The following is a 57,671-nucleotide window of genomic DNA, read 5'->3' as shown; positions in this document are numbered from 1 at the left end:
TCCACCACGGCCGCAACGAGTTTGGTGAACGCCTTGGATCGGGTCCGCGCCTTCTCGCGCAGTTCCAGCCGCCCCTCGACGATCTGCAGGATCGGCTTGGTCACCAGCTCGGTCCCGAAGAACGCCGCCGCGGAACTCAATCGACCGCCCCGGCGCAGCTGCTCGGTGCGGTTGACGACGATGAACGCCCGACCGCGGCTCGACGCGGCCACGGCGGCGTCGTAGACGATATCCAGCTCCGCACCGGTGCGTGCCCGTCGCGCGGCGGCCAGCACCGGCAACCCGGTCCCGAGCCCGGCGCTCAAGGAGTCGACCAGCCGAACCTTCCCGGCCGCGTCCATATCCCGCACCGCCTGCCGTCCGGCCTCCCAGGTCCCGGACAGCTGACGCGAAATATGCACGGCGACAACACCGTCGCCGCCGCTCAGCTCCAGCGCCCGCTCGTACGCGGTGCGCAGATCACCGGGCGACGCGGACGAAGTGCTCACCGCCGAGGAGCTGTAGTCGATATCGCAATCGTCCACGCCCTCACGGATTTCCCGATCGTCGACCAGCACGTGCAGCGGTACCGCGAGCACACCGAGCTCCGCGCTGAGTTCCGCCGGCAGACTGGCCGAGGAATCGGTGACAACCACCACCGTCATGAACTAGCGGACCTTTCGCGCGCGGAGTCCTTCATGCAGTGAGAGTCCTTCATGCAGTGCGAACCTCGCGGACCGTCGCCTCGGACAGCACCTTGACCATCGCACGCGCGACGGCGGTGTGCGCTTCCCAGCCCCAGTGGATGCCGTCGGGATTGGCGGGACCGTTGAAGATGTTGTCGCGCACCGCTTCTCCGAGGTCGACGAGCGGAACCGAATGCTCGTCGGCCCACTTCCGCACGGCTCGCACCATCGGCTCGCGGCCCTTGTGCACGCGCGCGTACGCATCGCACTGATGCACCGAGGGCAGCACGCCGATGAACGGCAACTCCGGCCGCAAGTGCGCCAGCGAGTTCCGCGACTGCTCGAGGTAGTCGACGCTCACCGCGGGCGGCAGTGCCACCGGGAAGCCCAGCGGCGACAGCCGCGGCTGCAGCCAGTTGTACGCGGTGCGTACCTGGCGACGTGCGAAAGACGGCCGCACATAACGGATCAGCTCGCGCAGTGCGGTCGGCAGCGGCGAGGGCAGCGAATCCATGCCGCCGGTCGCGAACACCACGGCTCCCGCGCGCGGCACGGCCGCCCACACCCGTGGATCACCGATCAGCGCCCAGTAGGCATCGCGGCAGGTCCAGCCGATCCGCGCCACCAGTTCGACATCCCAACCGAGTTCGGCCGCAACGAGATTGGGCCAGATCCGGGGATGGTCCGCGGGCAGTCCGCCCTTGGGCCCGAAGTAGGACAGCGAGTCGGCGATGACGACCAGCACCGGCCGTTGCGCGGCCGAATCATCCACCACCGGTTCGGTTTCCGCGACCACGGGCGCGCCGAACAGCGCGTCCGGCAGATGCCGGACCTGCGTCACCTCGGAGGCCTGGCGCAGCTGTTCGTCGGAGACGGCCCGTTCGCCGGGGTTGTCAGAGGACATCAGGGGCTACCTTCGCGAGTGCGTTCCACACGTCCAAACGCCAGCCGGGCTGATCGCTGCTGGGACCGTGGCTGGTCAGCTGCACCCAGCTGGTATTGGCGAGCCCACCGAGGATCGGCCAGTTCGATTCCGGAAGCTCGAGCAGTGCCGCGGTCAGCGCCGCGATCAACCCGCCGTGCGCAACGAGCACGATGGTACGACCGGGCCAGTCCTCGCGCGCGGCGAACAGCTCCTGCACCACCGGGAGTGCGCGAGCACCGACCTGCAGCTTGGATTCACCCCCGGGCGGGGTGAACGTGGGGTCGAGCCGCCAGGCTTTGCGTGCGCCCGGGCTCATGGCGTCGACCTCGATGTGGGTCAAGCCTTCCCACTGCCCGAGATCGGTTTCGCGCAGCCGCGGGTCCGTGACGACCGACATCGACGCGTGGTCCGCCACCGCGAGCGCCGTGTCGTGCGCGCGCTTGAGATCCGAGGACACGATGGCGATCAGATCACCGCACGCGATGTCCGGTGCGCAATCCTTGGCTTGACGGCGGCCGACCTCGCTGAGTTCGGTGTCGATCTGGCCTTGCATGCGGTCGGTGGCGTTCCATTCGGTTTGCCCGTGCCGCAACAGAATCAACCGGCGTACACCGGCCATCTTGCTCACTCGTGCGCCCCGGCCTCGTCATTTCCAGCCGCGTTCGCTCCGGCCTCGTTCTGCGCGGAATCCTCGGCACGCTGCTGGCCGAGGCCTTCGACGGTCACCTGTGGGCAGTCCTTCCACAGCCGGTCCAGGCCGTAGAAGTCGCGCTCGTCGTTGTGCTGGATGTGGATCACGATGTCGTTGTAGTCCAGCAGCGCCCAGCGGCCCTCGCGGGTGCCCTCACGACGAACCGGCTTGAACCCGGCGTCGCGCAGCCTGTCCTCGACATTGTCGACGATCGCGTTGACCTGACGCTCATTGGGCGCGGACGCGATGACGAAGCAGTCGGTGATCACCAGCTGCTCCGACACGTCGAGCACTACCACCTCCGAAGCCAGCTTCTCATCGGCCGCCAGTGCCGCGACTGTCGCCATTTTCAACGCTTCGACGGATGCGCTCACGCTGCCACCTTCCTAGTGCACTTCATCAAGTACGGGCCTGCGGCACATAGAGGTGCCGTTTGGATATGTATTGCACGACCCCGTCAGGAACGAGATACCACACGGGCCGGCCTTCGCTGGCCCGCTGGCGGCATTCGCTGGACGAGATCGCCAGGGCTGGGATCTCGATCGTCGTGACGGTGTCGGCGGGATAGTCACGGAGGTAGTCGGCCAGGTGGTCGATGTTCAATTCGTACCCGGGACGGCTCACTCCGACGAATTTCGCCAGCTCGAACAGTTCCGACCAATCCTGCCATGTCAGGATGCTGGCCAGCGCGTCCGCACCGGTGATGAAGTACAGATCCGCGTCGGGATGCAGATCCCGCAGGTCACGAAGGGTGTCGACGGTGTAGGTCTCCTTGCCGCGGTCCACGTCGGTGCGGCTTACGGAGAACTGCGGATTGGACGCGGTGGCGATGACCGTCATCAGATAGCGGTCTTCGGCCGGGCTCACATGCCGATCGGCCTTCTGCCACGGTTCACCGGTCGGCACGAAGATGACTTCGTCGAGTAGGAAGCGGTTGGCGACTTCACTGGCGGCGACGAGGTGGCCGTGGTGGATGGGATCGAACGTACCGCCCATCACCCCCAGCTTCCGGCGCCCGTTCGTATACACGAAAAGCGAGCTTACCGGGGGCAATCGAGCTGAGCGCGCAGCGGCGGGTACACGCTGCGCGCTCAGAGCCGGGTCAGGGCTGACCGATGCTCTTGTATTCCGGCTTCAAGCTGCGGTCGAGTTTGATCCACGGCACGGTGATCACGATGTTTCCCGCTGCGTGCGAAGCGATTTCGCCGAAGTGGATCTGCATGCCGTCCTTGGTGGCCACCCAGTTCTGGTAGTTCTCGGCCTTGGGCTCGATGGACGGCTTGTAATAGCTCTCGCCCGCGTTGGTCCCGGGCACCAGCAGCTTGGCCTGCTCGGAGAGCGTGAACAGGCCGTCGCTGAGATCGGTGAACAGATCGGTGATCGCGAGAGCCTTGCCGGAATCGAGCGAGGTGTTGTGCGTGACGAACATGTTGTACGGATGTGCCCCGTGCTCGGCCATGTAGTCGACGCTGAGCTTGCCGCTGACGACATGCGAGCCGATGTAGACGACCTCGCTGCCGAGATCGGTGAGCGTGGTGGTGTTGTCCTTCTCGGCGATGAACTTGTCGGCGGCCGAGCGCATGGAGTCGTTGAACTCGCGGCGCGGGTCGGTCTTTCCACCGGCGACCTGGGGGACGACCACGGTGTAGTTGTAGCCGGTCAGCGAGTACTGGGTCCCGTACATCCGCTCGGGTTCGTCGGCGCGGGCTACCACGGTGCCCGCGGCGGTCGCGAGTACGGCGAGCAGTAGGGCGATGAGGGCGTGGGCGGCAAGGGGTCGCCTCATGGATGGCTCCGGATCGACTGGGTGCCGAGCGGGTCTCGGCGTCGATCTCTACAGTGCTGAGCTGGACTAATGCTTTTCTTACAGCCCACTAACGAGCGTGCTCCGGAGCCCGTTGGAAAAAGTTTCGAGATTTCTTCCGAGATGTGTCGAAGCCGCCGAATCGGCTCCGACCAGTAGGTGACAGCAGGTCAACGGAAACCCAAGGAGCACATCATGTCCGTCACCACCTTCTTCTGGTTCGAGTCCAAGGCCGAAGAGGCCGCGAACCGTTACGCCGAGATCGTCCCCAACTCCAAGGTCACCGGCGTCACCCGGATGCCGGACGGTTCGGCTTTCATCGTGTCCCTCGATCTGGACGGGCAGTCGATCACACTGATGAACGGTGGCCCCGAGCATCCGTTGACCGATGCCGCCTCGATCCAGCTGATCGTCGACTCCCAGGAGGAGGTCGACCGGCTGTGGGCCGCGCTCACCGAAGGCGGGAAGCCGGGGCCGTGCGGCTGGCTGGTGGACCAGTTCGGCCTCAGCTGGCAGGTGGCTCCCTCCCAGCTCATGGATTTCATGTCCGGCGGCAGCCCCAGCCAGGCCACCGCCGTCACCACCGCTCTGCGCAGCATGAGCAAGATCGACCTCGAGGTCTTGCAGGACGCGTTCGATCGCGCCTGACTTCGACCGCGCCTGACTTCGACCGTGACCCGGGATCCGTCCGCCGCCCAACAGGGTTCGGACGGATCCGCAATGTCCGGATCCGTGGAACGGAAAAATAGCCCCTGATCTGCAAATACTCGGACAATTCCGACCTTCGCACCCTGCATCCGATCGACCCGGATCCAATTCCACAGCGACCCGGGCCGATCGAACGACATCAACAGCCCTAAGCCGAAGCGTCCCGAAGCTTCGCGACCTCATCCTCCGTCAGCGTCAACTCCGCCGCCGCGACCAATGCCGGCAACTGCTCCACCACTCGCGCCGAAGCGATCGGCGCGGCAACCGTCGGCTGCGCCCCGAGCCACGCCAATGCCACCGTCGCGATCTCGACCCCCCGGGCCTGCGCCACCTCATCCAACGCCGCCAGCACCTTCTGCCCGCGCTCACTGGCAAGCAGCTTCTCCCCACCCGCAGCCCGAGGACTCTGCACGGATGCACCCGCACGGTACTTCCCGGTCAAGAACCCCGACGCAAGCGCGTAGTACGGCACCGCCGAAAGCCCGTGCCGCGCAACTACTTCCTGCAAATCCCCCTCATACGTCTCCCGAGACACCAGGTTGTAGTGCGGCTGCAAGGCCACATACCGCGCCACCCCCTCCCGCTCGGAGAACTCCAACGACTCCACCAACCGCTCCGCCGAAATATTCGACGCCCCGATAGCCCGAACCTTCCCCTCCCGCACCAACTCGTCGAGAGCCGTCAGAATCTCCCCGACCGGCACCTCGGGCTTGTCGAAGTGCGTGTAATACAGATCGATGTAATCGGTCCCCAGCCGCCGCAACGAAGCCTCCGCCGCCGCCTTGATATTCGCACCCCGCAACCCCTGAAACTCCGGATGCTGACTGACCTTGGTAGCGATCACCACCTCCCCCCGATTCCCCCGCTCCCGCACCCACTCCCCGATGATCCCCTCCGACTCCCCACCCTTGTTCCCCGGCGCAAACGCCGAATAAGAATCAGCCGTATCGATAAAGTTCCCCCCAGCCGCCGAATATGCATCAAGCACCTCGAACGACTGCCCCCGATCAGCAGTCCACCCGAAAACATTCCCCCCGAGCGACAGCGGGAACACCTCGAGCCCAGAATCACCAAGCTTGCGCAAAGAAGTCATGCCGTAATCCAACACCCCCAGGCCCGAGGTATTCCACCCAACACACCGCTCCAGCTGCACTCCCGCTGAAACCTATCACGCCCATCCGCCGCCCTATCTCCAAGCCTCGACAGCTCCGACCGTACAAAAATTCAACGCGAGCGGTCCAACATTCGCATCCAAAATAGTATTTGCAGCGAAGACGGATCAGCAAGAAAAGCTCGATAACTGTCGGCACCCCAGTAGACGCTGATCATAGCTATGTTCTTGCCTGGGTAGCTTTGGAGAAATTCAACCAACCTTTCCGTTTGCGCCAAAAGCTCGAGGTTGGAGCCAGTCCGCCGCAATCTCCGCATGTAGGTTCCGAGCAGGCTCACGGTCGACATCTCACCTACCCGAACGATAGCGTCATCTTCAAGCCCAGCAGCTGCATCAGGCTCTATAGACCCATCGTCGACACAAACTGCAAGCATCCTCATCAGTTCGGACGAATCCATGGCCCCCCATTAATACTTACCTCAGCGCCACGAACGGTACCCAAGATTGTGACCTCCGATTCATAGTAAGGGTAGGCAACTCCCGGAACTCGATGATAACCGGGACCATCGGCATTAGGAATCCGCATCACCACACCGGGTCCACCACCATCTTGACTCTCAATTAATGCCATGTCCTCGTAATCGGTCGACCAAGATGTGAAGGAGCTATCCGTCTCACCACCCGCATGAGCGTTCGGATCCGCATTCGGACCCCACCGTGGTTCAGCTACTCCCTGTTGAGCATTATCATATGCACGTTGCCACTCGAGCGGACTCCTATCATGAGCATACTTAACCCCTCGGTACAGGTATGGTTCTTCAGCGGCGTCCCAGCTCCCTCCGTTCGAGCAGCCTCCGTTACAACTATCTGGAGTTAATCCGAGCGGGTCGCTCCAGGTGATGGGGTTGTGGGGATACATACCCGGGTTGGGCGAGGGCGCAAGTCCCAGCGGATCACCGGTAAGAAATCTACCGATAGCTGGATCATAGTAGCGATGCAGACTGTAGTGGAGCCCGGACTCAGAATCATGAATCTGTCCTGAAAATCTTAGCGGTGACGTCGCATTTCCACTCCAGGTCGTTTTACCCCACACATCTACGACTGCGGACGAAAAGGTGCTTCCCTCCGCCATGTCGATCAACTCGATTGGCGATCCAACCAGGCTGGTTACGATAGCGAAGAATTGTCGGTCGATGGCCAGCTGGTCGGTGGTTTGAGTTAGAGGAATCCATGTACCAGGGCGGTAGTGCCAGCGATTTGTTGCGGTCGCGGTAATTTGCTCAACAACGTGAGTGCCGTCCCAGATGTAGTCGAAACGTTCCAGGACAATACCGTCTGCGTCTATGCGTTGCTTGACTGCACGTCGGCCAAAGGCGTCATAGGTGTAGTGCCACCACTGACCCGCAGGGGTTTGGATATCCGTCAGCTGGTCGAAGCTGTTGTAGCGGTAGTGCCAGATGTCGGGTTTTCGGGAGAGGCGGGTAGTGACTTTGCGGGTGAGGCGGCCGGATTCGTCGTAGTGGTAGCGGGTGCGGCCGTCTCGGATCAGGAGGTTGTCGCGGTATTCGCGGGTGCCGTCGTTCGAGGGAGCGAGTTGAGCGTCGGCGGGTTCGGGGAGGGTGGCTGTCGAGGTGTGGCTGCTGGTGATGTTGCTCAGCGGGTCGTAGGTGTAGCGCTCGGTGGGGGTGCCGTTGTGGGCCAGGGTGGTGATTCGGCCCAGGGGGTCCAGGTCGTAGTCGCGGTGGGTCGGCGGCTCGTCGGGGTGGTGGGTGGTGTGGGTGGTGATGTATCCGTCCGGGCGCCAGGAGTATTCGTCGGTTCGGATGGAACGGGGACCGGAGCGGTCGGTGGAGTCCAGGCCCAGGTTCAGGAGGCGGACGGGGTTGGCGATCACGTCCTGGCGGACCAGGCGGCCTGCGATATCGCGGGTGTTCTCGACCGCGAGATCGCCGAGTCTCCAGCGGGAGAGCTGCCCGGCGGGGTCGTAGTCGAAGTCGATGTCGTGCCCGTCGGCGGTCAGACCGCTGGGACGTCCTATGTAGTCGTAGCGCCAACGGGTTTCGGCGCCGGAGGGAGTGATGCGACGAATACGACGGCCGTGCTGGTCGTGCTCGAACTGCATCGGCGACTGGTGGTCGAGTTGTTGTGAGAGGAGTTCACCGGTGCGGGAGTAGACGAATTCGAGGCTGTGCGTGGCCGACTCGCCGCGACCGCTGACCGCGTTCACAACGCGGCCGGAGATGTCGTGGGTGTAGCGGATCCAGTCCCCCGCGTCGGTGACTATCGCGGTGAGGCGACCGAGGATGTCGTGAGTGTGGTGACGGGTTACGCCGGTCGCGGGGGTAACCGTGGCGACCCGTCCGGCGGAGTCGATGGTGTAAGTGGTTGTGGCACCGGCGTAGTCGGTTTCCGATACCAGGCGGCCGGCCGCGTCGTAGCTGTAATGCCAGGTTTGCCCGTTGGGGTTGGTGACGCCCGTCAGGCGGCGTTCGGTATCCCAGGCGTACGTGGTGGTCGCACCCGCCGGGTCCGTGCGGGCAGCGAGCAGATCGAACGCGCCATAGCGGAAGCTGGTGACACCGCCCGCGGCATTGGTATGGGCGAGGAGGTTGTCTTCGCCGTCGTAGACCCATGATTCGGTGGAACCGTCCGCCGCCGAACGCGTGAGAAGCCGTCCGGTCGGGGACCATCGGTGGAGGGTGGATCCGCCGAGCGGATCGAGGATGCGAAGCGGCCGGCCGAATCCGTCTCGCTCGATTCGTGTTTCCGCCCCGAGGGGGTCGACGATCCGGACAGGCAAGCCCGCGACATCGACATCGATTCGGGTGATCGCGCCGTTGGGCTCGGCGATCGTCGCGACCGCACCGCACCCGTGATGCGTGAAGACGATTCGATTTCCAGCGGGATCGGTGGTGGCAGAGAGATTTCCGTGCTGATCCCACTCTCGTTCCCGCACTGTCCCGTCGACATCGGTGATGCGGGACGGGCGATGACGGAACACATACTCGAGTTCCATCGTCTCGCCGTCGGGGCGCGTGATGGACGCTACGTCGCCCTGCTCGGTATAGGTGTATCGGGTGGTCGCACCGTCCGGGGCGACGACGACGAGAGGGTTTCGGTCGCGGTTGTAGTCGTAATGCGTACGCGCACCGACGGGATCGCGCACATCGCGCAGTCGCAGATCGGTGTCGAAACCGTTCACGGTGGTCGCGCCGAGGGAATCCGTGTAGGTCGTGACGCTGCCGGTGCCGTCACCGAAATCGAGGTAGTCGAATTCGGAGTCGAGAATCCCCGACGAACCGCGTTGGCGGATGATGCGGCCGCGTTCGTCATAGGTGTTGAGCATGTAGTTGTCGTTGGAGTCGGCCCAGGACAGCATGCGATCGGACTCGTCGTAGGTGAAACGAGTGGTGCCGCCGTTGCCGTTCGTGACCGTGACCAGTCGGCCCGCGCTGTATCCGAAACCACGGACGGAAGTTGGCGTTTCGCCGTCCAGCACCGCGAGGCCGATGACCCGACCGTGTGCGGTGGCAACGCTGACGCGGTAGCCGCCCGAGTGGGTGATCTCCACCGGGTTGCCGTCGGCGTCGTAGTGGAATCGGATGCGGTTCTGGTGGCGGTCGGTGATCGCGGAGATCGCGTAGTTGCCCAGGGCGACGTCCAGACCGGCCAGCGCGGATTCAGGGGCGAAGTGCCAGATCAGTTCTCGGTCCGGGTCCCAGACACGGTAGCCGCCGACGTCGGTCCGGGTGAGGGTCCAGCGTTGCGCTCCCGCGAGCGGGACCACCGGCGTATCCGATTCGGGGTTCGGGTAGGCGAGCATGACGCCGTCCTCGGCGATCAGGGTCACGCCCTGTTCGCTGACCACAACGCGCATATCGAGGGTGGCGGACCAGGAAGGACCGAACCACCGACCGAATCGATAGTCGGAGCGGTGGCGGCGTTTCAGCACCAACCCCAGCACACCGGGCAGGCTCAGATCGGTTTCGGGGAGTAGGAATTCGCCGGTCGCCACGTCCACAGGATCTCGGCATACCTTGACCTCGTCCGGTTCCCGGTCTGACCTCGCCCCGTCATCGGCCACGGAATCATGCGCCCCGCTGTCATCGTGTGCACGGCTCGCGGCGTCCGGATCGTCCGGCGAGTGTTCCGGCTTGTCGGTCTCGCCGCCCGGTTCGTGGTCGGACCCGTTCGGTGCATCGTCCTCGGGTGCTCGTGTGTGCTGCGGGTCGTCGGCCCGGTTCGGGGAGTGCTCGTCGCCGTCGGCGTGGTCCCGATCGGGCGAGGGTCGATCACCATTCGAATGATCGCGATCCGGCGAACGCTGGTCGCCATCGGAATGATCGCGCCCCGGCGAATGTCGGTCGCCACCGGAATGATCGTGGTCCGACGGAGATCGGGAATCGCCTGACCAGTCGGGGGAATTCTCGTCGGGGTTCGGGCGGGCGCGAGTGTCGTCGGGTGTCCGCTGGCCGTCACCGTCGGCATGGTCCCGTTCGGGAGAACCCGAGCGGTTGTCCGGTTCGTGGGGCTTGGCGGCATCGGGGTCCGACTCGTGGGGACGGCCGGAGTTCGGATCGTGGTCTTCAGGGTTTCGGGCGGGACGTTCCGGAGAATCGTGATTGGGGCGGCCGCCCTCCGAATCGCGGCCGGGAGCGCGGGAATTCGCGGGGTCGGAGGTTCGCGGAGCGTTGGATTCGGGTGCACGGGCGGAGGGAGCCTCGGGCGCGCGCTGGGCGGGGTTCGGCCTGGCGGTATCACCGGCGTGCACGGATGACGGTGTGGTCGAACCATTCTGGGCCGGATCGGTGTTCGCCCGCTGGGACGGGGTTTCGGCGTCGCGGTGCGTGTTCGGGGAGTCCGAGTGCGGCGCTGCCGAATCGGGCTCCGAGGTAGCGCGGGTGGCCGGAGCCTCGTGCCCGGCCGAGTCCGCGTGTGGACCGGCTGTGTTCGGATCGTCGTGCGGGCGGGACTGCGGTGAATCCGGTTCGGGCGAGCGGGTTCCCGGCTCCGGACTTCGGTTCTCCGGAGCCGATCGAGAGTCGGGTGCTTCGGGCGATCCCGCGTCGGAACGGGTTTCGGGTGTAGCCGCACGCTCGGGCGCATCGGCGTGTGGCCCCGCCTCCGGGCTATCCGAACGCGGCGAAATCTCGGAACGGGGTGGGATCTCCGGGGTCTCCGACCGCGGCGGGGTCTCGGGCACATCGGAGCGCGGAGGGGTCTCACTCTCGGGCCGGGCGGGAGATTCGTTGTGCGGCTGCGACTCCGGCCCATCGGAGCGCGTCGGCGCCTCGTGTGGCGACTGATCGACGTTGTGTATCGCATCCGGCGAATCGGACTGGTGGACAGAGGGTTCGGGGCTGTCGTGTGCCGGCGGCGAGGAGTCCGGGGAATCTGGCTTGGCGGCCGGTTCGGGGGCTTGGGCGTGCTCGGGAGCCTCGGCGCGGGAGGGGGTTTCGGGCCGCGCGGCGGGACTGTCAGGACGCGCCGCCGCGTCGATCGAGGAGTGTGGTCCCGGACCGGCGTTCTCGGGGACGCCGGCGTGCGGGCTGTCGGGCTTCGGATTCGGTGCGAGAGAATCCATTTTGGGCGCGTGCGGACTACCGACATCCGGCAAGCCGTGGGTGGGGACGTCATCGGCCAAGCGAGTGACCCGCCGCGTCGCGTCGCCGACCTTGTCGAGTGCCGAGACGACCGGCTTCGCACTCCCCGCGCCGCCGGTGGCGACACTGATCAGCACATCACCGGTGAGCTGGCCCGCGAACTCGAACGGATTGGTGCGCGCGTCGTTCGCGAACGCGTCGACCATCGCCTTCGGGTCCGAGACCGCGACCACCAATCCGGTGCCGAGATCGCTCATGGCCGAAAGGTATTGGGCCGGATGAGTGACGTTGTAGGTGTCGCCGGGGTTCACCGAGCGGATGAACTGCACCATGCTCGTCAAGCCGGTGAGCAGACCGGACCCGAAGCTGTTCTTCGCCGCCTCACCGATATCCATCAGATCGGTGGCGTCGGCCAGCAGTTTCGAGGTGAACGGGGGCTCAGTGGGCGCGCGACCGGTGGCCTCGGCGATCTTGGCGGCGGCTTGGGATGCGGCGGTGTCGCGGCGTTCGCGCGCGTCGTGCAGGATCTGGCGGGCGTTGTCGCGGATCGGCGTCCAGGTGTCGGCCAGCGGTCCGTGTTGCTTCTGCTGGTCCCCGGACAGAGACTTCCACCACGCTGTCTTGCTGCGCGCCTCGGCGACCGCCCGCTTGTACTCGGCGATCGCATCTGCCGCACTGGCCTGCGCCGCGACGACCGCATGAGACCAGCCGTCCAATTCGGTCGCGGCGGTGGTGAACGATTCGGCACTGTCCCACCACAGTTTCGGCTGTTTGTCGTAGACGGCGTTGAATCCGTCAGCGCCTTCGCCGGTCCAGTCGGCCGCGTCGATCGTGCGCAGTGCGTCACCGGTCGAGGAGATCGCGGTGGCCATCTCGCGCAGGGTCTGCACCACCGAGTCGATCTCCGAGGGTTCGCCGCGGATCAACTCCTTCGGGTCCTCGCTCTGCCCGAGTTCGCGCTCTACGACCTCACCGCCGGTGGCGGAAACGATCTGGTCACCCAGGTCGTCCAGCCACTCCCCCACCCCGTCCGCACCCACTTTGTCGGCGACGGCGGAGGCGGCGTCCAATGCCTTGTCAGTCAGTTCGCCGACCTTCTCGACACCCTCGTCCCAGCTGTGATCGATGATGTCGACGAGATTGTCGATACCATCCCAGATCCCCAACGATCAGCCTTCGGGGTCCAGGATGGCTGCGGCCTGTTCGGCCCCGTCGGTGTCCCAGCCCGCCTTCGGGAGCCCGCCGTCGGACGGCACCAGCAGACTGGCGGGGTTCGACAGGACGTTGGCATTGGCGAGAGCCTGCGGTCCGACGGCCTGCACCACATCCCAGTTCTTGTCCATCTTCTCGACGGCCTGATCGAACGACGATTGGGAGTAATCGGAGTTGATCATCTGGTTGACGGGGTTGTCCGCGAGGGTCTCACCCCACGTCCGTTCCTTGATCTGATCGCTGGACAGGTGCGGATTGCCGAGCAGATGGGTGTACATCTGCTTGAAGGTGTCCGACGACTGCTGCTCCATCATGTAATAGCGCCCGGCGGCCAGACCGAGCGTCTCGGCAATCGAGTTGCCTGCCTGCACCAGGGACCGCACACCCCACGACCAGCGGCTGGTGAACTCCTCGAAGCCCTTCTGCACCGCCTCTTTACCGGCTTCCAGCGGAGTCAGGGTCAGCAGCGAGAAGCCACGGCCGGACGACGCCGTCTCCTTGACTCCCAGATCCGACAACTCGCCGATGACCGCGGTGATCCCCTGGGCGGCCTGCACCAGTACCTCCGGCGCGACGTTCAACTGCTCCGCCACGACTACACCCCCTGCTCCTGCGAAATCTGCTCATCGGTCACATTCGGCGGGAACGCCATCGGTGCCGCTCCCGTGATATCCACCGTCACCCCCGTCGGTTCCGCGCATCCGGCCGCGTATTCGGATAACCGCGATCCGCTCACAGTGCGGTACGGGTACTCGCGCTGCGGGTCCAGTTCACCACGTTCGGACAGCCAGTGCGCGTACTCCTCGACCCGGGTGAAAGTACAGATCCAGTCGACTCCGCCGTAGGAGGAGGTCATGATGCGCGAACCCGGGGCGAGCGGCACGAGCAGAACAGCCGCGTCGAATGCGTCACGGAGCGCGGGCGGATTTCCGAAACCGGCGTAGAACGCGTCGATCTCCGCGCGTAGCACTGCGATTCCCGGCCCCAGGTCGATCATGAAAGGAACCTCCCCGTGTTCACCTCGACCGTTCCCTTTCCGAACGATCGGATGCCAGCTTAGCGGTGTCGATGAGTGGCGGCCGCGCGGACGAGGCTCGCCGACAGATAGCGACGCCCGTCGAGAGGCTCTCTCATGACGAGCTACAGCTGATCACACCTAGGGTCGTTTAGATCTGGGAAGTTTGCTGACTACGGCTTCGTAGGAGTGGTCTATGAGTTCGAGGAGTTCGTCTTCGGGGATCTTGCCGCCGAGGGTGATGGTGTTCCAGCCGTAGCGGCCTATGTAGGAGGAGGGGGTCACGTCGGTGGGGTAGGCGTGGACGAGCTCGTCGGCTTCCTCGCGGGTTCGGCCGCATTTGAGCCCGATGGAGGTGGTGGTGTCGCCGAGGAAGGCGAAGATCTTGTCGGCGACCTTGGCGACCACGTCGCCTTCCCAGGGTTCGTCCTGCCAGGCACCGGGTTTGGCGAGGCAGTAGGCGAGGAGGTCGTCGTCCAATGGGGGTCCTCAGACTGGGAGTAGGCGGCCGACCACGGTGGTGAGCTGGCGGGCCGAGCGACATTCGTGCATCTCGATGATTTCGGCGTACTTCTTGGCGGCGGAGTCGCCTGTGCCCCATTGCTTTTCAGCTTCGGGGTTGAGCCAGTAGGCGTGTTTGGCGGTGGCGACCAGGCCGCGGAGGGTGGCCAGGGCGGGGTCGCGGTAGTTGGTGCGGGCATCGCCGAGGATCAGCAGGGAGGTGCGGCTGGTGACGGCGTCGGGCCAGTTCTCGGCGAAGCCTTCCAGCGCCGAGCCGTAGTCGGAATGGCCTTCGATGCCAACGACTTTGGACTCGGTGAAGATGCGGCGGGTGATCTGGTCCAGCGGGGTCGAGGAGTCGAAGAGCTGGGTCACCTCGTCGGATTGATCGACGAAGGCGAAGATGCGCACGCGGGAGAACTGTTCGCGCAGGGCGTTCACCATGAGCATGGTGAAGCTGGAGAAGCCCGCCACCGAACCCGAGATATCGCACAGCAGAACGAGATCCGGGCGGCCGGGTCGAGGCTTGCGGGTGACCAGGTTGACCGGGACGCCGCCGGTGGACATGGACTTGCGCATGGTCTTGCGCAGATCGATCTCACCGCGCCGGGAGCGACGACGGCGAGCGGCCAAGCGGGAGGCCAGGACTCGGGCCAGGCGCTGGCTGCTGCGGCGCAGTTCGTCGAGCTCGTTCTGCGAGATGCGCAGGAAATCGGCGTCCTCGGCCTGGCGGGCCACGCCGTAGGTGGCCACCCGTTCGCGGCCGATGCGTTCGGCGACGCGACGACGCGTCTCGGCTTCGACCGTGCCCCGGAAGGATTTGATGCGCTGGCGGGCGGTGCGCCTGCCGATCTCGTCGTCGAAGCCCGAATCGTCCATGCCCTTGGCGAGACCGGCGAGGATCTTGCTGACCAGGATCTCCGGCTGCAGGTCCTTCAGCGCCTGGTACGCGGAGAAGGACGGTCCGCCCGCGGCCTGGTACTGGCCCATCTGCTCGACCATCTGCGCGGCGAGCGCCTGCAACTGCTGCGCCTGCTCGGGCGACGGATCCTGCATCAGCAGCTCCGCCAGCATCTTTCGCAGTTCGATGATGTCCACGCCGCCGTCGGGGCGATACGGGATCTCGATCTCCTGCGCGCCGCTGCGCGCGCCGAGCGCGGCCGGGAACCACAGGTCGAACATGCCGTCGAAGGTGCTGCGCTGGGTGGTGCGGCGCAGCAGCGCGCACGCCAGGCCCTCGCGCACGGCCTCGCGGTCCATCAGGTCCAGCACGGTGAGCACCTGCCCGGCATCCACCGTTTCGGACGGGCCGACGGGAATTCCCCTGGCGCGCAAGGCTTCCACGAAGCCGACCAGGTGTCCGGGAATGCCGTGCTCGGCCGTCGGCCCGGGCACCGGCGCGGGTTTGCGGGCGGCGGGCGTGCCCGTCACCGCCCGCACCGCGGCCGAGACCAGGCCGCGCGCGTTGTTGGGCGCCCCTGCGTTCGGCGCCCCTGCGTTCGGTGCCCCGGCCATGTCAGGCCAGCTTCAACTCGGACAGTGCGCGCACGTGGTCGGCCTGATGCTTGAGCACCACACCGAGCGTGGCGCGCACGGTCTTGTCGTCGATGTCCTTGGCGCCCAGCGCGAGCAGCGTGCGCGCCCAGTCGATGGATTCCGCGACCGAGGGCAGCTTCTTGAGCTGCATACCGCGCAGCACGTGCACGATCCGCACCAATTGGGCGGCCACGGCGGGCTTGAGCTCGGGCACCCGGCTGGCCAGGATGCGACGCTCGAGCTCCTCGTCGGGGAAGTCGATGTGCAGGTAGAGGCAGCGGCGCTTGAGCGCTTCGGACAGTTCGCGGGTGGCGTTGGAGGTCAGCACCACGAACGGCTTGCGCACCGCGGCGATGGTCCCGAGCTCCGGCACGGTGACCGAGAAGTCGCTCAGGATCTCGAGCAGCAGGCCCTCGATCTCGACGTCGGCCTTGTCGGTCTCGTCGATGAGCAGCACGGTCGGCTCCGAACGCCGGATGGCGGTCAGCAGCGGGCGCTCGAGCAGGAACTCCTCGGTGAAGACGTCGGCTTTGGTCTCGGCCCAATCGTTTTCCGACGACGCCTGGATGCGCAGGATCTGCTTGGCGTGATTCCACTCGTACAGCGCGCGGGCCTCGTCGACGCCCTCGTAGCACTGCAGGCGCACCAGCTCCGCGCCCGCGACCTCGGCCACCGCCTTGGACAGCTCGGTCTTGCCGACACCGGCAGGGCCCTCGATGAGCAGCGGCTTACCGAGCCGGTCCGCAAGGAAAACCGAAGTGGCGGTGGCCTTGTCGGCCAGGTAGCCGGTGCGGGATAGACGCTCGATCACATCGTCGACCGACGCGAAGATCGGCTCCTGTACGGGTGCGTTCTGAGGAGCCACTGGTGCTGTCCTTCCTTCGGGATGCGGGGGCCGTCGGCTCCCGCACTCCACTGTGCCTACCTTCGCATTGTGCCGATGCCCGGGTACCGGCCTGCGACCGGTGCCCGGTTTGTCCTACACGGGCCGGATCTGGCCGTCGCCCCACACGATCCATTTGGTGGAGGTCAGCTCGGGCAGGCCCATCGGGCCGCGCGCGTGCAACTTCTGGGTGGAGATGCCGATCTCGGCCCCGAACCCGAACTGCTCACCGTCGGTGAACGCGGTGGAGGCGTTGACCATGACGGCCGCGGCGTCGACCCGGCTGGTGAACGCGCGCGCCGAGCGCAGATCGGCGGTCACGATGGCCTCGGTGTGCCCGGTGCCCCACCGGTTGATGTGGTCGATGGCGGCGTCCAGGCCCGGGACCACGGCCAGCGCGATGTCCAGGGACAGGTATTCATCGGCCCAGTCGGTGTCGGTCGCGGGTACCAGACCCGGCAGATCGCCGTGGACGGTGACGCCGTTGTCCTCGAGCGCCTTGATCAGCCGCGGCACGGCGGCCTCGGCGATGGCCTCGTCGATCAGCACCGTCTCGGCGGTGTTGCACACGCTCGGGCGACGGGTCTTGGCATTGATCAGGATGCTCTCGGCCATGTCGAGGTCCGCGTCGGCGTGCACGTAGACGTGGCAGTTGCCGGTCCCGGTCTCGATGGTGGGCACCGTCGCATCGCGCACCACGGCATTGATCAGGCCCGCGCCGCCGCGCGGGATGACCACGTCCACCAGGCCGCGCGCCTGGATCAGGTGGGTGACGCTGGAGCGGTCCTCGGCCGGGAGCAACTGCACGGCGTCCTGCGGAATCCCCTGTGCGGCAAGCGCTTCGCGCAACACCTCGACCAGAGCGGCATTCGAGTGCACGGCGGAGGAGGAACCGCGCAGCAGGGCGGCGTTGCCGGATTTGAGCGTGAGCCCGAAGGCGTCGACGGTGACGTTCGGCCGCGCCTCGTACACCATGCCCACCACCCCGAGCGGCACCCGCACCTGACGCGTCTCGAGGCCGTTCGGCAGCGTGGAACCGCGCACGACGACACCGACGGGATCGGGCAGTCCGGCCACCTGACGCAGGCCGGAGGCGATGCCCTCGACTCGCGCCTCGGTCAGCCGGAGCCGATCGAGCTGCGCGTCCGCGGTGCCACCGGAGGCGGCGGCGAGAATGTCCTCGGCATTGGCGGCGAGGACGCGATCCTTCGCGGCGAGCAGTGCGTCCGCGGCGGCGTGCAGTGCGGCGTCCTTCTCCGCGGTGGTGAGCTGAGCCAGCGTGCGCGATGCGACCCGGGCCCGGCGCGCCGCCTCGTGCACCACGTCGCGGACAGCGTCCAGTTCGGTGGCAGTTCCTGCAGTCATGGGTACAGCCTACTGACCTGCTGTCGGCCGCTCGCGGCGCGCATGGGAGTCCACATGCCGCCGCCGATCGCGAGCGGCGATACCGGGATCAGCAACCGCCTTCACGTCGCGATCGCCCGGCTCGCCCGGGCTCGGATCGACCGGCGCGGGTGGGTCGCGCCGTCTACGGTGACCTCATGACCGCGAGCATCCGGCTGTCGTCGCCGCCCGGCCGTTGGGTTCTGCTGGCCACCGTCCTGGGATCGGGCATGGCCATGCTCGATTCGACCGTCGTGAACGTCGCGCTACCCCGCATCGGCGACGATTTCGAGGCCTCCATGGCGGGCCTGCAGTGGACGGTGAACGCCTACACGCTGACCCTGGCCGGGTTGATCCTGCTCGGCGGGTCGCTGGGCGACCGGTTCGGGCGCAGGCGGGTGTTCGTGATCGGCGTCGTGTGGTTCGCCATCGCCTCGGCGTTGTGCGGTGCCGCACAGGATATTTCGATGCTCATCGCGGCGCGAGCGCTGCAGGGCGTCGGCGGCGCGCTGCTGACGCCGGGATCGCTGGCGATCATCCAGGCGTCGTTCGCCCAGCAGGACCGGGCGCGTGCGGTGGGCGCGTGGTCGGGCCTCGGCGGCGTGGCCGGCGCTCTCGGACCGTTCCTGGGCGGCTGGCTCGTGGAGGCGGTCGGGTGGCGCTGGGTGTTCCTGCTGAACATCCCGCTCGCGGTGGTCGTGGTGCTGGTGACCGCGAAACACGTTCCCGAGACCCGTGATCCGGACGCGCACGGCAAGTTCGACGTGCTGGGCGCGGCGCTGGCGGCGTTGTGCCTGGCCGGAATCACGTACGCGCTCACCATGGCTCCGGAGAAGGACACCAACCGGGCGCTGGTGCTTGCCGCCGCCGTCGTGGGCATCGCGGCGGGTGTGGGGTTCGTCGTCATCGAACGCAGGCGCTCGTCGCGCACCGACGGCCCGGGAGCCATGCTGCCGGTGGACGTGTTCGCCTCCAAGCAGTTCACGGCCATCAATGCCGTCACCTTCGTGATGTACGGCGCGATGAGCGTGGTCTTCTTCCTGCTCGTGCTGACACTGCAGGTCGTGGCCGGTTTCAGTCCGATCGTCTCGGGTGCGGCGATGCTGCCGGTGACCGTGCTCATGCTGTTGTTCTCCGCGCGCGCGGGCGCCCTGGCGCAGCGGGTGGGCCCGCGTCGGCCGATCGCCGCCGGTGTGCTGCTGGCCGCCGCGGGCATGCTGCTGATGGCCCGCATCGGCGAGCACACCTCGTATGTCACCGATGTGCTTCCCGCCGCGATCATCTTCGGCGCGGGCCTGACCCTGGCCGTGGCGCCGCTGACCGCCACGGTGCTGGCGACCGCCGACGAGCGGCACGCGGGCGTGGCCAGCGGTGTCAACAACGCGGTGGCCCGCGCGGCCGGACTCCTTGCGGTGGCGGCGATTCCACCGCTCGCGGGGTTGACGGGTGCGGCCTACACCAATCCCGCCGACTTCGAGCACGGATTCCGCATGGCGATCATCTCCTGCACCGTGCTGATGGTCGCCGCGGCGATTCTCACGGTCTTCACCGTCCGCGACGACGCCCTGCGCGCCGCACCCGAATCCGCCGAACCGCTGTGCCGAGTGAACTGCCCGGTCGCCGCACCCCCGCTGGAACCCTCTCGCGTGGCCGGGGAATACGGCCCGACTCCGACCCGTTAGGTTGGTTGCCATATCCACGAACGTGCTGACCAGTCGAAAGGCCCGGCCATGACCGAATCGAATTCCCCAGCGGCACACTCGGAACCGGTGATCACCGAGGTGACCGACACGGTCCCCCGCTTCTTCCGCGTCAGCGTCGACGGCGAACGCGCGGGCCTGACCTCCTATGTCGACCACGGCAACCAGCGCATCTTCTTCCACACCGAGGTCGACGACCGTTTCGCCGGTCGCGGCCTCGCCGGCCGTCTGATCGGCGCCGCCCTGCAGCAGACCCGCGCCGCCGGCAAGCGCATCGTCCCCATCTGCCCCTTCGTCGCGGGCTACCTCCAGAAGCACCACGACTACGACGACATCGTCGACCCGGTCACCCCCGGAGCCCGCGCGGCGGTCGACTCCGCCCTGGGCTGAACGCATTTCGCCGCCGAGTCACATCGACGGGTCGAGCCCGCCCCGCCGATCGCCGGGCGTGCGACCGAGTACACGGCGATACGCGTCGATGAACGCACTGGGAGACGCCCACCCGCAGTGGTGCGCGGCAGCGGTCACCGTCTCCCCTTCCGCGAGCAATCGCACCGCTCGGTGCAGGCGCAGACGCGTGCGCCACTGCGGATAGGTCATCGCGAATTCGGTGCGGAAGAGGCGGGTGAGGGTGCGTTCGCTCGCGCCGACCGCGCGGCCCAGATCAGCGAGCGGCCGACTCGTGGCGAGGTCGTCCTCCACGAGGCGGCAGGCTCGGCGAAGCCGGTCGTCGCGGGCCACGGGCAGCGGCAGGGACTGATCGGGGCTGCGGGCTATTCGATCCAGCAGCACCTGCCGCAGTCGCAGCACCTCCGCCTCGGGCAGGTCGCCGGGATCCGAGCAGGTGATGATGAGTTCCCGGAGCAACGGATGCGCCGCGATCACGGCGGGCGCGCCGCGGCCCGGCATCGGATCCGGCGCGAAGCCGACGCAGTGAAATCGCGTCGGTCCGTAGAAGCTGTGCTCGTGCCAGTATCCGGCGGGAATCCAGATGGCGCGGTCGGCGGGTGCGATCCACGAGCCGCCTTCGGTACGGACCTCGGCCGCACCGGAACTCGGGTACACGATCTGATGCTGATCGTGCCGGTGCCGACCGATCCGCGCGCCACCGGCCAGTACCTGCGATGCGGTGGCGCCTTTCGCATCGTGGCGGATTTCCGACATGATGTGGCATTTTATCGGAAGCCCGCCATCACGCTCGGTTCGTACGCTCATCGGACCGAATGAGGGGAGGACCCTGCGATGGTGAGCACCGACGCGGTCACGACGGCCGGCGACGATACCCGCTCGGCGTGGAATCGCATGCGGCACTGGGCGATCGCGCACGCGGTCGATGATTTCTACCAGGGACTGGTGCCGGCGAGCATCCCGTTCTTCGTGCTGGAGCGGGACTACAGCTATGTCGCCGCCTCCGGACTGGCGCTGGCGGCGACGCTGGGAAGCGCACTGCCACAACCGATCCTGGGCGTCGTCGCGGACAGGTGGCGACTGCCCTGGCTCGCACCCGCGGGCGTCGCGGTGGCGGGCATCGGCGCGGGCGCTTCCGGCCTGGCCCCCTCCTATCCCCTGGTGTGGATTCTGTTGCTGCTGTCCGGACTCGGCGTGGCGGCCTTTCATCCCGCCGCCGGACGCGACGCGCGGCGCGCGGCCGGGGCGAGCGCGGGCGCGATGAGCTGGTTCGCGGCGGGCGGCAGCGTCGGGTTCTTCCTGGCTCCCGCACTGGCGACGCCCGCACTCGACGCGTTCGGAGTGGGTGCGACGGCCCTGTTCCTGCCGCCCGCCGTGCTGATGGGGTTCGTGCTGTGGCGGCATCAGCAGCGAACGAGCCGTCACCACGCCACCGCGAGCACGGCGGCGGGTCCGGACCGCTGGCTGCCGTTCGCGATTCTCACTCTGGTCGAGGTGATTCGCTCGACGGTGTTCATCGGCGTGAACACCTTCATCGTCCTGTACTGGATCAACCATCTGGGGGCGTCCCGGACCCTGGGTGGGGCGGCGCTGACCGCGTTCCTCGTGGGTGGCGTGGCCGGAACGCTGTCGGGTGGTCGGCTGGCCGATCGGATCGGGCTGGTCCGCACGATCCAGATCGGCGGTCTCGCAGTCGTTCCCGCGTTGATCGCGGTGCGCGTGACACCCGATCCGGTGTGGGCGCTCGCCCTGGCCGCGCTTGCGGGCTTCACCGCCAACATCCCCTTCGCCGTCCTGGTGAAACTGGGTCAGGACTATCTGCCGAGCCGCCCCGGCACCGCCGCGGGCGTCACCCTGGGTCTGGCCGTCAGCGCGGGTGGGCTCTTCGCTCCGATCCTCGGCGCGATCGCCGACGCGCACGGCCCGCAGGCCGCCCTCACCACCCTGTGCGTCCTGCCGGTGGCCGCCGTCGCACTGGCCGTGTTCCTACCCGAACCGGCATCGGCATGACCGGCGATCTCGACGCACCGTCGCGGAAGAGCGGCCGAGAGGGACTACCGTGCGGGTATGGCGCGAATTGTTGTGGTGGGCAGCATCAATATGGATGTGGTGACGACCGTGGGGCGGCGGCCGGAGCCCGGGGAGACCGTGAACGGGGAGGGGTTCTCGCTGGTGCCGGGCGGGAAGGGGTCGAATCAGGCGATCGCGGCTCGGCAGGCGGGGGGTGAGGTGGATTTCGTGGGGGCGGTCGGGGACGACATGTTCGCGACGGCGCTGCGAGAGGTGTTGAGCGATGCGGGAGTGGGGGTTTCGCGGCTACGGGAGGTGCGGGGGGCGAGCGGCGTCGCGGCCATCGTGGTGGACGGGGGTGGGGAGAACAGCATCATCGTGGTGGGCGGGGCGAACTCGACGATGACCGAACTCGAGGCCGCGGATCTGGATGCGATCGCGGCGGCGGATGTGCTGATGTGCCAGTTGGAGATTCCGGAGCGGACGGTGCTGGCCGCGGCGCGGCACGCTCGAGCACACGGGACGACCGTGCTGTTGAATCCCTCACCCGTGCGCGAACTTTCGCCGGAGTTGTGGGCGGAGATCGATGTGGCGGTGGTCAACGAGGGTGAGTCCGAGCAGCTGGAATCGGAGCTCGCGGCGGTTCCGCACGTGATCGTCACGCTGGGAGCGGCCGGGGCGAAGTACCGGAGTCCGCACGGCTCCACGCTGTCGCATCCGGGTGTGCGGGTCGAGGTGGTGGACACCACCGGAGCGGGCGACACGTTCACCGGAGCGCTCGCGGCGCAGTGGCATCGGGGCCCGGAGGTGGCACTCGCCTGGGCCTGCACGGCGGGCGCGCTGGCGACCACGAAACTCGGCGCCAGCGCGTCCATTCCACGGCAGATAGAGATCGAGCAGCTGCTCAGCGACAACCTCGAACTGAGCTAGGAGGCGCTGGCCGCCGGAGTCTTGCGGGTGTGCACGGCGACCAAATCGGAGATCTGCCTGCCCACTCGCTCGATCGGGCCGGTGCTGCGGGTCGCGAGCGACATGACCACCGCGCCTTCGACGGCCGCGACGATGGTGGTCGCCAGCGATCGCGCGGTCTCGGGTTCGACGTCCTCGGCCTCGAGCCGATCGGAGAGGATCTGCTCCCACTCGGTGAAGGTCTCACCCGCCACGTCCGCGGCATCGGAGGACTCCGCGCGACCGAGCGCCGCGGCGACGATGGGGCAGCCCGCCGCGAAGTCGGACGCGATGAGCCCTTCGCGCCACATGGCCGGGAATGCGGCGATGCAGGAGGCCAGGTCCGCGCCCGCGGTGAAGGTGCGAATGGCGGCGCTGGAGGCTTTCCCCGCGGTGCGGGTGGCCTCGGTGACCAGCTCGGCCTTACCGCCCGGGAAATTCAGGTAGATCGAGCGACGGGAAATGCCGCTGTGCTCCAGCAGTTGCGAAATGCCGGTGCCTGCGATGCCGTAGCGGCGCATGAGGTCGATGGCACTGTCGACCAGCCGATCACGGGCACCCATGACACGCACCTCTTCCTGTATACCGATCGGTCTAGACAAGTGTAGCGCCTTTCGCTGGACACCTTGCCAGAACAGTGACCGAAAGGTGCGCGCGACCTCGTGCAACCAGACGAACGCGGCGAATATGCCCGCCACCGAGAGCGAATTACCGATACCCATCCGTGGATCAGCTCCGGCGAGAATGCGGCGGATTCCACATGGACAGAACCCCCCACGCTTGCCGGATGGGGATCAAGGCATTACCGTTTTGGTAAACCGATCGGTCTACCCGGTGGTAGATCCGCTCCGACACCCCGACGAGTATTCGAGGTTCCGCGATGCCCGCACTGCACGATCCACTGCCCTTGGCCTCGGGCCAGGTGCTCCCCAACCGAATCATGAAGTCCGCCCTGAGCGAGGGCCTCGGCACCGTCGACAATGCCCCCGACGAGCGCCTGGAACGACTCTACGCACGCTGGAGCGAGGGCGGCTACGGCTTGATCGTCACCGGCAATGTGATGGTGGATCGACGCCACTGCGGAGAACCGGGGAACGTCGCGATGGAGGACGAGCGCGATCTGGACGCTCTGACGCGATGGGCGAAGGCGGGTAAGAACGGCGGCAGCAAGGTCTGGGTGCAGCTGAATCATCCGGGGCGGCAAGCCAATCCGATCGTCACCCGGACCCGGGCCGTGGCCCCGTCGGCGATCGGGCTCGGCATTCCGGGTATCCCCGCACCGCGCGCGCTGACCGAGGACGAGATCCTCGACATCATCGCCCGCTTCGGGGCGGCCGCACGGGTGGCCGAGGCCGCGGGCTTCGACGGGGCTCAGATTCATGGCGCGCACGGATACCTGGTGTCGCAGTTTCTGTCTCCGCTGTCGAATCAGCGCACCGATTCCTGGGGCGGGGATCCGCAGCGACGCAGGCGATTCGTGCTCGAGGTGGTGCGCAGCATCCGCGCCGCGGTGAGCCCCGGGTTCGGCGTCGGCATCAAGCTCAATTCGGCCGACTTCCAGCGTGGCGGTTTCACCGAGGACGAGTCCCGCGCCGTCATCGAACAGCTCTCCACCCTGGACCTGGATCTCATCGAGATCAGCGGCGGCAGTTACGAATCCCCCGCCATGATGGGTCGCCCGCGCACCGCCTCGGCCCGCACCGCGGCCCGCGAGGCCTACTTCCTCGACTACGCCGAGACCGCCCGCCGGGCCGCCGGATCGGTGCCGATCGCCGTCACCGGCGGCTTCCGTTCGCACGCCGCCATGTCCGATGCCGTCGAGAGCGCGACCTGCGATGTGATCGGTCTGGGCCGGCCCACCGCCGTGATCCCCACCGCCGCAGCCGATCTGCTGACCGAGCGCACCGATGTGCTGCGCACCCCGTCCATCTCGCTCGGCGTACCGCGGCGCCTGGCCGCCACCAGCGGGGTCAAGGTGTTCAACGGCGCGATCGACCTGCAGTGGCACACCGATCAGCTGCATCTGCTGGGTGCGGGCGAGAACCCCGATCCGGGCCGCTCCCCCTGGCGCACCGCCGTGATCATGGCGCGCCGCAACGGGTTGGACGCGTTCCGCAGCAAGCGATCCGCCGCTCCGCGTTCGACCGCCGACCGGGCCGCGCGCAAGTTCGCGCGAGAGCGCGCACTCGGTCGCGCCATCATGAACCCCACCGTCCGCGCTCTGGACAAGATCGGTGTACGGACCACCCTGGCCACCGAGATCGAGACCATCGGCCGCAAGTCCGGCGAGCCCCGCCGCGTCCCCATCTCGCTCCTGCCGGACGAGTCCGGCGCGTGGGCCATCTGCCAGCACGGCCTGCGCTCGGGCTGGGGGCTCAACATCTCGGCGAACCCCGCCATCCGTGTGCGCCAGGGTGATACCTGGCGCAACGCCACCGCGGTCCTGCTGCCCGAGGACGACGTGGTCGCCCGCAGCAAGACCTTCGCGCCGCACCCGCTGCTGGCTCCGGTGGCCCGAGCGGCCTTCGCCGCCCTGGAAACCGCACCGATCACGGTCAGGATCACCTTCACCGATTGACGCCCGCCCTCCGGTGAACAGGACGCCATCGGGAACGAGTCCCCCACGCCGCCCGGGTGAACGCCGCGACGGGCCGGGCGGTGTGGAGAACGGCGTTCGGCGCAGCGGACCGCCGCGCCGAACGCGACGGGGTACTCAGAGCCCGGGCCGCACCAGGATCTGAATGTGGTCCTCGGGGTTGCGCAGCGAGTCGATCGCCCCCGCTACACCGTCGAGGCCGACCTCGTCGGTGATCAGCGACGCCGCGTCCACGGTGCCATCGGCGATGCGGTGCAACGTCTTCGCGTACTCCTCGTGCGGGTAGACCATGCACATCTGCAGGGAGATGTCCTTGTAGATTCCGACGATCGGCCGGATCACGTCCTCGGTCATGACCGCGCCGATCTGCAGGATGGCGGTCTCGCGCGGCACCTTGTACATGAGGTCGTTGAGCAGACCGGGCACCGAGGCGCACACCCAGACGTGCAGTTTCTGTCCGGGAGAGGCCAACTCACCCCACACCTCGATCGGATCCTCGACCGCCGGATCCACGGCTCGGTGCGCGCCGAGCCGAATCGCCGCCTCGCGCCGTAACTTCGACGGATCCGAGGCCACGATCGGCGCGACGCCGCGCTCGGCCAGCGCCGCCACCGCGCCGAGACCCACCGGGCCGCAACCGATCACGACCCCGGTGCCCTCGGGGCCGATGCCGGTGCGCGCGACATTGCCGAAGCCGACCGCGAGCGGTTCGGTCATGGCCGCGACGTGCGGGGGCACGTGCCGCGGAATCGGCTCGAGCGCCATGGCCTGCAACACCATGCGCTCGCCGTAGCCGCCGGGGAAGTCGTTGGAATACCCTACGCCGTGAATACCGCCCGCCGTGTCCAGCGCCCACGGGAGCGCAACGACGTTCTGCCCCTCGACGAATGGCGTGTCCGGTCCCGCGCCGATGACCCGGGCCGCGAGTTCGTGACCCATAACCAGATCGCGGTGCGGGTCGAAGAGGAAGGTGGGAACGCCACTGTCGCGAGAGGCCTGGAGGAATTCGTCGGTGTAGTCCAGCGCCTGTTTGTCGGAGCCGCAGACTCCGCAGGCGATCGTCTCCACCAGCACCTGGCCGGGGCCCGGTACCGGTTCGGGAACCTCGTCGACCACGAGCTTCCGATTGCGCATGACAACCGCGCGCATAACTAGTGTCCTTCCGGCTGTAGGGCGGCCTGCAGGGCCTGGGCGTGCCGTTCGAAGGCGGCTTCCACGCCCGCGCGCATTCCGGACATCAAGCGCTCGCTGTTCGCGCCGGCCCAGTCCAGGGAGGCCACGCGGGGGCGATTGGCGCCGGTGAAGTGTGGGATGACGTGTTCGGCGAACAGCCGCATGGAGCGCTGGGTCGCGTCCCGATCGGCGATATCGAGAGCCAGCATCAGGAAGGTGCCGAAGCCGCCGGACTGTTGCGCGAGCGCCTCGATGGTGGCGATGGCGTCCTCGGGAGTGCCGATGGTGGCGCGGCCGAAGGCGGGGAAGCCGGGTCCGGTCCACTGCTCGACGGCAGCGGCGGGGGTGTTCTCCCACGGCACGCCCATCCCGCTGAGCTTCTCGATGTACTCGGTGAGATGCCCTATGCCCCACTCCGCTTCGCGGCGGGCCTGCTCGCGGGTTTCGGCGATATGCATCGGGGCCACCAGCCTCCACCGGTCGCGATCGACGGCGTGGCCGTTGGCGGTCATGGTCTGCTCGTAGATCTTCCAGTTCGGAAGCAGCGCATCGTAACCGCTGGGATCCGAGGCGGCCAGCGACAGCAGACCCGCGCCGTGCCGTCCGGCCAGCACGGCTCCCGACGGCGAGATCGTCGATGCCACAGCCATTTCCAGGCCGCCCCGCTGGTAGGGCAGCAGTTGCAGGCGTGCCTCGTCGAGCTCGAACCAGTCCGTCTTGGCGCTGACCACCTCACCGCGAAGCAGCCGGGTGATCACGTCCATGGATTCGTGCATCATGTCGCGCTGACGCGGTTGCGGCACGCCCATCATCGAGGCGTCCGAGGCCAGCTGGCCCGGCCCGATGCCCATCATGACGCGCCCCTTGGTGAGGTGGTCGAGCAGGCAGAGCCGGTCGGCCAGCATCATCGGCTGGTGGTAGGGCAGCGAATTCACGCCCGTGCCCAGCCGGATGGCGCTGGTGCGCTCGGCGGCCGCGGCCAGGAACACCTCGGGTGCGGAGATGATTTCCATCCCGGCGGAATGATGCTCGCCGACCCAGGCTTCGGCGTAGCCGAGTTCGTCGGCCAATTCGATCATCTGCAGATCCCGCTGGATCTGCAGGGTGGGATTGCCGGTGAGCGGATGGTAGGGCGCGATGAAGAAACCGAACCGGGTGGGGCCGGATGCGGTGGGCTGATTCACTGGTCGATGCTCCTTAGCGGAATATTCAGTTGTGCTCCGTCGCAACGTGATCCACCGGGGCTCTGGCGAAGAACGCTGCGGCCCGCCGTCACGGGACGGCGGGCCGAGTCCGATCGACCGATCAGCCGCGGGCCCATTCGTGGCCCCAGTAGCTGTCGGCCGTCATCTCCTCCGCGACGTAGTCGTCGCCGACCAGCATTCCCTCGCAACCGAATTCGAGGTCCCAGTTACCGGGGGTGCGGACGTAGAAGGAGATCATCTTGTCGTTGGTGTGCCGGCCCAGCGTCGAGGACAGGTGGTAACCGGCCTTGTTGACGCGGTCCAGGGTGCGCCCGACCTCGTCCAGGGTGTCGACCTCGACCATGATGTGCACGATGCCGGGACCGTCCGGGCGCGAACCCGGAATCAGCGCGAGGCTGTGGTGGCGCGGGTTCACGCCCATGAATCGGATCCAGATCGGATGCTCCGGCGGACCGACCCGGAAAGAACCGCGCGAGGCGAAACCCAGTACCTCCGTGTAGAACTGGCGAGCCTCCTCGATATCGCGCACCGGCAGCACCACGTGGCCGAGGCCCAGATCGCCATTGACGAAACGCGCGCCGAATCTGGTCAGGATCGGTGTGTGATCCAGCAGCGGCCCGTGGAACACCTCGATGGTGAATCCGGAGGGGTCCACGAAGCTGATCGCCTCTTCGACATGACGATTCGCGGATTCGGCGAGGGTCAGCGCGGTGACCGAAACGCCCGCCTTCTCCAGGGTCTCCTGGACCAGGCGCAGCGAACGACCGTCGGCGACCTGCCAGCCGACGGCGATCACCTCGTCGCGCTCACCGGGGACCAGTTCGAGCCGATAGGTGTGCTCGTCGGTCCGCAGGTAGATCGACTCCGGGTTGGGCCCGGTTCCCTCGGCGAAACCGATGGTGTCGAAGGCGAACTCGCGCCACGCGTCCGCATCGGCGATGCGGGCGCGGACGTAGCCGAGGGAGCTGAAGGAAGCCATGATGGGTACTCCTCGCGGATCAGGGTATGAGCCGATTACTCGGTGGTGCGAATCACTCGTAGGTGCGGATCACTCGTAGGTGACCGAGACGTCGTCGGTCACCGGAACCGACTGGCAGGCCAGCACATAGCCCTCCTGCAGGTCGGCCTCTTCCAGAACTTCGTTGCGGCGCATGGATACTTCGCCGGACACCACCCGGCACACGCAGGCGCTGCACGCGCCCTCGCGACAGGAGTACGGCGCTTCGATCCCCTCGGCGAGCAGCACGTCCAGCAGGGTCTGCCGGCGCGGCCAGGTGATCTCGTGCGTCTCGCCGTCCAGTTCGACTCGGGCCGTGGCGTTGTCGCCCGGATCGGTCGCGGCGTCCGGATCCGCTGTCGTGGAGCCGGTTTCGAAGGGGTTGCCGGACAGGGAGACGAACTTCTCGCTGTGCACGCGGGTGCGGTCGGCTCCCAGCGAGGCCATGGCGGCGCTCACCGCGCTCATGAACGGCGCCGGGCCACAGGTGAACACCTCGCGGGCGGCCCACGGCTTCGCCAGCGCGGCGAGCTGTTCGACGCTGGGCAGGCCCTGCACCGATTGCAGCCAGTGCAGCACGACCAGCCGATCCGGATGCGCGACGGCCAGGTCCGCCAGCTCCCGCGCGAAGATGACGGCGTTCTCGTGCTGATTGGCGTAGACGAGCGTGACGTGTCCGCTCCCGCGCGCCAGCACGGCCTTGAGAATGGACAGCACCGGCGTGATTCCGCTGCCGCCGCCGAACAGCAGCAGATCCTCATCCAGCGACGACGGTGTGAAGAGTCCGGCCGGCGGCAGGACCTGCAGCTCGAGGCCCTCGACCGCGTTGTCGCACAGCCAGTTCGAGCCGTAGCCCTCGGCGGTCCGCTTGACGGTGACCTTGAGCGGCCCGTCTTCGTGCGGTGCGCTGGAGAGCGAATAGCAGCGGCTCACCGAGCCGGTGAGATCACTCGGAATCCGCAGCGTGAGGAACTGGCCGGGCCGGTAGCCGAACCGATCCGAGTGCGCCGCATCCGGAGTCAGCTCGATCGACACCGAATCCTCGGTCTCGCGCACCACACGCACGACGCGCATCGAGGCGATCCCGCTTTCCTGCCGCACCGTCACGACGGCCGCCTCCGCGTCACGCCGCGTCACGTCGTCGGCCCGCGTCGAGCCCTCGGCGGCGTCACCCGAGGCGTCCGGCCGCGGGCCGGCCCCGGACTGAGTACCGGCGGCGAGCCGGGCCGCACCGGGCTCGAACTCTGTCACCGTCATTCGCTCCACCAGTTCCATTCCTATGCTGACACTTTCGATCTACCGGGCCTACGATCTACCAGGCCTTCGATCCACTGGGCCTTCGATCCGCTGGGCACCGGACGCCGCGGGCGCGCGGGTCCGTTCGCCGAATCCGAGTCCCTACGCCAAAGTCCGGCCGCGGGTGCGCACGTCCACATCACGGGTGCTCCGGTGCAGAACGCCCGCCTCCACCGCCGCCTCGATGCTCTCGCGCAGCGCGTGGCAGGTGTGGGCGTGCGAGCGCAGTCCGCCGGTCGGCAGTTCCGTGCAGGCCGCCACGGCGGTCTTGTTCCACTGCACGCTGGTGTGCTGGGGGCTGAACTTCTCCACCAGCACGCAGGTCCCGCAGGACCGGCACGAAACCTGTTCCATGGCTCTGCCTTTCAGGCGTGCGCGGCGGCGGTCGTGGATTCGCTGCCCTCGGCGGCCGCACGCTTGGCGAGGTTGTCCGCGACCTCGACCTCCCACGCGGCGACCGCGCGGGTGGTGTCCACCTCGAACTCGAAGCGGGTGGTCATCTCCTCGGTGACGTCCGCGGCGTCGGTGTAGAACTGCTCGTACCACCGGCGCAGCTGGTAGACCGGTCCGTCCTCCTCGCACAGCAGCGGATTGTTGATGCGCGACTTGCGCTTCCAGATGTTCGCGTCCTGCTCGAAGCCCTTGCCCAGTCCGCCGACGAACTTCTGCGCGATCTCCTCGGCCTGCTCGGGCGAGACGCCCGAGGGCCGCTTGGCGATCGCGCCGTACTGCAGCACGAACTGGTTCTCGTTGATCGGGTAGTGGCAGTTGATCAGGTACCCCTCGACCGTGAGTCCGGGGCTCTCGCTCTCGAGGTGGTCGATCATGTAGGAGGGCCCGTAGTAGGCCGCCTCGGACTGCAGAACGTTCTTGCCGCCCAGGGCTTTCGCGGTCGCGCCCATCATGTCCTCGCGGGAGATCGAGGTCATGAACTGGCTGGCGGTGTGGCCCTCGAAGACGTTCTTGAAGAAGGTCGGGAAGCCGTAGTGCACGTAGAAGAAGTGCGCCATGTCCACCACGTTGTCGATGACCTCGCGGCAGTTGGCGTCCACAATCATCGAGTTCCAGGTCCAGTCGGTCCACTCGTCGTCGAACGCGGCGTCGAGGCGCGGGATCGCGACCTCGGCCGGGGGCTGCTTGTTCTCCGGGTCGTTCCAGACGAAGAGCTGCTTGTTCTGCTCCATGGTCGGCCACGCCTTGGTGCGAGCCAGCGGCGGAACGCGGCGGGCGTACGGAATTCCGGCGCACTTGCCCTTGCCGTTCCAGCGCCAATCGTGGAACGGGCAGGCCAGCGAATCACCCTTGACGGTGCCGTCGGCCAGGTTTCCGCCCATGTGCGGGCAGAACGCGTTGAGCACGTTGAGTGCGCCGTCCTCGGCCGCGAACACCACGATCTCGGTGCCGAATGCCTTGACCGCGTGCGGTTTTCCGTCGCGGAAGGAGTCGGCCAGGCCCAGGCAGTGCCAGCCGCGCGCGAATCGGGTGGGCGGAGCGCCCGCATCGATGACTCGCACCTCACCATCGGTGGTGGTCATGTGAATTCCTCTCCCTTGCGTCAGTTCGATGGTTGCGGCCGATGTGACGCCGATGACAATGCGTGTCCCACTGGCCGGGAGGTTGCTACTGGTGTGCGAGACGCCCGAAAGCGGCTCGGTAGAACAGCAGCGGAGCAGCCTCGGAATGCTCGTTCAGCCCGCTCACGCGGGCGATCACGATGGTGTGGTCGCCGCCGTCGACCTCGTCGTGCAGCGTGCAGTCGATGGTTGCCATCGCGCCGCCCAGCAGCGGGGATCCGTTCCCCGACACGGTCCACTCGACCCCGGAGAATTTGTCCGCGCCGGGCCGCCCGAGCTGACGGCACAGCTCGGATTGATCGTCGGCCAGGATGTTCACGCAGAACCGCCCGGCAGCGCGGATGCGGGGCCAGGTGCTCGAGGTGCGGGCGGGAAAGAAGCTCACCAGCGGCGGGTCGATCGACAGCGACGCGAAGGATTGGCAGGCGAAGCCGACCGGCTCGCCCTCGTGGATGGCGGTGATCACGGTGACTCCGGAGCAGAACCGCCCGAGCACGGCCTTGAAGGCGGTCGGGTCGATCTGTTCGGACGCGCGATCGGGCGCCAGCACCGGTTCCACGGCGTCTCCTTTATTTCGGTTCGAAATAGGACTGACCGTCATAACAGCAGGTCGCGGCCGGGAGGCGTCAATATCGGGGTTCGGTCACCGAGACACGGATCCGTAGAACCTACGTAGTTCTCCCGATTCCACAGCGTGTGGCGCAGGGCACTGTGATGGGTAGCACAAGGTCCGAATCAGGCACATGCCTAATCGGCATAGTCCTAGACTGGATCACGATCCAACGGAGGTTACCCATGACCGTCGCATTTCTGCCCCCTGCGGAGACACGACCCGGCCATAACCCCATGCGCGCCAAAGATTCTCGGTCCAGTGCCGAAGTCCCGGTGTCGATGATCGAGCGAATGACTCTCATCCTGGACGCCTTCGACGCCTCGACTCCGACCCTCACGCTGCTCGGCCTCGTCGAGCGCACCGGCCTGCCGCGCTCCACCGTGCACCGGATCCTGGATCAGATGATCAAGCTGCGCTGGCTCGCGCACACCTCCGGCGGCTACCGCCTCGGCATGCGCGCCCTCGAACTGGGCGGACTCACCGCCGATCACAACGAGATCCGCGATGCGGTCAGCCCGCTGCTGCACGAACTGAGCCAGCGCACCGGCATGGTCGGACACCTCGCGGTGCTCGACGGCCGCGATGTGGTCTACCTGGACAAGGCCGGCGGCCGTTTCGCCTCCAGCCTGCCCACCCGCCTCGGCGGGCGCATGCCCGCGCACGCCACCGGCGTCGGCAAGGCCATGCTGGCGTGTCTCGAGCCGAACATCGCCGAAGCCGCGCTGCGCACCCGGCTGCCGCGCCTGACCCCGCGCACCATCTGCGAGCCCGAGGCCCTGGCCCGGGAGCTGCAACAGATCCGCCTGCGTCAGGGCGTGGCCATCGACCGCGAGGAGGCCGTCGTCGGAATCGCTTGTGTCGCAGCGCCGTTGCGCGGTCGCGGCACCGCACCGGCTGCCCTGTCGCTCTCCGGCCGCGCCGACGGCATGAGCTACGACAGGCTGGCCCGCGTCGTGCTCGAGGTCGCGCACGAGGCCGGTCGCACCCTGTTCCCGCGCCGTGCGCACTGGCGCTGAGCGGAGCCCGGAGATGCGCGGGCGATACAGTTCGATCATGACCGACGGTGGTGGCGCGCGCCCAGTTCAGGGCGGTGGCTCTCTCGCCGCTCACGGCGGTGAGCCGCAAGCGATTCCGGATCTGCCCACCACGGCGTGGGCGGTCCTGGGAATGCTCTCGCACGCGGAGGAACTCTCCGGATACGACCTGAAGAAATGGGCCGACTGGAGTCTGCAGTTCTTCTACTGGAGTCCGTCGTTCAGCCAGATCTACGCCGAACTCAAACGGCTGGAGAAACACGGCTACGCCACCTCGCGCACGGTGGTCTCCGAGGACGGCATGCGCGGCAAACGCATGTACGCCATTACCGACAGCGGCCGGGAAGCGGCCTCGCACTGGGTGAATCACTCCCCCGTCGAGCCGCCCGTGCTCAAACACAGTGTGATGCTCCGGGCCTGGCTCGGACATCTCGCCGAACCCGACCGGATGCGCGAAATCCTCAATCAGCACATCGATTACGCGGAACGAATGCGCACACTCGCGGCAATCGACGCCGAAGGTGCTGACGCAAATCCCGATTGGGCATATCCGAGCGCTGTGCTGCGCTGGTGCGTGAAGCATTACGAGGCCGAAAAAGAATTCGCCGAGGACCTGCTCAGCGACCTCGACAAGCTGGCCAGGAAGCGTAGCCGCCGGAAAGCCACGAGCAAGAAGAATTCCGAAGATTCCCACTGAACGGGCTCATCCATAGGCGGTCGACGGGCTTTGTGACACGGTTCACGCCATCGTGTTACCTACCCACAATGGAGGACGCAACATGTCCACCTCCGTCGAAACCGCGGTGTCACCCGGCGCCGCGCCTGACGAGTCCGGTCGCCTCGATGGCGCATCCAAGCTCAGGATCTATTCGGTCCTCGCGATCATCGTGCTGTTCACCGAGGTCGCCCCGATGCAGTACGTCATGGTCTCGGCGGCGCTGCGGCAAATCGCGCCCACGTTCCCCGAACAAGGCGCGAACATCAACTGGGCGATCATCATCTTCGGCGTCGTCGGCGCCGCGGTGTCACCGCTGATCGGCAAGCTCAGCGACATCACGGGCAAGAAGAAGATGTTCCTGCTCTGCGGTGTGCTGTTCATGATCGGCTGCGCCATCTGCGCGATCACCAGCAACTGGATGATGTTCCTGATCGGCCGCGGCCTCCAGGCCACCGCCATCGCCACCACGGTCATCTCCTACGGCCTCATTCGAGACCTGATGCCGCGCAAGCTGGTTCCGGTCGGTCTCGGCATCGCCTCCACCGGCCTCGGCGTCTCCGCTCTCGCCGGCCCGCTGCTGGGCGGGTACATCACCGATCACTACAGCTGGCGTGCGCTGTTCTGGTTCCTGTTCGCGTTCACCGTGATCATGATTCCGCTGCTGATCGTCGTGGTTCCCGAATCCAAGCTGCGCACCCCGCAGAAGCTGGACGTCATCGGCGCGCTGCTGCTGGGCGCCGGCGCCACCCTCACCCTGATCTACCTGGACAAGGGCCAGGATTGGGGCTGGAGCAAGCCCACCACGCTGGCCTGGCTGATCGGCGGCCTCGCGCTGCTGGCGCTGTTCCCGATCATCGAGAAGCGCGCCCGCAATCCGATCATGGACATGAAGCTGCTGTTCACCCCGCGCGTGAGCGTGGTGCTGTTCATCGCGCTGCTCGCCTCGTTCATGATCGGTTATCAGTCCTACGCGACCGGGTACATGACCCAGTCCCCGCCGTCCGCGGAGGTCGTGGATCAGGTCAAGGCCGCGACCTGGGATCAGGTCAAGACCGGTGCGCTGGCCCAGGCTCAGGCCCAGGCCGAAGCGCAGGCCAAGGCCGCACTGCCGCCGGGCGTGGAACTGCCGCCCGGCGCGGTGAAGGTGCCCGAGGAAGCCGTGCTCTCGCAGCTGCCCCCGGACATGGTCAAGGTGGAGCTGAATCCGGGATACACCTACGGTGACGGGTTCTCGCTGCTGAAGTTCGCCACACACATCACCCTCGCGCAATCGCTGATCGCCATGGCGTTCGGTTTCCTCGGCGGACTCTGGATCCGGCGCTCCGGCGCGCGGGCTCCGCTGGTGACCGCCCTGATCATCTCGGCCGGCAGCGCACTCGCCTATGCGGCGCTCTCGCACGGCTGGCAGACACTGGCATTGATCAGCGCGGTCTACGGCATCGCCTTCGGTTTGTATTACGCGGCAACGCCGAACCTCATAGTCGAGGCGGTGCCCGCGAAACAGCAGGGCATCAGCGCGGGCATGCTCGGCGTGATGCAGGCAATGGGCGCGGCCATCGGTCTGGCGGTCGCCACGGCATTCCTGAGCGCCAATCCGGTCAAGGCCGACGTGACGGTGCTTGGTCAGCCGACTGTCACCACCGATATTCCACTCGTGTACGCCGACAAGGGGTATGACATCAGTTTCTACTTCGTCGCGGGAGCCGCGGTCATCGCGCTCGTGGGCGCGCTGCTCATGCAGCACGGCCGCAAGCCCGCAACCGGTGGAACGGCATTCTGATCCGCAACTGAACCATCCCCACTGATCACACGTACAGCGGCCCGGAGGCGATATGCCTCCGGGCCGCTGTCACGCACTGGAAAACTCCGCGCTCATGGTCGCGCGCGGGCGGCGTCGGACGCACATTGTTTTCCGGTGAGCGGGACCCCACCTCGTTGTTCCGCGGCTCACATATTTCTATTAGTCATATGGCCGAAGTCGTGCGGCCCGAAGGAGGTGGTCGACGATGACTGGTGAACTCGATTCGATCGCGACCGCGGTCGCCACGATCGCGGCCGGCGGCATGGTGCTGGTCGTGGACGACGAGAACCGCGAGAACGAAGGCGACCTGGTGCTCGCCGCCGAGAAGGCGACAGCGGCGAACATCGGCTTCATGGTCCGCCACACCAGCGGCGTGGTCTGCGTTCCCATGGCGGGCGAGGATCTTGATCGACTGGCACTGCCGCCCATGACCGCGGTGAACCAGGATCCCAAGGGCACCGCGTACACCGTGTCCGTGGACGCGATCTCCGGTGTGAGCACCGGGATTTCGGCCGCCGACCGCGCGCACACCATGCAGCTGCTTGCCGATCCGCGCACGCGCGCGGACGAACTGTCGCGCCCCGGGCACGTGTTCCCGCTGCGGGCGCATCCGCGCGGAGTGCTCGGACGAGGCGGCCACACCGAGGCGTCGGTCGACCTCGCGCGCCTGGCCGGTCTGCGGCCCGCCGCGGTGATCGCGGAGGTCGTCGCCGACGACGGTTCCATGGCGCGACTGCCCGAGCTGCTGGTCATGGCGCGCGAGCACGAGATTCCGATCATCTCCATCGCCGATCTGATCGAATACCGGAAACGGCTGGAGCACAGCGTCTCCCGCGTGGTCGAGACTCGCCTGCCCACCCGCTTCGGCACTTTCCGCGTCGTCGGATACAGCGACGAGACCTCCGAGCACCTGGCCCTGATCCACGGCGAGCCCATCGGCGCCGAGGTGCTGGTCCGCATCCACTCCGAATGCCTGACCGGTGACGCTTTCGGTTCGCTGCGCTGCGATTGCGGTGAGCAACTCGACGCGGCGATGGAGGCCGTCGCCGAGGAGGGCAGCGGCATCGTCGTCTACCTGCGCGGGCAGGAGGGTCGGGGCATCGGTCTGCTGAACAAGCTGCGCGCCTACGAACTTCAGGACGACGGCGCGGACACCGTGGACGCCAACGTGCAACTCGGGCTGCCGATCGACGCCCGCAGCTACGGCGCGGCCGCGCAGATCCTCGCGGATCTGGACGTCATCTCGGTCCGGCTGCTGAGCAACAACCCCGCCAAGCAATCCGGGCTCGAGGCCCACGGCATCGCCGTCGCCTCCCGAATCCCCTTGCAGACCAGGCCCACCGAGCACAATGTGCACTACCTGCGGACCAAGCGTGATCGGATGAGCCACGCGCTGCCCGAGATCGACGCGGCGGTCGGATTTCACTGACGGTCGCCGTCGCGGGCGGTTGCCGCGGTGTGCGCCACGGAATGTCGGTGACGTTCGGGCGCACTACATCAGCCGCGCCACCTCCGCGCTCATGAGGAACCTGACGGCCGAGCCCCCGCGGAAGGCCGGTGTCCTCATCCTTGCCGACTACACCGCGTTCGAACGAGCGGAGACCTCGGTACGTGGCCGCGCGGGCTCTTCGGCACACCGGCGAACCCATCGCTAGGTAAGCATATGTTCATTTCAGAATGTCGTGGGATCCGAATTCCGGGCACGGCCTTCGGCGAGGTTCGAGCGTGTCCGTCCGGCGGCTGCGGTGAACTCGCTGTGCGCGAAGCGCCCTCGGTCACGGTAGGGAATCCGAATGATCGACCGGGTGGCCTTCGCCGGGGAGCGCAGTAGGGTCGGGGGCGCGATGCGGCGCGCGGATTGGCCGCGGATTGGCTAGGAGGAGACTGTGCCGAGCATTGTCAGCCGGATCGTTCCGGTGTATCTGCGAGTCATCGGGGCCAATCGGACGTTCGTCAGCGCCGAGGGTGCGCGCCGGCACATTCGGGAGCGGAGTCTGCGGCCACGGCCGTACGGACCGCCCCGGCTGTTGCGCTCGGATGTGTCGGTGTCGGTGGATCACAGCAGCGGGTGGCCGATCTATACCCTCACCCCGCGCGGAACGGCCAGGGGCAATGTCGTGTACGCACACGGCGGCGGGTGGGTCAACGAGATCGCGCCGCAGCACTGGACGCTGGCCGCGAACATCGCCGCGCTGTCGGGCACGACGGTCACCGTCCCCATCTATCCGCTGATTCCCTTCGGAACCGCCGGTGAGGTGGTCCCGGCATTCGCGAAGCTGGTGCTGGACAACAAGTCCCGCTACGGCGAGGTCTGCCTGGCCGGGGATTCGGCGGGCGGTCAGATCGCGCTGTCGACCGCGATTCTGCTGCGCGACGAGCACCAGGTGAAACTGCCGCGCACGGTGCTGATCTCCCCCGCGCTGGATCTGTCGCTGAGCAACCCCGAGATCGAGCGGGTTCAGCCCACCGATCCCTGGCTGGGCCAGGAGGGCTCGCACGTGCTCACCGCGCACTGGCGCGGGGAACTGCCCCTGTCCGATCCGATCGTCAGCCCGCTGTTCGCCGATATGGCAGGGCTCGGCCCGCTCAGCATCTTCTGCGGAACCCGGGACATCCTGAATCCCGACGTGCGGCTGCTCGTGGACAAAGCCCGTGCCGCGGGGGTCTCGATCGACTACCACGAGGGATCCGACCTGGTGCACGTCTACCCGCTGACCCCGACGCCCGAGGGCCGCACCGCACGTGCCGCGATCATCGACCGGCTGCGAGTCGCGTTGTCTCCCACCCGGGCACATCTGCCGCGCCCCTAGTTCACCACCTGCCCCGCGTAAGCACCGGCGCACAGCCTCACGCCGACACCAGGATCCGGATCACCGCGATTCGAATACTGGCCCGGGCCTTCACGATCCCGGATAGTGCGAGCCTGCCGCCTCGAACAAGGCGGGTGCGTGAGGCAGGTGGAGGCAGTGGTGAACAGTTCGACGCCGGAGCAATCCGGTACAAGCACGTGGCTCGGGCGAGCCGCCGGGCTCGGGGCCGACTGGTGGTCGGTGATCGTGGCGGGCGTGATCGTCCTGCTGGCCGTGTTCGATGCCCTGCCGAAGATTCCGTGGTGACCGGGATGTCCACCGCCACAGTCGATGACGACGATCTCGTCGAAGTAGCCCCGCCTCGCAATCCGCTCGCGTACGTACCGGGCATCCTGCTGCTCATCGCCATCGGCGTGCTGGGCAAGTACGCGCAGATCTGGTGGAAGGACCTTGCCAAGCACCAGCATTGGACCGTTCCCGATATCGAGTACGTGCTCTGGGCGATCCTGATCGGCCTGCTGATCACCAATACCGTGGGCCTGCACCGGATCTTCCGGCCCGGCGTCGGCACCTACGAGTTCTGGTTGAAGATCGGAATCGTCGCGCTCGGTTCGCGTTTCGTGCTCGGCGATGTCGCCAAGCTGGGTGCGACCAGCTTCGTGCAGATCATCCTGGACATGACTATCGCCGGTGCGATCATCCTGACGGTGGCGCGCCGGCTGGGACTGTCCGGGAAGCTGGGTTCGCTCTTGGCCGTGGGCACTTCGATCTGTGGCGTCTCGGCGATCATCGCCAGCAAGGGCGCGATCCGGGCTCGCAATTCCGAGGTCAGCTACGCCATCGCCGCCATTCTGGCGCTGGGGGCGGTCGCGCTTTTCGCGCTGCCGCCACTCGGTCACCTGATGAACCTGACCGATCACGAGTTCGGCATGTGGGCCGGTCTCGCGGTGGACAACACCGCCGAGACCACCGCCACCGGCTACCTGTACTCCGAGGAGGCAGGCAAGGTCGCGGTGCTGGTGAAGGCAACCCGCAACGCGCTGATCGGTTTCGTGGTGCTCGGTTTCGCGGCGTACTGGGCCTCGCGCGGCGAGGCCGACAGCATCGCGCCGGGCGTGCGCGCCAAGGCGCTGTTCGTCTGGTCGAAGTTCCCGAAGTTCGTGCTGGGCTTCATCGCGGTGTCCGCCATCGCGACCGCGGGCTGGCTCACCAAGGGGCAGAGCACGAATCTGGCGAACGTCTCCAAGTGGGCGTTCCTGCTGACCTTCGCGGGCGTCGGGCTCAATACCAACATCCGCGAGATCGCCCGCACCGGATGGCGTCCGCTGGTGGTCGCGGTGGTCGGCCTGCTGGTGGTGGCCGTGGTGTCGCTCGGGCTGGTGCTGTTCACCTCGCGGGTTCTGCACTGGGGCATCGGCGGCTGAGTCGTTCCGCCGGTCCGTTCAGGACTTGCGAGAGCCTCCGGAGTTCGCGCTCCGGGGGCTCTCGGCGTTCTCGGCGAGCCACTGCCGGGCGCGAGTCGCGGACGCGCGGCTGAGCCAGGCATCCTGGATGACCTCGGTGAGCTCGCCCAGGGAGAGTTCTCGCAACCGGGATGCGCGCAGCAGCACCGACAGATGCCCCTGAAAATGCGGCGTGGTGAAGAACGGCGACTCCGGATCCTGGGTGAGCGCCAGCTTGTCCGACTCCGACGGCACCCAGAAGATGATGACGTCCGGGTAGCGCTCGCCGGTCTCGGGATCGACCGCGTCGGGGCGGGGAGTCCGGAAGAAGACGAAGGATTTACGGCCCACCTGATAGACGGGATTCTCCGCGGGACCGTATTCGACGGTCACGTGGGGCAGGCTCGAGGCGAGTTCGTGGACGTCGGCGAGACGGGCACGGCGCGTTCTGCTCGGCACGCCGATGAGTCTAGGCGAGCCGAGCGAACCGAGGGCGAACACGACCACCCACGGTGATAGCCGTTACGCATTATCGGCTCGGTCATATCGGGCACGCGCTTGGCGTGTGCGCTGCTCATTTGATAAGCGGGCTGTGCCCCCGCTTACACACCTCCGGCCGGGACGCGCACGCAGGGCTTATGGCTCGGCGCTGGCTCTGACGGCGGCCGATCACATAGGTTGGTGCGCATGGCGCGGCGTGTCAGTGGAAACCTCCCCGAGGAGGTCACCAGTTTTGTCGGACGTCGCGACGAACTGGCTACCGCGAAGCGGTTGCTGCCGACGACCCGTGTGCTGACCCTGCTCGGACCCGGCGGAATGGGCAAGACCCGGCTCTCTCGGCAGATCGGTCAGCTGGTGGCGCGCGCGTTCCCGGACGGCGTCTGGCTGGTGGAACTGGCCGACCTGCACGACCCCGATCTGGTGACCCTGGCCGTCGCCGAAGCCCTGAACCTGAGCGACGAATCCGCCGCGCCGCTCCCCCGGCTCACCGAATTCCTGGCCGACAAGCGCCTGCTGCTGATCCTCGACAATTGCGAACACCTCATCGAGGCGTGCGCGACGCTGGTCGGGCGAATCATCGCGACCACCCCCGACGTTCGAGTGCTGGCGACCAGCCGCGAAGTGCTCGGTATCCCCGGCGAACAGGTCATGCCCGTCCCGCCGTTGACCGTGCCGGACTCCGCGGCCGGCGAGGACAGCGACGCGCTGCAACTGTTCATCGAACGCGCGAGCGCCGCCAATCCCGGATTCAAGGCCACCGCCGCCAATCGGGCCCTGCTGACCGAGATCTGCCTGCGACTCGAAGGTATGCCGCTGGCACTGGAATTGGCGGCCCTGCGCCTGCGCATGTTCACCCCGGAACAGATTCTGGACCGCCTCGACGACACCATGGGCCTGCTCAGCGCCGGACCGCGCACGGCGCCGCAACGGCAGCAGACCATAGAGGGCGCGATCCGCTGGAGCTATGACCTGTGCACCCCCGCCGAACAGTTGCTGTGGGAACAGCTTTCGGTGTTCGCGGGCGGCTTCGACATCGAGGCGGCCGAGGCGGTGTGCGAACTGCGCAAGGGGCAGCTGATCGACGCGCTCACCGGGCTGGTCGACAAATCTGTGGTCATGCAGCGTTACGACGGTGACGTTGCACGGTATTCGATGCTCGAGCCGATCCGGCAGTTCGCCGCGGATCGGCTCGTCGAACGCGATGACCGGCAGGCGACGCGGGCGCGCCATCGCGAGCACTACCGGGGTCTGGCGATGCGCGGACTGTCGGCGTACTCGAGCGCCGAGGATGTGGACTGGTTCCGCGAAATGAGCAGGGAGCACGCGAATCTGCGTGCGGCACTGCGCTCCGGACTCGAGGACGAGCCGCTCGAGACCATGTCGACGGTGACGGTGCTGCGGCCGTTCTGGGAACACAATCGCTTTCTGTCCGAGGGGTATCGGTGGCTCACCGATGCGCTGGAACGCAATCCGGAGCCGACGGCCGAGCGGGCGAAGGCGCTGTCCTCGGCGGCCTCACTGGCGGCGCTGCTCGGCGATCGCGAATCCGCGGCCGAATTGGTGGCCGCCTGTCTGACACTCGCGGCGGAACTGGACGACAGCGAAATCATGGCGGAGGTCTCGCTGGATCGATCGCTGCTGGCGTTCGCCGACGGCGATCGAGAGAGCGCGCTCGCACTGGGCCGGACCGCCATCGAATTGGCGGCGGCGCACGGTCAGCACGCCATCGAGATGGACAGTCACGCTTTCTCTTTCATGTGCGCCATGGTGATCGAGGCGCCGGGGCGCACCGAATTGGCCGAACGCTTCCTGGAGCTCACCACCGAACACGGCCCCCATCTGATGGGCGGCCTGGCGCTGTGGACGGTCGGCATAGACCATTGGCGGCGTGGGGATCTCGAGGCGAGCGCCGAGTTCCACGGGCGGGCCATCGAACAACTCGCACTGTTCGAGCGCTGCATCTGGCTGTCCTCGGCATTCGAGGGGCTGGCCTGGACGACGTCTGCCACCGGGGACTACGACCGGGCCGCGCGGCTGCTGGGTGCGGCGGAGACCTTGCAGCGCAGCACCATTCGGCTCGCGGACACCATCACCGTCGCGGTGGGCGACAAGGAGCGAACCAAGGTCCGGGAAGCGCTGGGCGAGAACGGTTTCCGCGCCGCGTTCGGAGCCGGCGCCAATCTGCCCCTGGACGAGGCGATCGACTACGCCCTCGGCCGCGCTCCCGCGCTGCCCCAACCGGATCTCGAACCGGCCGCGCCGAGGCCCGCCCCGCGCAGGTCCGCCGCGGTGACCGCCGAGACCAATATCCTCACCCGGCGGGAGAAGGACGTGGCCCGCCTCGTCGCCGCCGGCCACTCCAACAAACGCATCGCCGCCGACCTGGTGATCTCCATCCGCACCGCCGAGACCCATGTCGAACACATCCTCACCAAGCTCGGCTTCACCTCCCGCACCCAGGTCGCCGCCTGGGCTCACCAGCACGACCTGTAGCGAACCGCGACGGATTCGCACGGCGGCGCGAGTTCACGGCGGACCCGCGTCGGCCAGGTCTCGTCGCGATGACCGCGCGGTCACGAGCCCGATGTCGAGACGGTGGGCTCGGATCGAGGTCGGGCACGCAGTCTCACGCAGCCTCGTCCGCCGATGCCCGGGCGGGAACGCGGAGTGCGAACACCGCCCACAGGGCCGAGCCCAGGAGTGTTGCGGCAGTGCCGATTCCGCACACGAGGGTCCAGCCACCGGATTGGTACGCGATGCCCGCGGTGACCGAGCCCACGACGCCGCCGAGGAAGTAGGTCACCATGTACGCGGTGGTGAGTCTGCTGCGGGCGGCCGGGTCCAGGGCGTAGATCGCGCTCTGATTGGAGAGCTGGATGCCCTGGATGCCGAAGTCGAACACCACCAGCGCCACGATCAGGACGATCACCTGGTGCCCACCCCAGAACAGCAGCACCCAGCCGGCCAGGACCGTTCCCCACACCAGGGTGGTCACCACGCGCAGATGACCGCGATCGGCAAGCCGACCGACCACGGGCGCGCCCAGCGCACCGGCGACACCGGCCAGGCCGAAGAGTCCGATCACGAATTCGGAGTAGCCGAACTCGCCGGAAAGCTGGAACGCCAGCGCGGTCCACACGCCCGAAAAGCAGGCCATGCACAGGAATCCGAGCGCCATCCGCTGCCGCAGCACCGGGTGCACGCGGATCAGCCGCACGATCGAGGCCAGCACCTGCGGGTAGCGTTCCCCGGTCGTGGCGCGCGGGGTGACGGGCGCCAGCAGGTAGACGCTCACCGACATCACCAGCTGAATGCCCGCCGCGACGATCAGCACCGAACGCCATCCGCCCAGTTCCGCGATCGCACCGGACAGCACCCGCGAGAGCAGGATGCCCAGCAGCAGCCCGCTCATCACCGCACCGACCACCTCACCCCGCCGATCCGGATCCGCGAGCGAGGATGCCCAGGGCACCACGACCTGCGCCGCCGAGGCGGTGACGCCGGTGACGAACACGCTCCCCAGCAGCACCCCGAAGTTGGGTGCGATGGCCGAAACAGCCAGGGCGACAACCGAAGCCGCCAGCAGCGCCGGAACCATCCGATGCCGCCGCAGGAAGTCGCCGAGCGGTACCAGCAGCGCGAGACCGCACAGGTACCCGACCTGGGCGGCGCTCACCAGCAGTGCGGCGGCGGCCGTGGAGACCGACAGCTCACGCGCGACCTCGTGCAGCAGCGGTTGCAGGTAGTACATGCACGCGGCGGACGAGCCCGCGGTCACCGCGAAAATCAGCACGACCAGGCGGGTCGGATGGGTGGAGGCGGCGGTCGGATCAACGGCAGCGGCCGAATCAGCAGCGGTGGCCGAATCAGCAGCGGTGGCGGTCGGTGGAGTCACGACTACCAGCGTGCGCCGCCCGAGGGATCAATGGAAGCGATGGTTTTCGATATCGATATCTATGAAACAGATGGCAGACTCGAGGGGTGGAGATCCGTCAGATCGAGTGCTTCCTGGCCTGCTGCGAGCATCGCTCCTTCACCGCCGCCGCCCGGTCGCTGAACCTGGTGCAGTCGGCGGTCTCGACCAGCGTCGCGAAGCTCGAGCACGAACTCGGCGCGCGTCTGTTCGATCGCACACCGCGACTGCTGGAGCTGACCGAGGCCGGCCGGGCGATGATCGGCCCGGCACGGGCGATGCTGCGCGCTCGCCGCGACACCCTCGACGCGATAGACGCCACCCGCGGCCTGGTGCGCGGTGAGGTGGTGCTCGGCAACCTCATGAACATTCACACCTTCGATCTGGCCGGCGTCATCGCCACGCTGCACGAGCGCTATCCCGAGGTGACGCTGCGCATGCGCCAGAGCATCACCGGCGTGGCCGGAAACATCGCGGGTCTGCGCGACGGCACCCTCGATATCGCCCTACTGAACGGCACCACCACCGAGATCCCCGGAATCACCCTCTACCCGATCGCCCAGGAAACCCTGGTCCTGTGCACCCCGCCGGACCATCCGCTGGCCCGCCGCCCCTTCCACCCCGACGATCTCACCGATGTCCGGTTCATCGACTTCGCGCCAGGCTGGGGCATCCGCGCGGTGGCCGACTCCCACTTTCCCACCCGCCGCCCGGTGATCGAGGTGGCCGACCAGACCTTCGCACTGGAACTGGCCGCCAAGGGATTCGGCGTCACCCTCTCCGCCCGCTCCGTGGCCGAGCGAGCCCCCGGCATAGTCTGCACCGAACTGGCGAACACCCCGATCCCCTGGAAACTGACCGTCGGCCACGACTCCCAGCGCACCCCCGCCAACGCCGCCCGCACCGTCATCGACGCCCTCCGCCACCCCGGCCCGGTTCGCCCGAATCAGTAACCCACGGCGCCGTCGATCCGCTCACGCAGCAGATCCGCGTGTCCGTTGTGGCGGGCGTACTACGACTTCACAAGCCGTGGGTGAGGAAATCGATCACGGTTCGTTCGAAGGCGTCCTTGCGCTCTACCTGGACCCAGTGGCCGCAGCGGGAGAAGATTCGCAGGTCGGCGTTGGGGAGCTGGCGAGCGGGGAAGAGGGAACCTTCGACGGGGGTGACGCGGTCGTCGCGACCGTGCAGCAGCAGGGTCTGCTGCTGCAGGCCGCGCAGGCGGGCCCAGAGCGGCAGGGGCTCGGCCATTTTCGGGTTGTAGAACGTGGCGTAGGCGTCGGCCAGGGCGGCGATGTTGGCCGGGTCCGAGGCCGTCTTCAGACGCTGTTCGACCAGTTCCGGGGTGAGGACGGCGGGGTTGAAGACCATGGTCTTCAGCCATGCCAGCACATTGGCCTGCGTCGGATCGGCGTTGAACTTCATCAGGGCGTTGATGCCCTCGGACGGTTCGGGGCCCAGGATGTTCACACCGACGCCACCGGGGGCCATCAGCACCAGGCGATCCACCCGCCCCGGGTGATCCAGCGCGGTCATGGTGGCGACGCCGCCGCCCATCGAATTGCCCAGCAGGTGAGCCTTTTCCAGGCCCAGCTCGTCCAGCAGTCCGAGCACCGCGTCCGAGGCGATCCGCAGATAGTTGCGCTCGTACACCTCGGGACGGCCGCTCGCGCCGAACCCGGGCTGGTCCAGCACCAGGCAGCGGAAGTGCTGCGAGAGCGCCTGCAGGTTCGCCCCGAAGTTGGCCCACCCGGACACGCCCGCGCCGGAGCCGTGCAGCAGCACCAGCGGTGCGCCGGTACCGGCTTCGTGATAGCGCAGCTTGTGACCGTCGACGGTGACCCAGCGGGTGGTGTTCTCGGCGGTGAGAGTCATCTACAGCATCCGATCCGTGACTTCGAGACCCATCGCGCCCTTGCCGAACATGGCCAGCGCGCGCTCCACATCATTGATGGCATGCACGCTACCGGCGTGCGCGTCGCGCCAGTGCCGCTCGATCGGATTCGGCTTCTTGATGGAGTGCCCGCCGGAGTTCTTGAACAGCAGATCGATTGCCTCCAAGGCGCGTTCGGTGCCGCGCACCTGATCGCGCCGGGCGCGCAGGCGCAGCTCGAACGGGATCTCCTCGCCCGCTTCGGCATAGCGCAGCTGCTCGGCGGTGTTGCGCTCCATCTGCAGGACGGCGGCGTCGATTTCCGAAGCGGCACGGGCGATCCGGACGTGCGCGAACGGATCGTCGGACACCTTCTGACCGCCGTAGGACAGGCGCACGCGCTCCTGCTGCTTGGCGATGTGCGCGTCGTACGCGCCCTCGGCCGCGCCGATGATCGGGGCGGTGATGGTGTTGGAGAAGACGCTGCCGAACGAAATCTTGTACAGCGGAGCGGTATTCACCTGCTGCCCGGGCCCGATCAGGTTGGCCTGATCGGCGGCGCTGTACATGCGGTAGGCGGGAACGAAGGCCTTCTCGATGACGATGTCGTTGGACCCGGTGCCCGAGAGGCCGGCCACGTTCCACACGTCGTCGATGCGGTAGTCGGTGCGCGGAACCAGCACCGTGAAGTAGTCCATGCCCCCGCTCTCGCTCGGCGAGAGCGCGCCCAGGAATACCCACTGCGCGTGATCACAGCCGGAGGAGAAGCTCCAGCGACCGGACATCTCGTAACCGCCCTCGACGGCCTTCAACTTGCCGGTCGGGGCGTACGAGGACGACACCAGGATGTCCGGGTTCTCGCCCCACACGTCCTGCTGCGCACGATCGTCGAACAGCGCCAGCTGCCACGGGTGCGCGCCCAGCACCGAACTCACCCACGCGGTCGACGGGCAGGCGGTCGCGATGGCGCGAACCACCTGGTAGAAGTCCACCGGCGAGGCTTCGGCGCCGCCGAAACGGGCCGGCTGCAGCATCCGGAACACCCCGGCCTCGGTCAGCTCGGCGATGCTGGCGTCGGGCACTCGCCGCTCCTGTTCGGCCTGCACCGCCCGTTCCCGGATCGCGGGCAGCAGATCACGAACCCGGTCGAGCACCTTGTTAGTCATGCGGGTGTTTCCTCCTCGTGCGGTGGTTCCTGCACTCGACGCTATGGGCGATCGCCGTTCCCCACCGAGAAAAGTCCCGGTCAACGGAATCAGCGGGCCACAGATCGGTGCCTACACGAGCAGGTCCGCGCCTGCCTATTTGTGCGCGTACTCCCAGGTGATGTCCTCGTCCAGCGCGACCCGGATGCGCTGGGCGAGATCGGGATTCCAGTCCGGCGGCTGGGCGATGGCCGCCCAGCCGTCCAGCACCAGATCGCCGTAGCGGTGCCCGTGGCCCGAGGGGACCTTCTGCGCGTGCGCCAGATCGGCGCTGATCTGCCAGAAGGTGACGATCGGCCACCAGCGGATCGAGCGGGAGACATCGGAGCCGCGCGGTTCGCGCAACCAGTCGGGCTGGTTGAACAGCAGATCCGGCGACCACCACACGATCGGATCGGAGGCGTGCTGCAGATAGGCGACGCGTGGCTCGACCCAGGGGCGGGCGGGACGATCCAGATCCGTTGCGGTGCCGGCGAATCGAACGATCAGGCCGTCCGCGTAGATGGGCAGGATCTCCGGGGTGCCGGGATCGCGCCGCTCCTCGATCTGGGTCCAGATGCGATTGGAGTTGGGCGGGCCGACCCACAGCACGCCGTCGACGAGACTGCGAATGTCATCGAGGCCGGTGAACGCGCCCTCGGAGCCCTGCGAGCCCAAACTCTCGCCGTAGACCAGCAGCTTCGGGCGCTGTTCCGGCGGCAGCTGCGCCCAGCGCTCGTGTACGGCGTGGATGACGGTCTTACCGGATTCGATCGACTTCTGCTTGTCCGACAGGAACGACAGCACGCTGGGCAGGTACGAGTACTGCGTCGCCGCGATGGCCGTGTCGCCGCCGTAGAGGTATTCCAGCGAGCCCGCGGTGGTCGAGTCGACCCAGCCGGTGCCGGTGGTGGTCACCACCACGAGCACCTTGCGCTCCCAGGCGCGCGTGCGGTCCAGTTCTGCCACAACCAGTTTCGCGATGGCTTCGGGATCGGGTGCGGACTCGAGCCCGGCATAGACCCGAATCGGTTCGCGTGCGGGCTTTCCCGTGACCTGGGTGATCCGTTCGGCGGTGGGCGCGTAGGAGACGAACCAGCGCCCCTCCGATCCCAGGGTGTCCCATTTCGCGAGCGATTGCGGGCTACCCGAGCGCTCCGGGGAGGTCGGCTGCACCGCGAATTCGGAGGTATTGCTGTTGCGCACGCTGAACGCCGAATTCGCCACGGAGAAGAAGGCTTTCGCCAGCACGCCCTGGAACAGCAGCACCGCGACCACCGCGACGACCAGCACCGCGCCCGGTAGCGCGATGGCGCGCGGAATCCGCAGATCGAGATTGAGCATTCCGCTGATCCAGCGCACCAGCCACCGCACGCCGCGATAGGCGAAGATGACCACCGCGGCGGTCGCCGCCGCCACCAGTTCGGCCCGCAGGTAACTCGAGGTGGCCGTCGGCTCCATCCCCATCAGCACCTGCAGATCGCGCTGCCATCGCGCCGAGCGTGCCAGAATCGCGGCCGCCCCGAAGACGACCCCGAACACGATCACCAGCTTGGTGATCCGCCGGAGCCGGTCCGACGGTCGCAACACCGCACCGAGCGTCCCGAGTTCGCGGGGCAGTCGCGGCAGCACCCATTTGCGTACCGCCCACCCCACGACGCAGCCGACGCCGTAACCGATCACCGCGCTGATGCCACTGACCAGACCCTGGAACAGCCAGGTTCGCGGCAGCAACGACGGCGAGGCCGACCACGCGAAGAAGATGGCCGCGAACAGCACACCGGGATAGTTCGGCCGTATCGCGTGCTCGACGGTTTGCGCCACCTCGAACACCTTCGACAGCACGGGGTTCCCCCGCGCACCCTGTCGATGCGCACCCGCCGGACGCGAATTCGGAGCGGGCGAGTCCCCCGGCGGCAGTGCCCCGGACACCGGCGACGCATCCGACGACCGGGCTCCGGGCACCGGCGAGTTCCCGGACCGTGCACCATCGGGTCGGTCGTCCTCCGGCTGCGAGTTTCCCGGCTGTGCGGTCTCCGGCGGCTCGGTCGTCATCCCTCGAGTGTTCCTGGCCGGGCCGGTGGTGTCCGGACTCGACACGCTGCGGATTCGCCCGGCCTGTCCAGGGGGCACAGCCTGTCCAGGGGCGGCACAGCCCGTTCAGGGGCGCCACGGCGACGTGTGCCGGGTCAGGCACCGTGAGCAGCGCCCGGGCCGGGGAACGAACACCTCCCCGCGTGGTTCCGCGCATGATTCGCGGTCCAGCCACGGCACGGGCGCAGGCCGCGGCTCAGGCCCGCAAGCCTGCGCGGCTCAGGCGTTGCGGGCCGCGGCCGTGCCGGCTCGGCGGCCGAAGAAGGTGCCGTCGCCGAGCGAGGTGCCGGAGATGTAGCCGGTGCCGTGCAGGCCGTTGGCGGCGCGCCCGGCGGCGAAGAGACCGGGGATGCGGTGGCCGTCGAGATCCAGGACGTGACCGTCGAGATCGGTGTGCAGGCCGCCGAGGGTGAAGACCGACGCGCCGGTGCCCCGGCGGTCGCCCGCCTCGGCGGGCGGGCGGATGCCGAGCTTCACATCGATGGCGGCCAGGGGCGGGGTGAGGGGGCGGAGCCAGCGCGGGGATTTGTGATGGTCGAGATCGATTCCGGCGGTGGCTGATTCGTTGTAGCGGCGGATCGCGTCCACCAGCGATCCGGTGGGCAGCCCGGTCAATTGCTCCAGTTCCGACGGGGTTTCGGCGACGTGGGTGGGCTGCACGCCCCACCGCTGGTTCTCCGGGACATCCTCGAAACCCTCCTCGTCGACGATGACCCAGATGGCGGTGTCGTCGCCCGCCCAGCTACCGCCCATGTTCTGCCGGAACAGGGCCGCCTGGCCGATGCGGCCGGGATAGGTGTCCTCGTTGATGAAGCGACGCCCGACCGCGTTCACGACCATGCCGCGCGCGGCGAGGCCCGGAATCAGGGACATGCCCACCTGTCCGGCGGACATGTGCCGAACCTGCGCGCCCAGCGCCTGGCCCATCCGGATGCCGCTGCCGTCGTCGGTTCCCGCGCTGACCTTGGTGTGGCCGAGCAACTGTGGGGCGTGCGCGGCGAGCATGGCGTCGTTGTCGACGAAGCCGCCGGTGGTGAGGACGACGGCCCGGCGAGCGCGAATGGTGATCTCCCGGCCGTACCGCTTGGCGACCACCCCGATCACCGCGCCGTCCTCGGCGATGATCAGCGTGGTGGCCGCGGTGTCGAACAGCGTTGTGGCGCCCGCGGATTCGGCCGCCTCGGTCAGGCATTGCATGAGCAGTCTGCCGCCGAAATCATTGGCCGTCGGCCGATGTCCGCGCGGTGCAGGAGTGGCCGATTCGGTGAAGGGCCAACTGTTCTCCCCGAGCCACATGAGCCCGTCGTCGGTGGGTGGCACCCAGCTGGGCGCGTCCCACAGGGTCGGCTTGAACGGCACCCCGCGGTCCACGAGCCAGTGGAAGTGCTCGACGCTGCCCGCGCTGTACTCGTCGATCTTGGCCGCGTCCGCGCCCGCGCCGAGCGCCGCCTTCAGGAACGCCGCCATCGCCGCGGGGGTGTCGTCGTAGCCGCACGCGAGCTGAATCGGCGTTCCGCCGCCGAGATAGATCTCGCCGCCCGACATCGCCGACGCGCCGCCGGGCCCGCCCGCGCGGTCGATGATCAGCACTCGCGCGCCCGCTAGCGCGGCCTCGAAGGCCGCCGACGCGCCGGCCGCGCCGTAGCCCACGACGAGCACATCGGTCTCGACGTCGTAGTTGCTCACCTCGACCGCCGCACGGGGCGTCACCGAATTCCGCGATCTCATGCCTGCACGGTGCCCGCTGATACCGCCCGGACATAGCGTCCCATCTTGCTCAATGACTCCGCGATCCCGTTGACCGGGACTGTCACCCGTCGGCCGCCGATGCAATGGGGATGGTGTGTGAACGGCGTCACGTTGGTTGGGGGCGCCTCACGAGGAGGAGAGTCAATGCGGATTCTGGTCACCGGAGTCACCGAGCCGAGCGGTCGTGCCGTGGCGCGCATGCTGCTGGCGGCCGGCCACGAGGTGGTCGGTCTGGACCGGCAGCGGCACCGCTACGTCGACCCGCGGGTCGAGGTGACCGTCGGCGACCTGTCCGATGCGCTGGTCTGCGCGCGGGCCGTGGCGGGTGCCGACGCCGTCGTGCACCTGGCGGGCCGGGCGATCGCGGGGATCGCCGGGGCCGCCGCCGACGCGGGGGTGCGTCTCGTGGTTCCCGTTGCGGCGGGCCAGGATTCGAGTGTCGAGACGATCGTCGCGGGCAGCGGCGCGGACGCCCTCCTCGTGCGCACCCCGCTGGTCGCGGGCCGCCGGATCGACGCGGGCAGCTGGCGGGTGCTCGAGACCCTGGTGGGTCCGCGTGGCAGCGGCGCGCTGCAGGTCCTGCACTACGACGATCTGGAGCGTTTCCTGGTGCTCGCGGCGCTCTCGCAGCGCAGCGGCTCGGTGGCGCTGGCCGCCCCCGGTGAGGTCTCCGGCGACGAGGTCCGCGCGACCCTGCGCGACGCGGGCGTCAAATACTCCGCGTGGCTTCCCCGTTCGTCCACGCGGCGCGAGCGCCTCGATGCCACGTCCGCGCGCGAGGAGTGGGGCTTCCGCTACGGCTGGACCGCCCGCGAGACCGTCGTGGATGTGGCGCGCGGCCTGCACGGCCGCAAGGCGAACGGTTCGGGCTTGCGCGACCGTGCGGGCGCGATCGCGCTGCCCACCCACCTGGTGCCGCAGAACGCGCTGACCTCCGACGGTCATCCGCTGTTCGCCGCCGCGCCCGAGGGTCTGCAGGGCGAGTTCGACGACCTGATCGACGAGCGGATTCCGGTGCACACCGCCACCAATACCTCCGAGGCGCTGCCGGGACCGCTCACCCCGCTGACCATCGATCTGCAGGCCGGGGCCATCCGCCTCGGCAACGAGGCGATGGGCCGCATGATCGCGCTCGACGGAATCGCGTTGGAGCACTGGGTATCGCGGGTCACCTCGGTGCTCGGCCACAATATGTACATCAACGCCTCGATCGGCGTGCTGGCCGCGGACAATATGCCCGGCTGGAACGAGGAGACCATCCGCAAGGACGTCTACGGCACCATTCCGCCGGAGATTCCGTTGCAGCCCAAGGGCCGCCCACCGACCGAGGGCCGTTTCGGCACCCTGACCGCGACCGGCCGGGTGGCCGCGACCGCCCTGGCCTACCGCAAGACCGCCGAGCTGATCAATGCCGCCTCACACGCGGAAGCCCTTACCCGCGAACAGATTTCCGAGCTCACCGACGAGCAGCTGCACGCACGCGCCCTGCTGTGGCGGGACCGGCTGAACCAGGGCTGGCAGGCCGCCTCCATCGGCGTCATGATGACCGGCGCCGCCACCTCCACCCACAAGGGCGAGGTGAAGATCGACCTGGAGCGGCTCGAGTCGGCCAAGCCCATGCTCGCGGTCGAACGCCTGGCGGCGTTGTGCCGCAGGGACGCCGGACTGCACGAGGTCGCGCGCTCCGGTGACGTGGCCGCCGCTCGGGAGAAGTCCCCGGAGTTCGCCGCGGCGCTGGACGCGGAGCTGGCCAAGGTCGGCCATCGCGGCCCCGGTGAGTGCGAACTCATCAACGCCACCTTCGGCGACCGCCCCGAACTGCTGGTCACCGCCGCCGCCCGCGCCGCGGAAATGCCTGCCCCGCAACGGGCCCCGGTCCCGGAGCCCACCAGCCGGACCGCCAAGATGGCCGTCGGCGCGACCGTCTACCGCGAGCGCGCCCGCGACGCCGTCGTGCGAGTCACGCACTGCCTGCGCATGGCCACCCAGGAGCGCGCCGCGCGCCTGGTGAAGTCCGGCAAGCTGACCGCGATCGACGACTCGGCGTTCCTGACCCTGGACGAGATCCTCTGGGCCCCGGCCGATATGGCCGATCGAGTGGCGCGCCGCCGGGCCGAGCGCGCCCGCCTGCAGGAGGTCCGGATGCCGGATCTGGTGCTGGGCGACTGGGTTCCCGAACCCGCCGCCGACGCGCTGTCGGTCGGTGAGACCCTGACCGGCATCGGCGTGAGCCCCGGCGTGGTGGAGGGCGTGGTCAAGCGCGTGCTGACCCTCGACGACGATATCGAGCCCGGCGACATCCTGGTCGCCTCGGTCACCGACACCGGCCACACCGCGATGTTCGCCTACGCGGGCGCGGTGGTCACCGATATCGGCGGCGCGGCCTCGCATGCCGCGATCGTGGCGCGTGAGTTCGGCGTCCCCGCCGTGGTCGACACCAAGATCGCCAGCACCGCCCTGGCCGACGGACAGCGGGTGCGGGTGGACGGCGCGGCCGGCACCGTCACCCTGCTGGCCGACATCACCCCGCCGGCCGACGCGGAGTAACCGCCGAACCCCATAGACAGAGCCATCCGACGCCCCGGGCACCCTGCGCCCGGAGCCGGGAGTCGCACGCCCACAAGGCGATCCGATTCGTTCACGGGGCACACGTGAGCGGACCGGCGGCTCCCATCCGAGAACCGGGCCGGGACCCACTACCCGGTTCGTGATTGAAAGGAAACTGCTAGTGACGATTTCGCGCGCAGTACGCGGCACCCTCACCGGTGTAGCCGCCGCGCTCATCGCCGTCCTCCCGGTCGCGGCCACCCCCGCGGCCATGGCGGCCCCGAGCATCGGTGTGCTGCACCAGGCTCCGGTGGGTGCGGGCTTCACGCTCCAGGCCGCGCCCAACGCACGTGACATCGGCGGTGTCTCGGCGAACGGCGGCAAGATCAAGGCCGGTCTGGTCTACCGCACCGATGCGCTGAACCGACTGACCGACGCCGATCAGCAGACGCTGACCGCGGCGGGCGTCGCGGAGGTCATCGACTTCCGCAGCCCCACCGAGCGCGCCGCCAGCCCGGACAAGATTCCGGCGTCCATCCCGGCCAAGCAGCTGGCGGTGTACGACCCGAACAACGATTTCTACGTGTTCTTCGGCAAGGCCGTGCAGGGTGGCCCCGAGCTGCAGAAGCAGCTGCTCGGCGACGGCAAGGGCGCGCAGTACATGCGTGACTACTACCGCTGGATGGTCACCGATCCGACTGCCCGCGCGCAGTTCTCGCAGGCGCTGGGGGACATCGCGAACACCTCGGGCGCGGTGCTCTACCACTGCACCGCCGGTAAGGATCGCACCGGCTGGATGACCGCCATCCTGATGAGCATCCTGGGCACCCCGTCCAACGCGATCTACGACAACTACCTGCTGTCGAACGATCGTCTGGCCGGCGCCAACAAGGCCACCCTCGATGCCCTGGTCGCTCAGGGTCTGGTCACCGACCGCACCCTGTTCGAGCCGGTGCTCGGCGTGTCGCGTGACTTCCTGGAGGCCGCCTTCAGCCAGGCCTCGCAGTCCTTCGGTTCGATGGACAAGTTCGTCTCCGAGGGTCTGGGCATCGACGCCGCGACCGTCAAGAAGCTGCAGGACAAGCTGATCGAGAAGGGCGCCGGCACCGGCTCCTTCGACACCGGCTCCTTCGGTAAGTGATTCATCCCGTAAATCCGTAATGCCGGATGCCGGCGCCGTGTGTGGGAACGGCGCCGGCATCCGTGCGTCCAGGATCGGCACCACGATGTCCAATACAGGCGACCCGGTGCCGTGCGAAAATTCCGACGGTGCAGGAGATCTGGCAGCTCGACGGACGGCGCACCCGTTCGATCAGCCCGGAGAACCCCACCGGCGAGCCCGGTGCGGGTGGCCGGGCCATCGCCGGGACGGGGGCGTTCGCGGCCGCGGGCCTCGGCCGCGGCTGGAAGGTCTCACCCTCGATCGATCTCGGACCGGGGGAAACCCACACGCTCGCAGATATTTCCGGCCCCGGCGTGATCCGGCATTTCTGGCTCACCACCGACCGCGCGCTGCTGCGGGATTTCACCCTGCAGATCTACTGGGACGACGCGCCCGAACCCGCGATCGCGGTGCCGCTGGGCGACTTCTTCTGCAACGGCTGGGATCACCTCGCGATGGTGAACTCGCAGATGATCGTGGTCGCCCCGGCAGGGGGCCTGAACAGCTACTGGCCCATGCCGTTCCACTCCCGGGCCGTGATCACCCTGCACAATGGCGCGGAGCGCCCTGCCCCGGTCTACTACCAGGTCACCTACCTCGAGGAGGAGGTGCCCGAGACCGCCGGTTATCTGCACGCGCACTGGCGATGCAGCGATCCGCTCGGCACCCCCGCGGTGCATCCGCTGGTCGAGATCTCCGGCGGCCCGGGCCGGTATGCCGGAACGTATCTGGCGATCCAGCCTCGCGCGCAAGGGTGGTGGGGTGAAGGCGAGTTGAAGTTCTATCTGGACGACGACACCGAATTCCCGACCATCTGCGGCACCGGCACCGAGGACTATTTCGGCGGCGCATGGAATTTCGACCTCGACGGCGCATATCGCCCCTACTCCACCCCCTATCTGGGCATGGTGCAGGTGCTGCCGCCGCAACGAATCTACGACCCCCAGCAGCGATTCGGTATGTACCGCTGGCACATTCCCGATCCGATCTGTTTCGAGCACGGGCTGCGCGCGACCGTGCAGGCGCTGGGCTGGCGTGAGGACGGCCACTACCTCCCACTGGACCAGGCGCTCGTGGCGACGACCGCGCTCTGGTATCACGTCCTGCCCTGATCCCCCGGTCATCGCAACTGTTCTGTCCCCCGCTCCGTTCGTGGATACCCGTAACGAATGTGAAGCAACAGAAAGAATGCGATTGCTATTGCGTAAAACGCACCGGGCGAACGACGTGCGGGTGCATGGTATTGCTATGCGCGCGTTGCTCGTCGAGAAGCCTGGACAGTTCTCGGTCGAAACCGTGCCGGACCCCATACCGGCTGCCGGGGACGCGGTGATCCGCGTCGATGCCGTGGGGATTTGCGGTACGGATATCCATATCGTCGAGGGTGAATTCCCGCCCACCCCGTATCCCATCGTGCCGGGGCACGAATTCGCCGGGGAGGTGGTCGCTCTCGGTTCGGACGCGGCCGGAGTCCGAGTGGGAGATCGCGTTGCGGTCGATCCCTCGCTCTTCTGCGGCCGCTGCCACTACTGCGCCATCGGGCGCGGCAATCTGTGCGAGAACTGGGGCGCCATCGGCGATACCGTCGACGGCGCGATGGCGGAGTACGTGAAGGTGCCCGCCGCCAACTGTTATCGGCTGCCGGGGCACGTCTCGGCCGCACACGGCGCACTGGTGGAACCACTCTCGTGCGCCGTGCACGGATTCGATGTGCTGCCACGGCAACTCGGCACCCACTACCTGATCTACGGCGCGGGCACCATGGGTCTGCTCATGGTGCAGTTGGCGATCGCCGCGGGCGCGGCGTCGGTCTCGGTGGTGGACACCAATGTGGATCGGCTCGCGGTGGCGCGCACCCTGGGCGCGGACGCCGCGGCGATCGGCGCGGACGATATGGACCGGCCCGAGGGCTGGGAGGTCGTGATCGAGTGCAGCGGAACCATCGCCGCCGTCGAGGACGGGCTCTCACGCGTGCGGCGCGGGGGTACCTATCAGCAGTTCGGGGTCGCTCCGGCGGCCGCGCGGGCGGCGGTGTCGCCGTTCCGCGTCTACAACGACGAGATCACCATCGTCGGTTCGATGGCGGTCCTGCACAGTTTCGGGCGAGCCGTGGATCTCATGGGTGAGGGCGTCATCGACGCCGACACCATGATCACCCACGACTTCGCGCTCGACGAATTCGGCGATGCCCTGCGGACTTTCCGCTCGGGCGTCGGTCGCAAGATCCAGCTGCATCCCCGACGGGCGGCCCGATAAGACGGGAAAGGCCAATGACGGTCGTTGCCG

The 57,671-nt window shown here is 67.7% G+C and carries 49 protein-coding genes and 1 pseudogene (2 of these 50 cut by a window edge); 20 read left to right on the top strand and 30 right to left on the bottom strand.

Annotated elements, in window-relative coordinates; genetic code table 11:
• From NJ1_RS12560 to NJ1_RS12535, 6 genes are all read right to left on the bottom strand, one after another.
• Positions 1 to 644, bottom strand: the 5' portion of a protein-coding gene (locus tag NJ1_RS12560; protein WP_067692287.1) for a DegV family protein. The gene continues 199 nt to the left of window position 1, outside the view; only the first 644 of its 843 coding nucleotides appear in the window; the start codon lies at positions 642 to 644; its stop codon lies beyond the left edge, outside the window.
• Positions 645 to 693: 49 nt separating this feature from the next.
• On the bottom strand, positions 694 to 1,569 hold the full coding sequence (gene octT / locus NJ1_RS12555; protein WP_245717353.1) for a diglucosylglycerate octanoyltransferase: 876 nt from the start codon (positions 1,567 to 1,569) through the stop codon (positions 694 to 696).
• Complete coding sequence (locus NJ1_RS12550; protein WP_067692887.1) at positions 1,559 to 2,209, bottom strand: histidine phosphatase family protein; 651 nt, start codon at positions 2,207 to 2,209, stop codon at positions 1,559 to 1,561. The genes octT and NJ1_RS12550 overlap by 11 nt, the downstream gene beginning before the upstream one ends.
• Positions 2,210 to 2,214: 5 nt before the next feature.
• Entirely contained in the window at positions 2,215 to 2,655 is a 441-nt protein-coding gene (gene rsfS / locus NJ1_RS12545) for a ribosome silencing factor (protein WP_067692284.1), read from the bottom strand.
• A 25-nt stretch (positions 2,656 to 2,680) separates the two neighbouring features.
• Positions 2,681 to 3,310 carry a nicotinate-nucleotide adenylyltransferase gene (gene nadD, locus NJ1_RS12540; RefSeq protein WP_157573921.1) on the bottom strand — a complete coding sequence of 210 codons (630 nt, stop codon included), beginning with the start codon at positions 3,308 to 3,310 and terminating at the stop codon, positions 2,681 to 2,683.
• 73 nt (positions 3,311 to 3,383) lie between these two features.
• Positions 3,384 to 4,067 (bottom strand): RsiV family protein, encoded by a 684-nt coding sequence (locus NJ1_RS12535; protein WP_067692276.1) that lies wholly within the window; start codon positions 4,065 to 4,067, stop codon positions 3,384 to 3,386.
• 213 nt (positions 4,068 to 4,280) lie between these two features.
• On the opposite strand from NJ1_RS12535, the gene NJ1_RS12530 reads away from it, so the two are divergent.
• Positions 4,281 to 4,733 carry a VOC family protein gene (locus NJ1_RS12530; protein WP_067692273.1) on the top strand — a complete coding sequence of 151 codons (453 nt, stop codon included), beginning with the start codon at positions 4,281 to 4,283 and terminating at the stop codon, positions 4,731 to 4,733.
• 208 nt (positions 4,734 to 4,941) lie between these two features.
• Here NJ1_RS12530 and NJ1_RS12525 read toward each other — a convergent pair whose 3' ends face one another.
• The 8 genes from NJ1_RS12525 to NJ1_RS12490 all read right to left on the bottom strand — a co-directional run bounded on the left by NJ1_RS12525 (position 4,942) and on the right by NJ1_RS12490 (position 18,019).
• Positions 4,942 to 5,877, bottom strand: coding sequence for an aldo/keto reductase (locus NJ1_RS12525; protein WP_218025185.1), 936 nt, complete (start codon positions 5,875 to 5,877; stop codon positions 4,942 to 4,944).
• Positions 5,878 to 6,343: 466 nt separating this feature from the next.
• On the bottom strand, positions 6,344 to 12,673 hold the full coding sequence (locus NJ1_RS12520) for a putative T7SS-secreted protein (protein ID WP_067692270.1): 6,330 nt from the start codon (positions 12,671 to 12,673) through the stop codon (positions 6,344 to 6,346).
• Positions 12,674 to 12,676: 3 nt separating this feature from the next.
• A complete protein-coding gene (locus tag NJ1_RS12515) occupies positions 12,677 to 13,312 on the bottom strand; it encodes a hypothetical protein (protein ID WP_067692267.1) in 636 nt (211 codons plus the stop codon).
• A gap of 2 nt (positions 13,313 to 13,314) precedes the next feature.
• Positions 13,315 to 13,716, bottom strand: a complete 402-nt coding sequence (locus NJ1_RS12510; RefSeq protein ID WP_067692264.1) for a hypothetical protein — start codon at positions 13,714 to 13,716, stop codon at positions 13,315 to 13,317.
• Between the two features lie 159 nt (positions 13,717 to 13,875).
• Complete coding sequence (locus tag NJ1_RS12505; protein WP_067692261.1) at positions 13,876 to 14,214, bottom strand: MmcQ/YjbR family DNA-binding protein; 339 nt, start codon at positions 14,212 to 14,214, stop codon at positions 13,876 to 13,878.
• Between the two features lie 9 nt (positions 14,215 to 14,223).
• Complete coding sequence (locus tag NJ1_RS12500) at positions 14,224 to 15,750, bottom strand: vWA domain-containing protein (RefSeq protein ID WP_084478070.1); 1,527 nt, start codon at positions 15,748 to 15,750, stop codon at positions 14,224 to 14,226.
• Position 15,751: 1 nt separating this feature from the next.
• Entirely contained in the window at positions 15,752 to 16,636 is an 885-nt protein-coding gene (locus tag NJ1_RS12495) for an AAA family ATPase (protein WP_067692257.1), read from the bottom strand.
• 114 nt (positions 16,637 to 16,750) lie between these two features.
• Positions 16,751 to 18,019 carry a glutamate-5-semialdehyde dehydrogenase gene (locus NJ1_RS12490; protein ID WP_067692254.1) on the bottom strand — a complete coding sequence of 423 codons (1,269 nt, stop codon included), beginning with the start codon at positions 18,017 to 18,019 and terminating at the stop codon, positions 16,751 to 16,753.
• Positions 18,020 to 18,195: 176 nt separating this feature from the next.
• On the opposite strand from NJ1_RS12490, the gene NJ1_RS12485 reads away from it, so the two are divergent.
• Complete coding sequence (locus NJ1_RS12485; protein ID WP_067692878.1) at positions 18,196 to 19,719, top strand: MFS transporter; 1,524 nt, start codon at positions 18,196 to 18,198, stop codon at positions 19,717 to 19,719.
• A 48-nt stretch (positions 19,720 to 19,767) separates the two neighbouring features.
• Complete coding sequence (locus NJ1_RS12480; RefSeq protein WP_067692251.1) at positions 19,768 to 20,127, top strand: GNAT family N-acetyltransferase; 360 nt, start codon at positions 19,768 to 19,770, stop codon at positions 20,125 to 20,127.
• Between the two features lie 18 nt (positions 20,128 to 20,145).
• Here NJ1_RS12480 and NJ1_RS12475 read toward each other — a convergent pair whose 3' ends face one another.
• The gene (locus NJ1_RS12475) at positions 20,146 to 20,901 is read right to left on the bottom strand and encodes an AraC family transcriptional regulator (protein ID WP_067692248.1); all 756 of its coding nucleotides are present in this window, start codon (positions 20,899 to 20,901) and stop codon (positions 20,146 to 20,148) included.
• Positions 20,902 to 20,979: 78 nt separating this feature from the next.
• Here NJ1_RS12475 and NJ1_RS12470 point away from each other — a divergent pair, with 78 nt between their 5' ends.
• Together NJ1_RS12470 and NJ1_RS12465 are read left to right on the top strand one after the other, a co-directional pair.
• Positions 20,980 to 22,155: an MFS transporter gene (locus NJ1_RS12470; protein WP_245717352.1), complete on the top strand. Its 1,176-nt coding sequence runs from the start codon at positions 20,980 to 20,982 to the stop codon at positions 22,153 to 22,155.
• A gap of 57 nt (positions 22,156 to 22,212) precedes the next feature.
• On the top strand, positions 22,213 to 23,085 hold the full coding sequence (locus NJ1_RS12465; RefSeq protein ID WP_067692246.1) for a ribokinase: 873 nt from the start codon (positions 22,213 to 22,215) through the stop codon (positions 23,083 to 23,085).
• On the opposite strand, the gene NJ1_RS12460 is transcribed toward NJ1_RS12465, so the two are convergent.
• On the bottom strand, positions 23,082 to 23,666 hold the full coding sequence (locus NJ1_RS12460; protein ID WP_067692244.1) for a TetR/AcrR family transcriptional regulator: 585 nt from the start codon (positions 23,664 to 23,666) through the stop codon (positions 23,082 to 23,084). The genes NJ1_RS12465 and NJ1_RS12460 overlap by 4 nt on opposite strands.
• 317 nt (positions 23,667 to 23,983) lie before the next feature.
• Here NJ1_RS12460 and NJ1_RS12455 point away from each other — a divergent pair, with 317 nt between their 5' ends.
• The gene (locus NJ1_RS12455) at positions 23,984 to 25,681 is read left to right on the top strand and encodes a nitroreductase family deazaflavin-dependent oxidoreductase (protein WP_067692241.1); all 1,698 of its coding nucleotides are present in this window, start codon (positions 23,984 to 23,986) and stop codon (positions 25,679 to 25,681) included.
• 135 nt (positions 25,682 to 25,816) lie between these two features.
• Here the strand turns inward: NJ1_RS12455 and NJ1_RS12450 are convergent, their stop codons facing one another.
• The 7 genes from NJ1_RS12450 to NJ1_RS12420 all read right to left on the bottom strand — a co-directional run bounded on the left by NJ1_RS12450 (position 25,817) and on the right by NJ1_RS12420 (position 32,503).
• Complete coding sequence (locus NJ1_RS12450; protein WP_067692238.1) at positions 25,817 to 26,848, bottom strand: zinc-binding dehydrogenase; 1,032 nt, start codon at positions 26,846 to 26,848, stop codon at positions 25,817 to 25,819.
• Between the two features lie 2 nt (positions 26,849 to 26,850).
• Entirely contained in the window at positions 26,851 to 28,056 is a 1,206-nt protein-coding gene (locus NJ1_RS12445; protein WP_067692235.1) for an LLM class flavin-dependent oxidoreductase, read from the bottom strand.
• A 121-nt stretch (positions 28,057 to 28,177) separates the two neighbouring features.
• Positions 28,178 to 29,056, bottom strand: coding sequence for a VOC family protein (locus NJ1_RS12440; protein ID WP_067692232.1), 879 nt, complete (start codon positions 29,054 to 29,056; stop codon positions 28,178 to 28,180).
• Between the two features lie 69 nt (positions 29,057 to 29,125).
• A complete protein-coding gene (locus tag NJ1_RS12435; protein WP_067692873.1) occupies positions 29,126 to 30,148 on the bottom strand; it encodes a 2Fe-2S iron-sulfur cluster-binding protein in 1,023 nt (340 codons plus the stop codon).
• A gap of 324 nt (positions 30,149 to 30,472) precedes the next feature.
• A complete protein-coding gene (locus NJ1_RS12430) occupies positions 30,473 to 30,724 on the bottom strand; it encodes a hypothetical protein (RefSeq protein ID WP_067692229.1) in 252 nt (83 codons plus the stop codon).
• Between the two features lie 11 nt (positions 30,725 to 30,735).
• Complete coding sequence (locus NJ1_RS12425; protein WP_067692226.1) at positions 30,736 to 31,905, bottom strand: 3-ketosteroid-9-alpha-monooxygenase, oxygenase component; 1,170 nt, start codon at positions 31,903 to 31,905, stop codon at positions 30,736 to 30,738.
• Between the two features lie 85 nt (positions 31,906 to 31,990).
• Positions 31,991 to 32,503, bottom strand: coding sequence for a flavin reductase family protein (locus NJ1_RS12420; protein ID WP_245717351.1), 513 nt, complete (start codon positions 32,501 to 32,503; stop codon positions 31,991 to 31,993).
• 344 nt (positions 32,504 to 32,847) lie between these two features.
• Between NJ1_RS12420 and NJ1_RS12415 the strand changes: the two genes are divergently transcribed.
• The 7 genes from NJ1_RS12415 (at position 32,848) to NJ1_RS12390 (ending at position 40,344) form a co-directional block, all read left to right on the top strand.
• Positions 32,848 to 33,573, top strand: a complete 726-nt coding sequence (locus tag NJ1_RS12415) for an IclR family transcriptional regulator (RefSeq protein ID WP_245717350.1) — start codon at positions 32,848 to 32,850, stop codon at positions 33,571 to 33,573.
• Between the two features lie 37 nt (positions 33,574 to 33,610).
• Positions 33,611 to 34,288, top strand: coding sequence for a PadR family transcriptional regulator (locus NJ1_RS12410; protein WP_067692221.1), 678 nt, complete (start codon positions 33,611 to 33,613; stop codon positions 34,286 to 34,288).
• Positions 34,289 to 34,370: 82 nt separating this feature from the next.
• Positions 34,371 to 36,089 carry an MFS transporter gene (locus tag NJ1_RS12405; protein WP_067692218.1) on the top strand — a complete coding sequence of 573 codons (1,719 nt, stop codon included), beginning with the start codon at positions 34,371 to 34,373 and terminating at the stop codon, positions 36,087 to 36,089.
• A 226-nt stretch (positions 36,090 to 36,315) separates the two neighbouring features.
• Positions 36,316 to 37,539 (top strand): bifunctional 3,4-dihydroxy-2-butanone-4-phosphate synthase/GTP cyclohydrolase II, encoded by a 1,224-nt coding sequence (locus NJ1_RS12400; protein WP_067692215.1) that lies wholly within the window; start codon positions 36,316 to 36,318, stop codon positions 37,537 to 37,539.
• Between the two features lie 457 nt (positions 37,540 to 37,996).
• A complete protein-coding gene (locus NJ1_RS12395) occupies positions 37,997 to 38,920 on the top strand; it encodes an alpha/beta hydrolase fold domain-containing protein (protein ID WP_067692211.1) in 924 nt (307 codons plus the stop codon).
• Between the two features lie 159 nt (positions 38,921 to 39,079).
• Complete coding sequence (locus tag NJ1_RS38970; RefSeq protein ID WP_157573920.1) at positions 39,080 to 39,226, top strand: hypothetical protein; 147 nt, start codon at positions 39,080 to 39,082, stop codon at positions 39,224 to 39,226.
• Between the two features lie 5 nt (positions 39,227 to 39,231).
• Positions 39,232 to 40,344, top strand: coding sequence for a YeiH family protein (locus NJ1_RS12390; RefSeq protein WP_067692868.1), 1,113 nt, complete (start codon positions 39,232 to 39,234; stop codon positions 40,342 to 40,344).
• A gap of 18 nt (positions 40,345 to 40,362) precedes the next feature.
• On the opposite strand, the gene NJ1_RS12385 is transcribed toward NJ1_RS12390, so the two are convergent.
• Complete coding sequence (locus tag NJ1_RS12385) at positions 40,363 to 40,821, bottom strand: MmcQ/YjbR family DNA-binding protein (RefSeq protein WP_067692858.1); 459 nt, start codon at positions 40,819 to 40,821, stop codon at positions 40,363 to 40,365.
• A gap of 228 nt (positions 40,822 to 41,049) precedes the next feature.
• Between NJ1_RS12385 and NJ1_RS12380 the strand changes: the two genes are divergently transcribed.
• Complete coding sequence (locus NJ1_RS12380; protein WP_067692208.1) at positions 41,050 to 43,356, top strand: LuxR C-terminal-related transcriptional regulator; 2,307 nt, start codon at positions 41,050 to 41,052, stop codon at positions 43,354 to 43,356.
• A 133-nt stretch (positions 43,357 to 43,489) separates the two neighbouring features.
• Here NJ1_RS12380 and NJ1_RS12375 read toward each other — a convergent pair whose 3' ends face one another.
• Complete coding sequence (locus NJ1_RS12375) at positions 43,490 to 44,758, bottom strand: MFS transporter (protein WP_084478064.1); 1,269 nt, start codon at positions 44,756 to 44,758, stop codon at positions 43,490 to 43,492.
• A gap of 86 nt (positions 44,759 to 44,844) precedes the next feature.
• Here NJ1_RS12375 and NJ1_RS12370 point away from each other — a divergent pair, with 86 nt between their 5' ends.
• Positions 44,845 to 45,729 carry a LysR family transcriptional regulator gene (locus NJ1_RS12370; RefSeq protein WP_067692205.1) on the top strand — a complete coding sequence of 295 codons (885 nt, stop codon included), beginning with the start codon at positions 44,845 to 44,847 and terminating at the stop codon, positions 45,727 to 45,729.
• Here the strand turns inward: NJ1_RS12370 and NJ1_RS40450 are convergent.
• The 5 genes and pseudogenes from NJ1_RS40450 to NJ1_RS12350 form a co-directional block, all read right to left on the bottom strand.
• Positions 45,723 to 45,788: pseudogene (locus NJ1_RS40450) on the bottom strand (mycothiol transferase); the annotation flags it as partial. The gene NJ1_RS12370 and the pseudogene NJ1_RS40450 sit on opposite strands and share 7 nt — an antisense overlap.
• An 8-nt stretch (positions 45,789 to 45,796) precedes the next feature.
• Positions 45,797 to 46,651 (bottom strand): alpha/beta fold hydrolase, encoded by an 855-nt coding sequence (locus tag NJ1_RS12365; protein ID WP_067692202.1) that lies wholly within the window; start codon positions 46,649 to 46,651, stop codon positions 45,797 to 45,799.
• Positions 46,652 to 47,815: a 3-hydroxy-9,10-secoandrosta-1,3,5(10)-triene-9,17-dione monooxygenase oxygenase subunit gene (gene hsaA / locus NJ1_RS12360; protein ID WP_067692199.1), complete on the bottom strand. Its 1,164-nt coding sequence runs from the start codon at positions 47,813 to 47,815 to the stop codon at positions 46,652 to 46,654. It lies immediately after the preceding gene.
• Between the two features lie 135 nt (positions 47,816 to 47,950).
• On the bottom strand, positions 47,951 to 49,657 hold the full coding sequence (locus NJ1_RS12355) for an alpha/beta hydrolase (protein WP_245717349.1): 1,707 nt from the start codon (positions 49,655 to 49,657) through the stop codon (positions 47,951 to 47,953).
• A gap of 489 nt (positions 49,658 to 50,146) precedes the next feature.
• Complete coding sequence (locus NJ1_RS12350) at positions 50,147 to 51,655, bottom strand: FAD-dependent oxidoreductase (protein WP_067692197.1); 1,509 nt, start codon at positions 51,653 to 51,655, stop codon at positions 50,147 to 50,149.
• Between the two features lie 165 nt (positions 51,656 to 51,820).
• On the opposite strand from NJ1_RS12350, the gene NJ1_RS12345 reads away from it, so the two are divergent.
• From NJ1_RS12345 to xylB, 5 genes are all read left to right on the top strand, one after another.
• Positions 51,821 to 54,223 (top strand): PEP-utilizing enzyme, encoded by a 2,403-nt coding sequence (locus NJ1_RS12345; protein WP_067692195.1) that lies wholly within the window; start codon positions 51,821 to 51,823, stop codon positions 54,221 to 54,223.
• Positions 54,224 to 54,404: 181 nt separating this feature from the next.
• A complete protein-coding gene (locus NJ1_RS12340; protein ID WP_245717348.1) occupies positions 54,405 to 55,364 on the top strand; it encodes a tyrosine-protein phosphatase in 960 nt (319 codons plus the stop codon).
• A gap of 128 nt (positions 55,365 to 55,492) precedes the next feature.
• Entirely contained in the window at positions 55,493 to 56,497 is a 1,005-nt protein-coding gene (locus NJ1_RS12335) for a glycoside hydrolase family 172 protein (protein WP_067692193.1), read from the top strand.
• A gap of 136 nt (positions 56,498 to 56,633) precedes the next feature.
• Positions 56,634 to 57,641 carry a zinc-dependent alcohol dehydrogenase family protein gene (locus tag NJ1_RS12330; RefSeq protein ID WP_067692191.1) on the top strand — a complete coding sequence of 336 codons (1,008 nt, stop codon included), beginning with the start codon at positions 56,634 to 56,636 and terminating at the stop codon, positions 57,639 to 57,641.
• 14 nt (positions 57,642 to 57,655) lie between these two features.
• Positions 57,656 to 57,671 carry the 5' end (the start) of a xylulokinase gene (gene xylB, locus NJ1_RS12325; protein ID WP_067692190.1) on the top strand. Its footprint extends 1,373 nt past the window's final position, so the window shows 16 of its 1,389 coding nt (coding positions 1-16); its start codon is at positions 57,656 to 57,658; the stop codon falls past the right edge of the window.

Source organism: Nocardia jejuensis NBRC 103114 (genome assembly GCF_001613145.1).
Lineage (GTDB): Bacteria > Actinomycetota > Actinomycetes > Mycobacteriales > Mycobacteriaceae > Nocardia > Nocardia jejuensis.
Note: the sequence above shows the minus strand (reverse complement) of the source record. Positions and strands in the feature narration are given on the sequence as shown.

Excerpts from the sequence above, each read along its gene's own strand:
- NJ1_RS12425 (WP_067692226.1), bottom strand. The coding sequence starts at position 31,905 with ATGACCACCACCGATGGTGAGGTGCGAGTCATCGATGCGGGCGCTCCG.
- NJ1_RS12530 (WP_067692273.1), top strand. The coding sequence starts at position 4,281 with ATGTCCGTCACCACCTTCTTCTGGTTCGAGTCCAAGGCCGAAGAGGCC.
- NJ1_RS12440 (WP_067692232.1), bottom strand. The coding sequence starts at position 29,056 with ATGGCTTCCTTCAGCTCCCTCGGCTACGTCCGCGCCCGCATCGCCGAT.
- NJ1_RS12450 (WP_067692238.1), bottom strand. The coding sequence starts at position 26,848 with ATGCGCGCGGTTGTCATGCGCAATCGGAAGCTCGTGGTCGACGAGGTT.
- hsaA (WP_067692199.1), bottom strand. The coding sequence starts at position 47,815 with ATGACTAACAAGGTGCTCGACCGGGTTCGTGATCTGCTGCCCGCGATC.
- NJ1_RS12405 (WP_067692218.1), top strand. The coding sequence starts at position 34,371 with ATGTCCACCTCCGTCGAAACCGCGGTGTCACCCGGCGCCGCGCCTGAC.
- NJ1_RS12510 (WP_067692264.1), bottom strand. The coding sequence starts at position 13,716 with ATGATCGACCTGGGGCCGGGAATCGCAGTGCTACGCGCGGAGATCGAC.
- NJ1_RS12475 (WP_067692248.1), bottom strand. The coding sequence starts at position 20,901 with ATGTCGGAAATCCGCCACGATGCGAAAGGCGCCACCGCATCGCAGGTA.
- NJ1_RS12460 (WP_067692244.1), bottom strand. The coding sequence starts at position 23,666 with ATGGGTGCCCGTGATCGGCTGGTCGACAGTGCCATCGACCTCATGCGC.
- NJ1_RS12390 (WP_067692868.1), top strand. The coding sequence starts at position 39,232 with ATGTCCACCGCCACAGTCGATGACGACGATCTCGTCGAAGTAGCCCCG.
- NJ1_RS12465 (WP_067692246.1), top strand. The coding sequence starts at position 22,213 with ATGGCGCGAATTGTTGTGGTGGGCAGCATCAATATGGATGTGGTGACG.
- NJ1_RS12490 (WP_067692254.1), bottom strand. The coding sequence starts at position 18,019 with ATGACTGCAGGAACTGCCACCGAACTGGACGCTGTCCGCGACGTGGTG.
- NJ1_RS12500 (WP_084478070.1), bottom strand. The coding sequence starts at position 15,750 with ATGGCCGGGGCACCGAACGCAGGGGCGCCGAACGCAGGGGCGCCCAAC.
- NJ1_RS12480 (WP_067692251.1), top strand. The coding sequence starts at position 19,768 with ATGACCGAATCGAATTCCCCAGCGGCACACTCGGAACCGGTGATCACC.
- NJ1_RS12455 (WP_067692241.1), top strand. The coding sequence starts at position 23,984 with ATGCCCGCACTGCACGATCCACTGCCCTTGGCCTCGGGCCAGGTGCTC.
- NJ1_RS12535 (WP_067692276.1), bottom strand. The coding sequence starts at position 4,067 with ATGAGGCGACCCCTTGCCGCCCACGCCCTCATCGCCCTACTGCTCGCC.
- NJ1_RS12435 (WP_067692873.1), bottom strand. The coding sequence starts at position 30,148 with ATGCGCGTCGTGCGTGTGGTGCGCGAGACCGAGGATTCGGTGTCGATC.
- NJ1_RS12485 (WP_067692878.1), top strand. The coding sequence starts at position 18,196 with ATGACCGCGAGCATCCGGCTGTCGTCGCCGCCCGGCCGTTGGGTTCTG.
- NJ1_RS12350 (WP_067692197.1), bottom strand. The coding sequence starts at position 51,655 with ATGAGATCGCGGAATTCGGTGACGCCCCGTGCGGCGGTCGAGGTGAGC.
- NJ1_RS12365 (WP_067692202.1), bottom strand. The coding sequence starts at position 46,651 with ATGACTCTCACCGCCGAGAACACCACCCGCTGGGTCACCGTCGACGGT.
- NJ1_RS12430 (WP_067692229.1), bottom strand. The coding sequence starts at position 30,724 with ATGGAACAGGTTTCGTGCCGGTCCTGCGGGACCTGCGTGCTGGTGGAG.
- NJ1_RS12415 (WP_245717350.1), top strand. The coding sequence starts at position 32,848 with ATGACTCTCATCCTGGACGCCTTCGACGCCTCGACTCCGACCCTCACG.
- NJ1_RS12400 (WP_067692215.1), top strand. The coding sequence starts at position 36,316 with ATGACTGGTGAACTCGATTCGATCGCGACCGCGGTCGCCACGATCGCG.
- NJ1_RS12330 (WP_067692191.1), top strand. The coding sequence starts at position 56,634 with ATGCGCGCGTTGCTCGTCGAGAAGCCTGGACAGTTCTCGGTCGAAACC.
- NJ1_RS12470 (WP_245717352.1), top strand. The coding sequence starts at position 20,980 with ATGGTGAGCACCGACGCGGTCACGACGGCCGGCGACGATACCCGCTCG.
- NJ1_RS12410 (WP_067692221.1), top strand. The coding sequence starts at position 33,611 with ATGACCGACGGTGGTGGCGCGCGCCCAGTTCAGGGCGGTGGCTCTCTC.
- NJ1_RS12550 (WP_067692887.1), bottom strand. The coding sequence starts at position 2,209 with ATGGCCGGTGTACGCCGGTTGATTCTGTTGCGGCACGGGCAAACCGAA.
- NJ1_RS12380 (WP_067692208.1), top strand. The coding sequence starts at position 41,050 with ATGGCGCGGCGTGTCAGTGGAAACCTCCCCGAGGAGGTCACCAGTTTT.
- octT (WP_245717353.1), bottom strand. The coding sequence starts at position 1,569 with ATGTCCTCTGACAACCCCGGCGAACGGGCCGTCTCCGACGAACAGCTG.
- NJ1_RS12345 (WP_067692195.1), top strand. The coding sequence starts at position 51,821 with ATGCGGATTCTGGTCACCGGAGTCACCGAGCCGAGCGGTCGTGCCGTG.